The following is a 57671-nucleotide window of genomic DNA, read 5'->3' on the forward strand; positions in this document are numbered from 1 at the left end:
CAGTTGCCGAGTGAATGGGTGATGTTGCTGCAGGCGGGTGACATCCTTGCCGGCGGCGGCCTGCTGCGGCTGCAGTTGGAACTGGGAGAGTCTCCGGCCTGCGATGCCATTTGTGCCGATGAGATACAACGCGATGAAGAGGGGCGTTTGCTGGGTATCATGCGCCCTGGTAGCGACCTCGACCTGCTGCGTAGCCAGCCGGCCCTGATGTCGCGTCACTGGTTGCTTCGCCGCCAGGCTGTACTTGATCTGGGTTGCTTCGATAGCCGTTTCGGCCACGCGCTTGAATACGATCTGTTGCTGCGTCTTGTCGAAGAGCGCGGGCTCGGCGGCATGGCGCACATGGACGAATATCTGGTGATCGGCGGACAGGCGTCGGAGCCGATGCGTTCCGAGACGGTGGACATTCTCGACCGTCACCTGAAACGACTGGGCTATCAGGCACAGGTCAGCGATCAGGGCGCTGCCGGGTTGGCCATCGATTTCCGGCACAACTCGACCCCGCTTGTCAGCATCCTGATGGTTCATGAGGGCGACCGGTCTGCGCTTGAGCGCAGCCTGACCAGTCTGTTCCAGCGTACTCGCTACCCTCGCTACGAGATCGTGCTGATCTGTACCCAGGAGCAACATGGCCTGCTGTCAGACGCACTTCGATCGTTCGCCGGCCGTCTGCGTCTGGTCGCCGCCGAAGTTGGAGAGAACCTGTTCAACCAGGCTGCCCGACACGCGCGCGGTGAATACCTGCTGCTGCTTAGCGAGCGTTGCCAGGTGATCTCCCCGGCCTGGATCGAGGCAATGCTCAACCAGGCACAACGACCGGAGGTTGGGGTGGTTGGCGCGCGCCTGGTCGGCATGGATGGCAGCCTTGCGCATGCCGGTTACGATCTGCTCGCAGGGCCGCGTGTGCATGCACCCTGGGCCAGCTCGCCGGAAGAGCCCGGCAGCCGGGATCACTGGTCTGGCGTCGTGCGTGGTTGCCCGGCGGTGTCGGGGAATTGCCTGATGGTGCGTGCCGGTGTGTTCGAGCAATGCGACGGGTTGCAGGGGAATGTGGCGGCCGATGTCGACCTGTGCCTTGCCGTCACCGCTGCCGGCAGCCTGGTGGTATGGACTCCTCAGGCGCAGCTGATGATTGATGGTGCAGTTTCCCCGGCACCCGAGGAGGCGGCCCAGGCGTTGCTGGCGAAGTGGCCGGGCGCATTTGCCCGTGACGTGGCGATCGATGGTCGGCGGGCCAGTGCCCAAGCAAGCTGGCTGGCGCCGTTCAAGTAGCTGGCGCGGGAATTGCAAAAGCCGGGCAGGAGCCCGGCTTTTTTGTGCCTGGCGGCAAATAATTGACAGGCGTGGCGCCTGGTTTCACGTGGTGTGGACGAGGTTGTGAATGCAAAAGAAAGTGGCTGTGCTGCAGTCCAACTACATTCCCTGGAAAGGGTACTTCGACCTGATCGGCAGCGTCGATGCGTTCATCCTCTTCGATGATGTCCAGTACACGCGCCGCGACTGGCGTAACCGCAACAAGATCAAGACTGCCCACGGAGAGCACTGGCTGAGCATCCCGGTGAAGAACAAGGGGCGCTACGAGCAGTTGATCAACGAAGTTGAGGTCAGTGAGCCTGGCTGGGCGGCTGCGCACTGGAAGACCATCGAAATGAGCTACCGCCGCGCGGCCTGCTTCCAGCAGATGGAAGGGCCTGTCAGGGCGCTTTACGAGCAGGCCGCCGAGCTCACTCATCTTTCGCAAATCAATCACCTGTTCATTGCCGGCCTGTGCCCTCTGCTGGGTATCCGCACACCGCTGTACCGTTCCGAAAATCTGGGCCATGCAACTGGCAAGAACGAGCGCCTCATCCAGTTGTGCCAGGCGGTAGGTGGTACGCACTACCTGTCGGGACCGGCAGCCAGCTGTTACCTGGACGAGACCGCGTTCGCCACTGCCGGTCTTGGCCTGTCGTATATGGGTTATGACGGCTATCTCGAGTACCCGCAGCTGTACGGCGAGTTTCAGCATGCGGTGAGTGTCATCGACCTGTTGTTCAATACCGGCGCCGACGCGCCTGCCTTCCTGGAGCGGCGCCCATGAGCACGACCATTTTGCGAGAAGTCGAACAGTACTATTCCTCGCGCATTCGTGAGCATGGCGCCACTCCGGAAGGAGTTGACTGGAACGGAAGCGCTTCGCAGCACCTGCGCTTCGAACAGTTGCTCAAGCTGGTGTCGCAGGAAGAATGGCAGCGAGGCTTCAGTCTGGTCGACGTGGGTTGTGGCTACGGGGCATTGCTCGACTGGCTGCGCGAGCGCGGCGGCGTAGTGGACTATCACGGCTATGACCTGTCGCCCGAGATGATCGCGTCGGCTCGCGCCAAACACGGTGCGGATCAGTTCACCTGCTTCGAGGTCGCCGACCGGCCCACCCGGACTGCCGATTACGCGGTAGCCAGCGGTATTTTCAATGTGTCACAGCAAACCCCGCGGGAAGCTTGGGAACAATATATTGCCGAGGTGCTTCGCAACATGGATGCCTGCTCGACCAAAGGCTTTGCCTTCAACTGCCTCACCAGCTACTCCGACGCGCCATTCATGCGCGACTACCTGTATTACGGTGACCCGTGCTTCTACTTTGATCTGTGCAAAAGAACCTACTCCAGGCAGGTGGCACTCTTGCATGACTATGGCTTGTACGAATTCACCCTCCTCGTGCGCAAGGCCCCGTGACCTGCCGTTCGACTTCCCTGTTTCCTGGAGATATCCATGCTCAAGAAAGGCTCTACTTCCGTAACCCAGTCCAGCGACAGCCAGCTCGAGGCGCGGGAGCGACTCTGGCAGTCATTTGCCAATGCGCCGCTCGATGACGCCGAAAAAGAGCGCAACCTCGGCCTGTTCATCCGCTCGGCCTCCCTTGCGCGGATGCTGGCGATTTCCGACCTGTACCGCGAGATCGTCTCGCTGCCCGGCTCGGTGCTGGACTTTGGCACATGGCGTGGCCAGAACGCCGTGCTCTGCGAGAATCTGAGGGCCATTTTCGAACCGTTCAACAAACAGCGCCGCATCGCGGCATTTGATACCTTCGCCGGCTACAAATCGCACGCCAGCGACAGCAAGGTGACCAACGAGCACTTCCAGGACGGTTGCTACGATACCGGTAGCGGGTATGCCGATTACCTGCGCCACTTGCTGGCATTGCACGAGAGCATCAATGCCCTGCCACAGGTTTCCAGCGGACATCAGGTGGTCGAGGGTGATATCAAGGATACCTTGCCACGTTTCATCGAGGAGAATCGCAACCTGCTGGTGGCGTTGGCCTTTTTCGACATGAACCTGGAGGGGCCGACCCGCTTTGCCCTGGAACAGATCCTGCCGCGCTGCGTCCCCGGTTCGCAGTTGGTGTTCTTCCAGTTGCAGCGTGATTTTCTGCCAGGCGAGGGTTACGCCTACGTAGCTGAAGTGTTGGGCAAGGTGCGTCACGAGATCAAGCGATCGCAGACCTACCCGTCCCTGTGCATCGTCAAAGTGCTGTAAGAGGGCATGCCATGTTCCTGATCATTGGTAACGGCATGGTTGGCCTGGCGATCGCTGCCGGCCTTTCCCGTTCGGTTCCTGCCGAGCGCATTACAGTGGTAGGCCCGATGTCGCGGCCTTACAGCGCCTCCATGGCTGCTGCAGCCATGCTCAACTCGTTCGCGGAGCTGGAGCCGGGTGCGTTGGACAAACCGCGCGACCGCCTTAAGTTCGAATTGAGCCAGGCTTCCGCGCGGTTGTGGGGGGCGTTTGTCGAAGAGTTCGAGATTCCCGCAGAGCACTACCGGCTGGGTACCGTGCTGGTCAACAACAATGCCTCCAACAGGTTCGAGGACCAGGCGTTTGACGCCATCGCCGATTATCTCGAGGAGTTTGCCGAGCCGTACGAGCGGATCGAGCCGACATTGGAGCCGGCCTATTCGCCGGCTTCGGCCTACCGAAGCCGCAACGCCCTTTTCCTGCCCCGCGAAGGCGTGGTCAATCCCGATGGTGTCATCCAGGCCCTGCAACAGACGTTGGCAAGGCGCGGTGTGCGCTTCGTCGAGGGCGTGGTGGAGTCTCTCGACAAGATCGGAGGCCGAACCTGTGGTGCTCGCCTGACCGATGGCCGAGTGCTGGCTGCGGAACGTCTGGTGCTGGCCAACGGCAGCAAGGCGACCCGGCTGTGGGCCGAAGACGACTGCATTCGGGTCATCAACGGCGTCGGTGCTACTGTCGTTTTGAAGAACCCGGGGATCCAGGGACGTTACGTGCTTCGTACGCCAAATCGAGGTGGCGCCTGTGGTATCTACCATGCGCCGTACCAGGACGATCTGTTCGTGGTTGGAGCGACCAACCTGATCACCACGGTCGACGAACAGGTGCCACGCGCCGAGTCCGTGGCTGCCCTGATAAATGGAGCGATCAACCAGGTCAACCAGATGCACCGTGCCAGCGGTTTCGTGCGGTACAACTTCGGCTATCGACCGGTCAGCCTTGATGGCTATCCGGTAATCGGCCAACTCAATGACAACACCTTCATTGCGACCGGCACGCGGCGGGATGGTTATCACTTTGCGCCTTGGCTGGCCGATAACCTGTCGGCGCTGTTACAGGGACTGCAACTCTCGCCCCAGGCTCGCGCGTATTTCGAATACACCCGGCCACTTCGGCGCGCAATGCTTGATGATTCAGTCGAAGCGTGCTGCCGCAAATACGCGGCAGTCAAATGTTCGGCGCTTTCCCAGCATGGCTATGACGCAGGGCATACCGATGCCGACCAGGCGCTTGAGGGCCACTACTACCAGCGTGCGAGGGATTTCTTTGCCCGTAACGGCCTGGAGAAGGCAGTACAGGTCGAGTTTCTCGATACGCTCATCGGCGGCTACCTGCCGCTGAGCGATTTCATCTGACGCACGCGCTGGAGAATACGAACGTGAGCAATCAGGTCATACCTTTCAACAAGCCTTTCGTCGTTGGCAAGGAATTGTTCTATATCGCCCAGGCAGTGATGAATGGCGGCATCGCTGGCGATGGACAGTTCACTCAATCGTGCCAGCAATGGCTGGAAGACAACCTGGGTTGCCCGAAGGCGCTGCTGGCCCATTCCTGTACCGCTGCATTGGAGATGGCGGCGATCCTGGCCGATGTCGGTCCGGGGGATGAGGTCATCATGCCGTCTTTCACGTTTGTATCTACCGCCAATGCGTTCGTGCTGCGTGGTGCGGTTCCGGTATTCGTGGATATACGCCCGGACAGCCTCAACCTTGACGAGCGCCTGGTCGAAGCCGCGATCACCGAGAAAACCAAGGCGGTCGTGGCAGTTCATTATGCTGGGCAGCCTTGTGACATGGAGGCGCTGCTGCGCATCTGCAACAACCACGGCCTGATGCTTATCGAAGACGCTGCGCAGGCGATTCTCGCCAGGGAAAAGACCCGTGCGCTTGGTACCATCGGGCACCTCGGTTGCCTGAGTTTCCATGAAACCAAGAACGTCATCAGCGGTGAGGGAGGGGCGTTGCTGATCAACGACCCGAAACTGATCGAGCGCGCAGAAATCATCTGGCAGAAGGGTACCAACCGCAAGGCGTTCGCCCGGGGCGAAGTCAGCAAATACACTTGGGTCGATGTCGGCTCTTCGTTCCTTCCCAGTGAATTGACGGCTGCCTTCCTCTATGCACAGCTGGAGCAGGGGGAAAGCATCAACGCCCATCGGCGTGCTTTGTACGAAGCTTATTACAATCAGTTGCAGGCGCTGGAAGCCGATGGCTGCTTCCAGCTTCCCCGTACGCCGGGCGGACGGCCAGCCAATGCGCACATTTTCTACCTGTTGATGCGCAACAACCATGAGCGCAGCGAACTGATCCAGTTCTTGCGCGAGCGGGATATCCATGCGGTGTTCCACTATGTACCGCTGCACGATTCACCTGCCGGCCTGCGGTATTCCCGCAGCGTCGGAGAACTGCCGGTAACCTGCGATGTTGCCCAGCGTCTGGTGCGCTTGCCACTCTACTCGGACATGACTGCTCGCCAGGTTGCCCGTGTGTGTACAGCAATCGCCCAGTTCTTTGCCGAGCCACGTGCTGTCTGAGGCCGGCTGCCTGTATTTTCCTGATTCTGGAGTTTCCAAGCGATGCCCAATTCTGCCCGGGTTGACGCCCATTCGCTCGACCAGGCACTGACGCGCCTGAGGTTGATGTACGCCAAACCGGAGCATCCGTATTACATCCTGGCACCAGACTACCGGGAAACCTCCTCGGGCGTCGCGTCGCTGCACTATCTTTGCCACGTGCTCAACCTCAACGGGCGCGAGGCTTATATCTGTGGTGGTCAGGTGGTCAATCCGGACCTGAAAACGCCGTTGCTGGACCCGCTGACCCAGAAGCGGCATCAGGCCGAAGGCAAGGTACCGATCGCTGTCTATCCGGAAGTGGTGGTGGGCAACCCGCTTGGCTGCGATGTGGTAGCGCGCTTCCTGTTGAACTTCGAGGGTTTTCTTACCGGTCAGAGCATGCAGGCCGCAGGCAGAGACCTGTTGTTCTATTCCGGTGCCCTGATCGCCGCGCGGCATGGTTATCCCGATGGCGATTTGCTGTGCCTGCCGACGATCGATGTCGAACTGTTCAGTGCTCCGGCACCGGGCACGCTGCGTGAAGGCAAGTACCTTTACCAGAATCGCCACCCGCTGGAGCAGATCGACTATTCGCAGTTGCCTGGCGATATCCAACTGCTGAGCATGGCCAATGCCCTGACATTACCCGAGCTGGCAGTGCTGCTGCGCAAGGCCGAGGTGCTTTATACCCACGAATGGTCGATGACCTGTGTGATCGCGGTCCTTTGTGGCTGCCCGGTGATCTTCATTCCTGGGCACGGCATCGACGAGCAGTTTCTTGAAGCCAGCTTCATCGGCAGCCACGGCTTCGCCATGCTCGATCGGCCCGACGCGTTCGAGCGTGCCAGTGCAGGGCTGGAAGGTGCACTGCAGCGTTATGTGGAGCGAACGGCACCCTTCTGGCAGCAACTCGAGGTGTTCATCGCCAAGACCCAGTTTGCAGCCCGTCGCGAGACGGCCGGCAATAACGGCGGGATGCTGACATGGCTGCGCCAGCGTTACCCGCTGCCGCAGCAGTTGCAGTTGATGCAGGACCGGCTGGCGGCACCCGATGCGCCTTCGATTGCCGTGCTGGTGCTGGATCATGGCGATCCGGGAGCCTTGGCGCGTACCCTCGGGAGCCTGGACGACGTGCTGTATCAACGCATCCAGGTCTGTGTGCTGGGAGCGATGGAGCCGCGTCGTCCGAACGTGCAGTGGGTGCCTGCTGATGCTCGAGCGCCGCTGGCCGCTATCAATGGCCTGCTGGAAAGCAGCCCTTGTGATTGGTGCATGGTGGTTGACGCAGGAGTGGAATTCACTGCCAGTGGCCTGCTGGTGGCGGCCCTCGACCTGTCACAGGCCCAGGTGGCATTTGGTGCGGTGTTTGCCGACGAGGCTGTGCGTGGAGCCGATGACAGCGTTGAAGCTCGCCTGCGACCCGACCTCAACCTGGACATGTTGCTGGCACATCCGGCCGCATTGTCGCGGCATTGGTTGTACCACAGGTGCACGCTCGTGCAGCAGGGTGGGTTCGACCCGGCTGCAGGTGGCGCCTACGAACTGGCTTACCAGTTACGCTTGATTGTCGAGCATGGGTTGGGGGTGGTGGGTCATATCAGCGAGCCGCTGTTGATCGCCAATCGGCCAGACGTCACGGTATGCGACGATGAGCGAACGGTCATCCAGAAGCACCTGCTGGAGCGCGGTTATCCTGAGGCGCAGGTTGATTCGATCGAGCAGGCGGCGAATTGCTACCAGATCGACTATGGGCATTCGCGGCCGGCCTCGGTGAGTTTGATCATCTACATCGAAGGCGACTTGTCACGGTTGCAGCGCTGCCTTGAGCAGTTGTTGCAGAACACGGCAGCTGTCACGCATGAAGTGCTGCTGGTAGAGCCAGGCAATGACGATCCTGTGTTGCTTCAGTGGCTGGACATGCTGAGCCAGGTTGAACCAGGACGTGTCCAGGTACTGCGTTTCATGCCGGGGCAGTCTCGTGCGGCCATGTGCAACGCAGCGGCTCAGGAGGCGCAGGGCGAGTTTCTGCTATGGCTGGATGCTGCCGCCATGGTCAATGATGGTGATTGGCTACTTGCCTTGCTCAACCATGCGCAGCGCCCTGAGGTCGGTGCTGTGGGGTGCATGCTGGCGAGCCCCGATGGGGTGATTCAACAGGCAGGCCAGGTACTCGGAATGGGCGGCAGCGTCGGTCCTGCATTTGCCGGGCAGGTCCTGGGCGATAAGGGCGACCTGGCGGCGCTGGTGACCGAACGCAACGGTGTGGTCGTGGGTGATCGTTGTCTGATGGTGCGGCGTGAAACCTTCCTTGAATCGGGTGGTTTCTCCGTCGACCCGTTATTGGAACCCTGGGCTGAAGCCGACCTGTGCCTGCGTTTGCAGCAGGCCGGCTACCTGAATGTCTGGACTCCACGTGCCAGGCTGCTGCTGGAAGCAGCCCCCGCTGATGCAATCGGTGCTGAACAGGAAGATGCGCTTTACGCTCGCTGGTTGCCGCAACTGGTCAGTGATCCCTCCTACAACGCCAACCAGTCATTGCTTGTAGGTCACAGCCATGCGCGGCAGGATAACGGGCTGTGCTGGCGACCATTGCAAGGCATCGCTCCGACAGTGCTGGCTTTCGCTGCTGACCAGCAGGCGGCTGGACAGACCCGTGTAATACAGCCTCTCATGGCATTGCGGAATGCTGGCGTGATCGATGGTTCGGTGACCATCGGGGTTCTGACCCTGGTGGACATACAGCGCTATGCGCCTTCGAGTATTGTCTTGCAGCGTCCGCTGGCGGATGGGGGGTTGCAGACCTTGCGTCGTCTACGTGCCTTCTCTCAAGCGTTCAAGGTGTATGAGTTGGACGGTTATATCCCGGAAATGGGGTTCGCCGCCGGCCTGGGTGCGGATGAATTACTGCAGCGCATGCGCTACGGGTTGATGCAGGCAGACAGGGTGGTCGTCGCTGCCCCGGCGTTGGCGGAGCTGTTGCAAGGCCAGCACGATGACGTGCACCTGCTCGAAAGCGCACTACCTGTCGCCTGGGGCCAGTTGCAAGGCTTGCGGCGCATGGCGCAAAAGCCGCGTCTGGGCTGGATCGGTAACAAGGATGCCGTCTTGCTGGCCGAAGTAGTGCCGGCGATGGCGCATGAGGTCGATTGGGTCGTTCTGGGCGACTGCCCACCAGCGCTGCGGCCGTTCGTCCGGGAGCACCACCCGCATGTTTCTGATGAAAACCTGGGTAATAGCCTTGCAGCCCTGAATCTCGACCTGGCGCTGGTGCCGATGGCCGAGACCCTGGGCAATGCCTGCTCGGCCGACCTGCGGGTGCTTCAGCACGCTGCTTGCGCGCATCCGGTGATCTGTAGCCGGGTGGCCGGTTTTGCCGGCGCAGACACCTTGCCGTTGTCGAGGGTGGAAAACCAGGCGGCTGACTGGCTGCGGGCCATCCGTCTGCATCTGGAGGACCGCGACGCGTCGGCAGCGTTGGGGGATGCCCTGCAGAATGCTGTCCGGTCGCACTGGCTGCTTCAGGGGGAGCGCCTGGAGGCCTGGCGCCGGGCCTGGCTTTCCTGAGCCACGATGCATGCCGGGTACCCGCTTGAGGCGGGTGTCCGGTAGCGCACACAGGGCCGTGGTTGCGTACGAGGGGCATTGATCTTGTCGGGCGATTGGCCGATCGTATGAACGATCGTGACTTGGCAGTCGAAACGTGCATCTCTAAGCTATCGAGTCTGCGGGCAGTCTCGTCGTCTTTTCACCCGAGGTATCTGAACCCGGCGCGAAAGCCCGCGAATTTTCGCCATATCTATCGGGAAGCCACAATGATTGGCATCAAAAGCATCGCCAGTTACGTACCTGTCGAGGGCGTCGACAATTACGCGCAGGGCGCGAAATTCGGCAAGGACCAGGATTTCATCTTCGGCAAGATCGGTTCGACCTTCCTGCCGCGCAAGGAGGCCACCCAGGAAACCTCTGATCTTTGCGTGGAGGCAGCAAGAAGCCTGTTTTCTGCCAACCCTGGCCTTGATCCTGCGTCCATCGATGTCGTGATCGTTGTGACCCAGAACGGCGACGCCGAAGGCTTGCCGCATACCGCTGCGATCGTGCAGCACAAGCTGGGCCTGAGCACCCACGTTGCAGCTTTCGATATTTCTCTGGGCTGCTCGGGCTATGTCTATGGCCTGTATGCCATGAAGGGCTTCATGGAAGCGGCCGGGCTGAAAAACGGCCTGCTGATCACCGCAGATCCTTACTCGAAGATCGTCGATCCCGAAGATCGCAATACCACCATGCTGTTTGGTGATGCCGCCACTGCGACCTGGATGGGCGAGGGCGCTGCGTGGCAGCTCGGCAAGTCGCTGTTCGGCAGCGACGGAGCCGGGGCTGAGCACTTGCGTACTACCGACGGCAAGTTCTTCATGAATGGTCGTCAGGTCTACAACTTCGCCTTGGTCAAGGTGCCTGCGCACCTTCAGCAGTTGCTCGATGCCAGCGGCCTCAAGGCGGGCGATATCGACCTCTATTGCCTTCACCAAGGTAGCGCGGCAATCGTGGATGCGGTTTCGGCGCGCTTTGTGGAGGGTGAGTACAGGCAGCGGTTCGTCAAGGACATGGTCGAGACCGGCAATACCGTCTCTTCGAGCATTCCGTTGCTGCTGGAAAAGCATGTGCTGGGTTCGCAGCACCAGCGGGTTGCCCTGAGCGGTTTCGGCGTAGGCCTTTCCTGGGGTTCGGCAATCATCGAGCGCCGCGATTGACCCCCTTTGTCGACTTCAAGACGCCGCCGCTTTCAGGCGGCGTTTTCTTTTCTCCTGCACAGTGAGTGCGCCTGTAATCTGGCGTCAAACCCTTGATTTCATTGGGATGGCCGGATGCCAGCAAAAAAAGTGAGAAATCGCCCTAAAGCAAACTGCCCTGACGACGATAAACATTACGAAGGTTCTCTGTGCCACACCCGGCGAATTGCCAAGGCCGGAAGCCGTAGTACCCAATCCAACGAGGAATTCGTCATGGCTTTGACTGTTAACACCAACACCACCTCTCTGGGCGTTCAGAAAAACCTGAACCGTGCTTCCGAAGCGCTGAGCACCTCGATGACCCGTCTGTCCTCCGGCCTGAAAATCAACAGCGCCAAAGACGACGCCGCCGGCCTGCAGATCGCTACCCGCATGACTTCGCAGATCCGTGGTCAGACCATGGCTATCAAAAACGCCAACGACGGTATCTCCATCGCCCAGACCGCTGAAGGCGCGATGCAAGAGCAGACCAACATTCTGCAGCGTATGCGTGAACTGGCCGTTCAGTCCCGAAACGACTCGAACAGCACCAACGACCGTGTCGCTCTGGACAAAGAATTCCAGTCGATGGCTTCGGAACTGACCCGTATCGCCAACAGCACCCAGCTGAACGGCAAGAACCTGCTGGACGGTTCGGCTTCGGTCATGACCTTCCAGGTTGGTTCCAACACCGGTTCGGCCAACCAGATCACCATCGACCTGAGCGCCAAGTTCACCGCTTCGGACCTGGGCGTTACTTCCTCGATCAACATTCAGGGTTCCGACACCACCACCGCCGAAGCCAACTTCAGCGCTGCTGTTTCGGCCATCGACGCCGCTCTGCAAACCATCAACAGCAACCGTGCTGACCTGGGTGCCGCGCAGAACCGTCTGACCAGCACCATCAACAACCTGCAAAACATCAACGAAAACGCCGAAGCTGCCCGTGGCCGCGTACAGGACACCGACTTCGCTGCTGAAACTGCCCAGCTGACCAAGCAGCAGACCCTGCAGCAAGCTTCCACCTCGGTTCTGGCCCAGGCCAACCAGCTGCCATCGGCAGTACTGAAGCTGCTGGGCTAATCTGCCTGGTTGCTGGCGGGGAAGTGCTGGTAAGGCACTTCCCCGCCTTTTCATTGCGAGGTGGTGGGCATGGACATGAGCGTCAAGCTGAACCTGTCTTATCCGGCCGCACGTCCGGCCGAGCAGGTTGCCGAAAAACCGGTTGCCCGGTCGACGGAAAACGTAAAACCCGAAGACGACAAGAAAGACGCCAAGGCGGTGCAGGATGCCGACAAGGTCAAACATGCCGTTTCGGAGATCGAAAAGTTCCTGAAGGCATCGCAGCGCAATCTGGAATTTTCCACGGATGAAGAATCCGGCAAGATCGTGGTCAAAGTCATCGCTACCGACAGTGGTGAACTGATTCGCCAGTTGCCCTCGGAAGAGGCCCTGCGGATCGCTCACAGCCTGAGCGATGTCAAAAGTGTTCTGTTCGACGCCAAAGTATGATTGGCGGCGAACACCAATGAAGTGATGCATGTCAGTCCCGCAGGAGCGGGTTGACGCGTTGATGAGAGGGACTACAGCATGGCAAGCCCGATTACTTCCAGTACAGGCCTGGGTTCTGGTCTCAACATTACCGATATCGTGACCGCGCTGGTCAAGGCCGATACATCCGCCAAGCAGGCGCAGATCACTCGGCAAACCAGCAACAATACTGCGATGATTTCGGGTATCGGCTCGCTGCGCAGTGCCCTCACGGCATTCCAGGACGCCATGAAGGCGCTCAACAACAAGGATGCGCCGTCGTTCAACGCCTATGCAGCGACCTCGGCCAACGAGTCGGTGGTCAAGATCAAGTCCAGCAACACGGCCGTGCCGGGTAGCTACGACATCGTGGTGGACAAGCTGGCCACCAGCTCGAAAGTCGCCAGCCAGCAGTTCGCCGGCGGTGCCAGCAGTGCGATCACGGCTGGCAAGCTGACCATCAGCCAGGGTGGCAAGACCTATGATCTGGATGTGGCCAGCGGTGCCACGCTGCAGAGCGTGCGTGACCAGATCAACAAGGAAATGAGCGCCAACGGTATTTCCGCCAACATCGTCAATGAAGAAGGTGGCTCGCGCCTGGTGCTCAGCTCGACCACCACCGGTGCCGGCAGTGACATTTCCCTGAGCGGTATCCCCGAGCTGACCATCGATGGCACCACGCAGATGTCCGGCACTGGCGCCGGCTTCATCACTGCCAAGGCGCAGGACGCCGAGCTGACCATCGACGGTCTGAAGGTCAAGAGTGCCTCCAATACCCTCGATAGCGCGATCAGCGGCATGACCCTCGAGCTGACCGGGGTCAGCCCCAAGGCCAGCGGCGTCGCCACTGGTACGCCGACCGCGGTCACCGTTGCGGCGGACAACGATGGCCTGAAGAAGTCGGTCCAGAGCTTCGTCGATGCCTACAATACGCTGCAGAAGGCGATCACTTCGCTCACGTCGACCAGCCGTGATGACGATGACAAGCTGGTGCTCGGCCCGCTCACCAACGACCCGACCACCCGCTCTCTGCTGGGTGATGTGCGCAAGGTGCTGAGTGAGGTGGGGGCCGGCGACCAGCTGACCACGCTGAGCCAGTTGGGTATCAACACCCAGAAGGATGGCACGCTCGAATTCAACAGCAGCAAGTTCACCTCGGCGATGAACGACAAGAAGCTCGGCCCGGAAGTGCAGGAGCTGTTCACCGGCACCGACGGTATCTTCGAGCGCATGAACAAGGCCATCGATCCTTACAACAAGACCGATGGTAGCCTTGCAGCGCGCAAGTCGAACCTCGACAAGGCGGTCTCGGAACTGGCCAACCAGCAGGCCGCGCTCGATCGCCGCACCGAGTCCCTGACCGAATCGCTGACCAAGAAGTACGTGGCCCTGGACACCGCCCTAGGCAAGATGAAGGCCCAGGCCGACCAGATCACCTCGATCTTCGAAGCGATCAACGCCCAGGCCAAGAAATCCTGATCGGCTGAACATGCCAAAAGCCCGGCGGTGTCCCCAAGATGCCCCGGGCTTTTTGCTTTTTCCCTAAAGTTTTTTGACGTACAGGCGATACAGCAGGTACAAGCAACTTTTTACCGCAGCAACGAGGCAGATCCATGAACCCGATGTTGGCCCTTCGGCAGTACCAGAAAGTCAACGGCGCAGCGCAGACGTCCGAAGCCAGCCCGCACCGCCTGGTGCAGATGCTCATGCAGGGCGGCCTTGATCGCATGGCGCAGGCCAAGGGTGCCATTGCCCGCAACGACATCGCGCAAAGGGGCATCCTCATTGGCAAGGCCATCGACATCATCGGCGGCCTGCGTGAAGGCCTGGACCTGGAAAACCATGCCGACAGCCTGGCTGAGCTGGACAGCTTGTACATGTACATGAGCCGCCGCCTGATCGAGGCCAACGTCACGGGTGACCCGGCCATCATCGACGAGGTCGCGCGCCTGCTGATCACTGTGAAAGAAGGTTGGGACGCAATCGGCGATCAGTCGTCGGCTTCCTGATAAAGGAGGATGACATGAGCGAAGTAATCGCCCGGATCGAGCAGACTCGGGAAATGCTGCTGGCGGCACTGGCCGAGCGTAACTGGGAGGCTGTCGGCGAGCTGGACCTGGAATGCCGCTTGCGCATCGGTGACATGGTGAGCGAGGCGAAAGGCAACGAGGCCGATGTCAGTGCCAGCCTTGAACAGTTGTTGGCCGTATACCGTCAACTAATCGATGTTGCAAGTGGTGAACGTCAATCCTTGGTGGATGAAATGACGAAAATCCGTCAGGCGAAGAACGCGGCAAAGGTATACCATTTGTTCACCTGACCACAGACGTTGCCAAAAGCCATGCGCCATTAATTTGACTGGCTGGTGTTTTTTGACTTTACTAGTGGCTGTTTTCGAATTTCAGACGTCCGAACACTGACCATTCAGTCGGAATGATGTCGAGCACGCCCTCGGGCGCCGATATGACTAGGGAAGTTGCTATTGCATGTGGCGTGAAACCAAGATTCTGCTGATCGACGACGACAGCGCACGCCGCCGCGACCTGGCGGTGGTGCTTAACTTCCTCGGCGAAGAAAACCTCGCTTGCTCCAGCCAGGACTGGCAGCAAGTGGTCGAGCCGTTGTCTTCGAGTCGCGAAGTGCTGTGCGTGCTTATCGGCACTGTAAATGCCCCGGGCAGTGTGCTTGGGCTCGTTAAGACAGTGGCTGGGTGGGATGAGTTCCTTCCGGTTCTGCTTTTAGGTGAAATTTCTTCTGCGGAGTTCCCGGAAGACCTTCGCCGCCGGGTGCTTTCCAACCTGGAAATGCCGCCAAGCTACAGCCAGCTGCTGGATTCGCTGCACCGTGCCCAGGTCTATCGCGAGATGTACGACCAGGCGCGCGAGCGTGGTCGCCAGCGCGAACCCAACCTGTTCCGCAGCCTTGTCGGTACCAGCCGTGCCATTCAGCACGTGCGGCAGATGATGCAGCAGGTGGCCGATACCGATGCCAGCGTGCTGATCCTGGGTGAGTCCGGCACCGGCAAGGAAGTGGTCGCGCGCAACCTGCACTACCACTCCAAGCGCCGCGAAGCGCCGTTCGTGCCGGTCAACTGCGGTGCGATCCCGGCCGAGCTGCTGGAAAGCGAACTGTTCGGCCACGAGAAGGGCGCCTTCACCGGGGCGATCACCAGCCGTGCCGGGCGTTTCGAGCTGGCCAACGGCGGTACCCTGTTCCTCGACGAAATCGGCGACATGCCGTTGCCGATGCAGGTCAAGCTGTTGCGCGTACTGCAGGAGCGTACCTTCGAGCGCGTGGGTAGCAACAAGACCCAGAGCATCGACGTGCGCATCATCGCCGCGACCCACAAGAACCTCGAGACCATGATCGAGGAGGGCACGTTCCGCGAAGACCTGTACTACCGCCTGAACGTGTTCCCCATCGAGATGGCGCCGCTGCGTGAGCGGGTGGAAGACATCCCGCTGCTGATGAACGAGCTGATCTCGCGCATGGAGCACGAGAAGCGCGGCTCTATCCGCTTCAACTCCGCGTCGATCATGTCGCTGTGTCGTCATGGCTGGCCGGGCAACGTGCGCGAACTGGCCAACCTGGTCGAGCGCATGGCGATCATGCACCCGTACGGGGTGATTGGCGTGTCCGAGTTGCCGAAGAAATTCCGTTACGTCGATGACGAAGACGAGCAGATGGTCGACAGCCTGCGCAGCGACCTGGAAGAGCGCGTGGCGATCAACGGCCATACGCCGAACTTCAGCAACCACGCCATGTTGCCACCTGAAGGCCTGGACCTGAAGGACTACCTGGGTAGCCTGGAGCAAGGCCTGATCCAGCAGGCGCTGGACGATGCCAACGGTATCGTTGCACGCGCAGCTGAACGTTTGCGTATTCGCCGCACCACCCTGGTAGAGAAGATGCGCAAGTACGGCATGAGCCGTCAGGGCGGCGAGGAACAGGCGGAAGACTGACGCCTCGCAGTCCCTGTACCGGCCTCTTCGCGGGCACGCCCGCTCCCACAGGATCGATGCACAGCTTGAATTCGGTGATATCCCTGTGGGAGCGGGCAAGCCCGCGAAGAGGCCGGTACAGGGAGCCAAAATCTCCAGTACTGCGCAAGGCTTGAAGTCTGCACGGTCCCTGTGGGAGCGGGTTCACCCGCGAAGAGGCCGGCACAGCCAGCCCAAATCCCTATCTCCGGCACGGCTATTGCTACACCCTGGGCAACACACCGTTTTTATGACGGTCAGCCACGCGAGAGAGCACGATGCCCCAGGCCGCCCACGTATCCCTAGTCCCCGATCCGCAGGGGCAATCCCTGGTCGAGCAGGAAAGCCGCCAGGGTGTCGAACAAGCCTTCGCCCTGTTCAATCAGGTGTCCAGCCAGCTGAGCCAGTCCTACAGCCTGCTCGAAGCCCGGGTCAGTGAACTCAAGGGCGAGCTGGCGGTGGTCAGCGCCCAGCGCATCGATGAGCTGAGCGAAAAGGAACGCCTGGCCAACCGCCTGCAGAACCTGCTGGACCTGCTGCCCGGCGGGGTGATCGTGATCGATGGCCAGGGCCTGGTGCGCGAAGCCAACCCGGCCGCCTGTGAGCTGCTCGGCGAGCCGCTGGTCGGCCAGCTGTGGCGCCAAGTGATCGCCCGCAGCTTTGCCCCGCGCAAGGATGACGGTCACGAAGTCTCGCTACGTGATGGCCGCCGCCTGTCCATTGCCACTCGCTCATTGGATGCAGAGCCTGGCCAGCTGGTGTTGCTCAACGACCTGACCGAAACCCGTCGCCTGCAAGACCAGCTGGCCCGACACGAGCGCCTGTCGTCGCTGGGGCGCATGGTCGCTTCGCTGGCGCACCAGATTCGCACGCCACTGTCGGCGGCGATGCTCTACGCCAGTCACCTGGCTGATCCAGAACAAGAGCTGGGTGCGGAAACCCGCCAGCGCTTTGCCGGCACCTTGAAGGAGCGCTTGCACGAGCTGGAACACCAGGTACGTGACATGCTGGTGTTCGCCCGTGGCGAGCTGCCGTTGAGTGATCGGGTCACGCCAAAAGCCTTGTTCCAGGCCCTGCAGCAGGCTGCCCAGGCGCATGTGCAAGGGCACGCCGTGCGCTGGCAGTGCGACAGCCACCTGGGTGAGCTGCTATGCAACCGCGACACCCTGATTGGTGCATTGCTCAACCTGATCGAAAATGCGCTGCAAGCCAGCGATGGCCCGGCGCGACTGAAGGTGCACCTGTTCCGTCGCGAGCGCAGCCTGCACCTGTGTGTAAGCGACGCCGGCAGTGGCATCGATGCCGAGCTGCTCGGCCGCCTGGGCGAGCCGTTCCTCACCACCAAGGCCACTGGCACAGGCCTGGGCCTGGCCGTGGTCAAGGCCGTGGTGCGCGCGCACCAGGGTACGCTGCGCCTGCGCTCGAAGGTTGGCCGTGGTACCTGTGTGCGAGTGGAGCTGCCGTTGATCGACGGGCAGCTGGCGGAGGGCATGTAATGGCGATCAAGGTGCTGCTGGTCGAGGACGACCGCGTACTGCGCCAGGCGCTGAGCGATACCCTGGAAATCGGCGGCTTCGCCTACCAGGCGGTGGGCAGTGCCGAAGAAGCGCTGGAAGCGGTGCTGGAGGAGGCCTTCAGCCTGGTAGTCAGCGATGTGAACATGCCAGGCATGGATGGACACCAACTGCTGGCCCAGCTGCGCCGCCAGCATCCGCAATTACCCGTGTTGCTCATGACTGCGCATGCAGCGGTGGAGCGTGCCGTCGAGGCGATGCGCCAAGGGGCCGCCGACTATCTGGTCAAGCCATTCGAGCCCAAGGCATTGCTCAGCCTGGTCGAGCGGCATGCCGCCGGGCGCGTGGCTGAAGAGGAAGGCCCGGTGGCCTGCGAGCCGGCCAGTCGACAGTTGCTGGAATTGGCCGCACGGGTGGCGCGCAGTGACTCGACCGTGCTGATTTCCGGCGAATCCGGTACCGGCAAGGAAGTGCTTGCGCGCTTCGTTCACCAGCAGTCGCCGCGGGCGGCGCAGCCTTTCGTGGCGATCAATTGTGCTGCCATCCCCGACAACATGCTCGAGGCCACGCTGTTCGGCCACGAGAAGGGTGCCTTTACCGGTGCCATCGCTGCCCAGGCCGGCAAGTTCGAGCAGGCCGAAGGTGGCACCTTGCTGCTCGACGAAATCTCGGAAATGCCAATGGCCTTGCAGGCCAAGCTGCTGCGGGTGCTGCAGGAGCGCGAGGTGGAGCGCGTAGGCGGGCGCAAGCCGATCAGCCTGGATATCCGCGTGCTGGCCACCACCAACCGTGACTTGGCTGGTGAAGTGGCGGCCGGGCGTTTCCGTGAGGATCTTTATTACCGCCTGTCGGTGTTCCCCCTGGCCTGGCGCCCGCTGCGCGAACGCCCGGGTGACATTCTGCAACTGGCCGAGCGCCTGTTGGCGCGTCACGTGGCCAAGATGAAGCACGCCCCGGTGCAGCTGTCGCCCCAGGCCCGGGCCTGCCTGCAGGCGTATGCCTGGCCGGGCAATGTACGCGAACTGGACAACGCCCTGCAGCGGGCGCTGATCCTGCAGCAGGGAGGGGTGATCGAGGCGGCGGATTTTTGTCTGGCAGGCGCCATTCCATTGTCAGCTGGCATCGAGCCATCGCCAGAGGTGGTAGCCGAGGCTGGCGGGCTGGGCGATGACATGCGTCGTCATGAGTACCAGATGATCATCGACACGCTGCGCGCCGAGCGCGGCCGCCGCAAAGAGGCGGCCGAACGCCTGGGGATAAGCCCGCGTACCCTGCGCTACAAGCTGGCGCAGATGCGCGATGCCGGGTTTGACGTCGAGGCCAGCCTGTTCGGCTGACGGGCAATATATACCGCTGCTGGCGCGGTCCCCGTGTGGGAGCGGGCGTGCCCGCGAAGAATTCGACGCGGTGGCGGGCACCGGCTGCGCCGGTGTTCGCGGGCACGCCCGCTCCCACAGGGATCGCGTTGCTCGCCAAGGCTGGCACCTTTGTTGCTTTAGGTTGGCTATCCGCCGCATCACTGTCAAAAAAATGCGGCCGCAGGAGAGAGAAGGGTCATGAGCCAAGGTGTTGAATTCAATCGTCTGATGTTGGACATGCGGGCCATGCAGGCCGATGCCATGTCGCTGCCCAAGGTGGCTGCCGCCCCCGAGTTGGCACCGGGGCAGAGTACCTTTGCCGACATGCTCGGCCAGGCCATCGGCAAGGTGCATGAGACGCAGCAGGCTTCGACCCAGTTGGCCAACGCTTTCGAGATCGGCAAGAGTGGTGTCGACCTCACCGACGTGATGATCGCTTCGCAAAAGGCCAGTGTGTCGATGCAGGCACTGACCCAGGTACGCAACAAGCTGGTCCAGGCGTACCAGGACATCATGCAGATGCCGGTTTGAGGACGGACGTAAACCATGGCTGAAGCAGTCGTCGACAACCCCCCTGCCAAAAGCGGCCCGCCCGCGGCCAAGCCGCCGCTGTTCGGCATGGCGTTTCTGGAAAACATCGCGCAGATGCCCATGCTGCGTCAGATCGGCCTTCTGGTCGGCCTGGCCGCCAGCGTGGCGATCGGCTTTGCCGTGGTGCTGTGGTCGCAACAACCCGATTACCGTCCGCTGTACGGTAGCCTGGCGGGCATGGACACCAAGCAGGTCATGGATACCCTGGCCGCTGCCGACATCCCTTACAACGTCGAGCCCAATTCCGGCGCTCTGCTGGTCAAGGCCGACGACCTCTCCCGTGCGCGCCTGAAACTGGCGGCCGCCGGCGTGGCACCGAGCGATGGCAATGTCGGCTTCGAGCTGCTCGACAAGGAGCAGGGCCTGGGCACCAGCCAGTTCATGGAAGCCACCCGTTACCGTCGCAGCCTGGAAGGCGAACTGGCGCGTACCGTGTCCAGCCTGAACAACGTCAAGGGTGCGCGCGTGCACCTGGCCATCCCGAAAAGCTCGGTGTTCGTGCGTGACGAACGCAAGCCCAGTGCTTCGGTACTGGTCGAGCTGTACCCGGGCCGTGCCCTGGAAGCCGGGCAGGTGATGGCCATCGTCAACCTGGTCGCCACCAGCGTGCCGGAACTGGACAAGTCCCAGGTCACCGTGGTCGACCAGAAGGGCAACCTGCTGTCCGAGCAGATCCAGGACACCGCCCTGACCCAGGCAGGCAAACAGTTCGACTACAGCCGCCGGGTGGAAAGCATGCTCACCCAGCGGGTGCACAACATCCTGCAGCCGGTGCTGGGCAATGACCGCTACAAGGCGGAAGTGTCCGCCGACCTCGACTTCAGCGCGGTCGAATCCACCTCCGAGCAGTTCAACCCAGACCAGCCGGCGCTGCGCAGCGAGCAGTCGGTCGACGAGCAACGTGCCAGCAGCCAGGGCCCGCAAGGTGTGCCCGGCGCGCTGAGCAACCAGCCGCCAGGCCCGGCCTCGGCACCGCAGACCACCGGTGGTGCCGCTACCCCGGCCGCGGCCATACAGCCTGGCCAGCCGCTGGTGGATGCCAACGGCCAGCAGATCATGGACCCGGCCACCGGCCAGCCGATGCTCGCGCCGTACCCGTCGGACAAGCGCCAGCAAAGCACCAAGAACTTCGAGCTGGACCGTTCCATCAGCCACACCCGCCAGCAGCAGGGGCGCATGACCCGCCTGTCGGTGGCGGTGGTGGTGGACGACCAGGTCAAGATCGACCCGGCCACCGGCGACGCCACTCGTGCGCCATGGGGCGCCGAGGACCTGGCACGCTTCACTCGCCTGGTACAGGACGCGGTCGGCTTCGATGCCAGCCGTGGCGACAGCGTGACGGTGATCAACGTACCGTTCGCCGCTGACCGTGGCGAAGAGATCGCCGACATCGCCTTCTACCAGCAGCCGTGGTTCTGGGACATCGTCAAGCAAGTGCTGGGCGTGGTGTTTATCCTGGTGCTGGTGTTCGGTGTGCTGCGGCCGGTACTGAACAACATTACAGGGGGCGGCAAGCAGGCTGCCTCGGATAGCGACATGGAGCTGGGCGGCATGATGGGTCTGGATGGCGAACTGGCCAACGACCGCGTCAGCCTGGGTGGCCCGACAAGCATTCTGCTGCCTAGCCCGAACGAGGGTTACGAGGCACAGCTCAACGCAATCAAAGGCCTGGTGGCCGAAGATCCGGGCCGGGTTGCCCAGGTCGTGAAAGAGTGGATCAACGCCGATGAGTGATAACCGAGCCGTTACCGCCAAGCTGAGCCGCGTCGACAAGGCAGCGATCCTCCTGCTTTCGCTGGGCGAGACCGATGCCGCCCAGGTGCTGCGGCACATGGGGCCCAAGGAAGTGCAGCGGGTGGGTGTGGCAATGGCGCAGATGGGCAATGTGCACCGTGAACAGGTCGAGCAGGTGATGAGCGAGTTCGTCGAAATCGTCGGCGACCAGACCAGCCTGGGCGTGGGCTCCGATGCCTATATCCGCAAGATGCTCAACCAGGCCCTGGGCGAGGACAAGGCCAACGGCCTGGTCGACCGCATCCTGCTCGGTGGCAACACCAGCGGCCTGGACAGCCTGAAGTGGATGGAGCCGCGCGCCGTTGCCGACGTGATCCGCTACGAGCACCCGCAGATCCAGGCCATTGTGGTTGCCTACCTCGACCCCGACCAGGCCGGCGAAGTGCTGAGCAACTTCGACCACAAGGTGCGCCTGGACATCGTCCTTCGCGTGTCGTCGCTGAACACCGTGCAGCCGGCGGCGTTGAAGGAGCTGAACCAGATCCTCGAGAAGCAGTTCTCGGGCAACTCCAACGCGGCGCGTACCACCTTGGGCGGCATCAAGCGCGCCGCCGACATCATGAACTTCCTCGACAGCTCGGTGGAAGGTGCACTGATGGACGCGATCCGCGAGATCGACAGCGACCTGTCGGAGCAGATCGAAGACCTGATGTTCGTCTTCAACAACCTGGCCGACGTCGACGACCGTGGCATCCAGGCGCTGCTGCGCGAAGTCTCGTCCGACGTGCTGGTGGTGTCGCTCAAGGGCGCCGACGAGCGGGTCAAGGACAAGATCTTCAAGAACATGTCCAAACGTGCGTCGGAGCTGTTGCGCGACGACCTGGAGGCCAAGGGGCCGGTGCGGGTCAGCGACGTGGAGACGGCGCAGAAGGAAATCCTCACCATCGCCCGCCGCATGGCCGAGGCCGGCGAGATCGTGCTCGGCGGCAAGGGTGCCGAGGAAATGATCTGATCCACCAGGGCAGGCAAATGAATTTTGCGGCCTGGTGCGGTACTTGTGGGAGCTGGCTTGCCGGCGATGAGGCCGGCCCAGGCACCGCTGCTGTATGGCAAGGGCTTCGCCCTTGATCGCCGGCAAGCCAGCTCCCACAGGGCCCCGCATTTGTCGAACAGGCTTGTTGAGTACCTGAAAACATGTCCACCAAAGAACATCACCCCAGCGACCTGATCCGCGCCCGCGACCTCGAGGGCGTGGACGTATGGGCGCTGCCCAGCTTCGACCCGGAGCCTGAGCCCGAACCGGAGCCGGAACCCGAGGTAGTCGAGGAAGAAGTCGAGGAAGTGCCGCTGGAAGAAGTCCAGCCGCTGACCCTGGAAGAACTCGAGGCCATCCGCCAGGAGGCCTACAACGAAGGCTTCGCCACCGGTGAGCGCGAGGGCTTCCATAGCACCCAGCTCAAGGTCCGCCAGGAAGCCGAAGAAGCACTGAAGACCAAGCTGGAAAGCCTCGATCGGCTGATGACCAACCTGATGGAGCCGATCGCCGAGCAGGACACGCAGATCGAGAAGGCCCTGGTCCACCTGGTGGCGCACATGACCCGCCAGGTGATCGGTCGTGAACTGCGCGGCGATTCCAGCCAGATCACCCAGGTACTGCGCGAAGCGCTCAAGCTGCTGCCCATGGGCGCGGACAATATCCGCATCCACCTCAACCCGCAGGATTTCGAGCTGGTCAAGGCCCTGCGCGAACGCCATGAGGAAAGCTGGCGGCTGCTCGAGGACAGCGCACTGCTACCAGGCGGCTGCCGTATCGAGACCGCGCACAGCCGCATCGACGCAACCATGGAAACCCGCATCGAGAAAGCCGTGACACAACTGTTCGACCAGTTGCACGACCATTCGCTGCACCCGGCAGCGCCGGACATGACGATAGACCTGAATAGCCTGCCAGAGCACGCCGTGGGTAGCCCGGATGCATCTTGAGCGCACCAGTTTCGGCAAGCGCCTGGGCAGTTACGCCGAGGCCATCGAGCTGCCGGCCCAGCCCGTCGTCGAGGGCCGCCTGCTGCGCATGGTCGGCCTCACCCTGGAAGCCGAAGGCCTGCGCGCTGCAGTCGGCAGCCGCTGCCTGGTAATCAACGACGACAGCTACCACCCGGTGCAGGTGGAGGCCGAAGTCATGGGCTTTGCCGGGCCCAAGGTATTCCTCATGCCGGTCGGCAGCATCGTCGGCATCGCCCCCGGCGCCCGGGTGGTGCCGCTGGATGACAGCGGCCGCCTGCCCATGGGCATGAGCATGCTCGGTCGCGTGCTCGACGGCGCCGGCCGCGCGCTGGATGGCAAGGGCGGGATGAAGGCCGAGGACTGGGTGCCGATGGACGGCCCGGTGATCAACCCGTTGAATCGCGACCCCATCAGCAAGCCGCTGGATGTGGGTATTCGCAGCATCAATGGCCTGCTCACCGTCGGACGCGGCCAGCGCCTGGGCCTGTTCGCCGGTACCGGTGTGGGCAAGTCGGTGTTGCTGGGCATGATGACCCGCTTCACCGAAGCCGAGATCATCGTCGTCGGCCTGATCGGTGAGCGGGGCCGCGAGGTCAAGGAGTTCATCGAGCATATCCTTGGTGAAGAAGGCCTCAAGCGCTCGGTGGTGGTCGCTTCGCCCGCCGACGATGCGCCGCTGATGCGCTTGCGTGCTGCCATGTATTGCACGCGTATTGCCGAGTACTTCCGCGACAAGGGCAAGAACGTGCTGTTGCTGATGGACTCGCTGACCCGTTTCGCCCAGGCCCAGCGTGAAATTGCCCTGGCCATCGGCGAGCCGCCGGCCACCCGGGGTTACCCGCCGTCGGTGTTCGCCAAGCTGCCCAAGCTGGTGGAGCGGGCCGGTAACGGCGAGCCTGGTGGTGGTTCGATCACCGCGTTCTATACCGTGTTGTCCGAGGGTGACGACCAGCAGGACCCGATTGCCGACTCGGCGCGTGGTGTGCTCGATGGCCACTTCGTGCTGTCGAGGCGGCTGGCCGAGGAAGGCCACTACCCGGCCATCGACATCGAGGCCTCGATCAGCCGGGTCATGCCCCAGGTGGTCGATGCCGACCATTTGCGCCAGGCGCAAAAGTTCAAGCAGTTGTGGTCGCGGCTGTCGCAAAGCCGCGATCTGATCAGCGTGGGTGCCTATGTGGCCGGTGGCGACCCGGAAACCGACCTGGCCATTGCCCTGCAATCGAAGCTGCTGGAGTTTCTGCGCCAGGGCCTGCGCGAGAGCGTGGACATGGCGCAAAGCCGCGAACAGTTGGGGGCGATCTTTGCGCCCCCGGCGGGCGGTTGATAGGCCATGGCGCTGCCCGGACGTGCCGCGCGCCTGGCGCCGGTGGTGGACATGGCCGAACAGGCCGAGCGCCAGGCCGCCCAGCGCCTTGGGCAGTTCCAGCAGCAGGTGGCCACGGCACAGGCCAAGCTGGCCGAGCTCGAGCGGTTTCGCGAGGATTACCAGCTGCAATGGATCAATCGTGGCGGGCAGGGGGTAAACGGTAGCTGGCTGGTCAATTATCAGCGTTTCCTCGGGCAGCTGGAAACGGCCATGACTCAGCAGCGCCAGAGCCTGGTCTGGCACCAGAACAACCTCAACAACGCGCGCGGCACATGGCAGCAGGCCTATGCCCGTGTCGAAGGCTTGCGCAAGCTGGTGCAGCGCTACCAGGAGGAAGCTCGGCGGGCCGAAGACAAGCGTGAGCAGCGCTTGCTCGACGAGCTGTCACAACGCCTGCCGCGGCAGAATCACCTATAGCCTGTACTGGCCTCTTCGCGGGTAAACCCGCTCCCACAGGTACGGCGCAGGATTCGAATTCGCGGAGATCCTGTGGGAGCGGGTTTACCCGCGAAGAGGCCGGGACGGGCAGCCCCCATGCTTGCCACCCCCGCCATCGCCTGCTAAACCTGTAAGGAGTTGCATCCGCCATCATCGAAGGAATCGCTAGCATGGCAGTCGAGACTGATTTTTCGCAGGACGGGAAAAAGCTGACGATAAAGATCAAAGGGCGCTTCGATTTCGGCAAGCACCAGGAATTTCGTGATGCCTACGAACGCCAGCCCAGCCGGCCCGACTCGGTGGTCGTCGACCTGAAGGACACTACCTACCTCGACAGTTCCGCGCTCGGCATGCTGCTGTTGCTGCGTGACCATGCGGGCGGCGATGAGTCGGATGTGCGTGTGGTGCATGCCAGCTCCGACGTGCGCAAGATCCTCGCCATCTCCAATTTCGAAAAACTCTTCGATATCAGTTGAGCGCCGATATGCCGGCCGAACAGGCGTTGACCGTGCTGGTTGCCGAAGACGGTGCCGCCGACCGCCTGCTGCTGGCGCAGATCGTGCGCCGTCAGGGCCATCAGGTATTCACCGCGGAAAACGGCGAGCAGGCGGTGGCGCTGTTCATCGAGCGGCGCCCGCAACTGGTGCTGCTGGATGCGTTGATGCCGGTGATGGATGGCTTCGAGGCGGCACGGCAGATCAAGGCGCTGGCGGGCGAAGCGCTGGTGCCGATCATTTTCCTGACTTCATTGAACGAGGAGGAAGGCCTGGTGCGCTGCCTGGAGGCCGGGGGCGACGACTTCATGGCCAAGCCCTACAGTGCGGTGATCCTCGGCGCCAAGATCCGCGCCATGGACCGCCTGCGACGGCTGCAGGCCACCGTGCTGGAGCAGCGCGACCAGATTGCCCGGCACCACCACCACCTGCTCAATGAGCAGCGGGTGGCCAAGGCAGTATTCGACAAGGTGGCCCACTCCGGCTGCCTGGCCGCGCCCAACATTCGCTATCTGCAATCGCCCTATGCGCTGTTCAATGGCGACCTGATGCTGGCCGCGTTCACCCCGTCCGGCGACATGCGGGTGCTGCTCGGCGATTTCACCGGCCACGGCCTGCCGGCGGCGGTGGGCGCCATGCCGCTGGCCGAAGTGTTCTACGGCATGACTGCCAAGGGCTACGGCATGGCGCAGATCCTGCGCGAGATGAACGCCAAGCTCAAACGTATCCTGCCGGTGGACATGTTCTGTTGTGCGCTGCTGCTCAACCTCAGCATGCAGCGCGGTTCGGTGGAAGTGTGGAACGGCGGCATGCCCGATGGTTATCGCCTGGCAGTGGACGGTCAAGTGCTGTCGGCGCTGACTTCGCGACACCTGCCGCTGGGTATCCTGGATGCCGAGCGTTTCGATGACAGTACCGAAGTGTTGCCGCTGGCGCCGGGCGAGCGCCTGCTGTTGCTGTCGGACGGCGTGCTGGACACCGCCGACGACCGGGAACGCCTGTTCGGTGTGCAGCGCCTGCTCAGGGTGCTGGCCGACAACCGTGACCCGGTGCGGTTGTTCGACGAAGTGATGCAGGCCCTGGAGCGCTTTGGCGGGCGCCCGCGCGATGACATCAGCCTGTGCGACATTCGTATGTTCAGCGCCGAGGAGCGGGTGCCGGCGCCGATGATCTACTCTGATAGCGGCCGCTCCAGCCCGCTGGACTGGTCGCTGGGGTTCGAGGTTCGTGGCCAGAGCCTCAAGCGCTTCAATCCGGTGCCGTACCTGGTGCAGTTGTTGCAGGAGATTCACGGCCTGCGCGCGCGTACCGGCAACCTGCACAGCGTGCTCAGCGAGCTGTATTCCAATGCCTTGGAGCACGGCGTATTGGGGCTGGACTCGCAGCTCAAGTGTGATGTGCAGGGCTTTGCCGACTATTATCAGGAACGCGCCCGGCGCCTTGGAGTGCTGACCGACGGTTACGTACGCATCGATTTCCAGGTTGAACCGCATGCCGGCGGTGGGCGTCTGATGATCGAGGTGCGTGACAGTGGTGCTGGGTTCGATGTGCAACGGGTGTTGTCGCGGCCCTCGCTGGAGCAGGGGCTGAGCGGGCGTGGCCTGAACCTGGTGCGGCGGCTGGCCACCAGCGCGCACTGGAGTGAGGGCGGGCGTTGCGCGCATGTGGAGTTCGTCTGGTGAGCCACGGGTTGGCTCGGGCATAATCTGGCTTGATCAAGGAGTGAACAAGTGACTGACTTGCATATTGACCACAAGGTACTCAGTGACCTGCGTGCGGTCATGGAAGATGGCTACCTGCAGTTGGTGCAGACTTTTCTCGACGATTCCGAACGGCGCCTGGGCCAGCTGCACGCGGCCAAAAGTGCCGAAGAGCTCGGTTCCGCAGCCCACAGTTTCAAGGGCAGCAGCAGCAACATGGGCGCGTTTGCGTTGGCCAGCTTGTGCCAGCAACTGGAGGAGCGTGCAAGGCAGCGTCCTTTGTATGGCATCGAGGACCTGATCAACCGCATCGACCACGAATTCATCGAGGTGCAGCGCTTCTACCAAAGTGAGCAGCAACGCATTTTGGCGGGTTGATACAAGACTTGGCGCGAGTCTTGCCTGTCTCTGGCTGGATGTTTTTTTTGTTTCTGGCGCGGAGACCGCTCGATGCCTGTCGCACCCAACCCATTGTTGCAAGGCAACGCCATTGCCAACACCTCGCGCTCGGCCCCCGTACCGGCCGACAAGCCGCTGCAGGCGCCGGGCGACAAGGGCGACGGCTTCGGCCAGGTAATGGCCAGGCAGGGTCGAGACAAGGCTGCCGGGCAGGACGACAAGGTCGCCCAGACCAAGCCCAAGGACAAGCCCGAGGCGGCACAGGGCGGCAAGAAAGACCCTGCCGACAAACCCGCGGTTGCCGATGACGGCAAACAATTGCCAGCCGACGACCAGGCCCAGGCCGACACCGGCTTGCGCGATGCCAGCCTGGTGGCCGGCCAGGTAACCGACGCCCAGCCTGGCGCACAACTGATCCAGGCCCAGGCCGAAGCGGTGGCGCCGGTGTTGCAGGCCGCCACGGCGCAGGCTCAGGTCACCGCCGAGCTGCCCGAGGAGCCGGTCGCCGAGGAAGCCTTCGACCCTGACTCCGATCCTTTGGCCAACCTGCCTACCCTGCGCCTGGCGCTGGAACAAAGCGCCCAGGCCAAGGGAGCGACGTCGGCGCATGCCTTGGACCCTTCGCAAGCTCAGGGCGAAGAGGGGCAGATGGCCGTCAATACCTTGGCGAATCTGGTCGAGAATGCCGAGGGTGAAACGGGCGAGCCTGGCGACAAGGCCTTTGCTGGCTTGCTCGAAGATGGCCTGAAAGACACCAAGAGCGCTGGCAGCGATACACGCGTAGACGATTTCGCCAACCGCCTGGCCAACCTGACCCAGGCTGCCACGGCCAAGACCGCCAATGCCGTGCCGGCCAATGCCAGCCCATTGCACCAACCGTTGCCGATGAACCAGAACGCATGGGCCGAGGGCCTGGTCAACCGGGTCATGTACCTGTCCAGCCAGAACCTCAAATCGGCGGACATCCAGCTGGAGCCGGCGGAACTGGGCCGCCTGGACATTCGCGTCAATGTTGCGACGGACCAGTCGACCCAGGTCACCTTCATCAGCGGCCACGCCGGCGTGCGTGACGCCCTTGACAGCCAGGTGCACCGCCTGCGCGAGTTGTTCGCCCAGCAGGGGCTGGCACAGCCGGACGTCAACGTGGCCGACCAGTCGCGCGGGCAGCAGCAACAGCAGCAGGGGCAGGCACAGGGCAGCAACCTGTCCGGGGTGGCGGCGCGCCGGGCCGAGCAGGGTGGGGCAGAGGCAGTCGATAGCGCAAGGCCTGTGGAGCAGCAGGTGGTTGTTGGCGACAGTGCGGTCGATTACTACGCCTGATAACCGTTAGCCTGAGCCGGCCTCTTCGCGGGCGCGCCCGCTCCCACAGGAATTTCATCGGTTTCGAATCCTGTGCGTTGCCTGTGGGAGCGGGCGTGCCCGCGAAGAAGGCAGCACCGCAAAACCTGCTGGAACCCATCCTCTGCGAAATCTGGCATAACACTTGCTCAAGCCAAGCCATCCTCCCTTGAACCCCCGATGGACGACGGATTATTGGCATGGCGAAGAGCGAAGCAGTCAAAGACCCCGCCACTAAAGGCAAACTCAAGCTGATCCTGCTGGCAGTCGTCGGCCTGTTGCTGGCGATCGGCCTTTCGGTGGGCGCTACCTGGTTCATCATGCACAAGAGCGAGCCGGCCCCGGCCGCCGATCCTGCAGCCAGCAACGTCAAGCCAGCGGCCATCTACGAAGCGCTGGCCCCGGCCTTCGTGGTCAACTTCAACCAGAACGGCCGCCAGCGCTACATGCAGGTGAGCATCACCCTGCAAGCGCGCAGCCAGGCTGACCTGGATGCGCTCAAGGTGCACATGCCGGTGATCCGCAACAACCTGGTGATGATGTTCTCCGGGCAAGGCTTCGACACCCTGGCCGGCAGCCCGGTGGGGCAGGAAATGTTGCGCCAGAAGGCCACCGCAGTGGTTCAGGAAGTGGCGCAGAAGGAAGTCGGCAAGCCGGTCGTCGACCAGTTGCTGTTCACCAATTTCGTATTGCAGTAGGAGTCCGCAATGGCCGTACAGGACCTGCTGTCCCAGGATGAAATCGATGCCCTGTTGCATGGCGTCGACGACGGGCTGGTGCAGACCGAGAGTGCATCCGAGCCTGGCAGCATCAAAAGCTACGACCTGACCAGTCAGGACCGTATCGTGCGGGGTCGCATGCCGACCCTGGAAATGATCAACGAGCGTTTCGCCCGTTACACCCGTATCAGCATGTTCAACCTGCTGCGCCGCTCCGCCGACGTGGCGGTGGGTGGCGTACAGGTGATGAAGTTCGGCGAATACGTGCACTCGCTGTACGTGCCGACCAGCCTCAACCTGGTCAAGATCAAGCCGCTGCGCGGTACCTCGCTGTTCATCCTCGACGCCAAGCTGGTGTTCAAGCTGGTGGACAACTTCTTCGGCGGCGACGGCCGCCACGCCAAGATCGAAGGCCGCGAGTTCACTCCCACCGAGTTGCGCGTGGTGCGCATGGTGCTGGACCAGTGTTTCGTCGACCTCAAGGAAGCCTGGCAGGCAATCATGCCGGTCACCTTCGAGTACATGAACTCCGAGGTAAACCCGGCCATGGCCAACATTGTCGGCCCTAGCGAGGCGGTGGTGGTGTCCACCTTCCACATCGAGCTGGACGGCGGTGGCGGCGACCTGCATGTGACCATGCCGTACTCGATGATCGAGCCGGTGCGGGAAATGCTGGATGCTGGTTTCCAGTCCGACCTGGACGACCAGGACGAGCGCTGGGTCAAGGCCCTGCGCGAGGACGTGCTGGACGTTGCCGTGCCGCTGACCGCCACGGTTGCCCGGCGCCAGCTGAAGCTGCGCGACATCCTGCACATGCAGCCCGGCGATGTGATCCCGGTGGAACTGCCCGAGCACCTGGTGCTGCGCGCCAACGGCGTGCCGTCGTTCAAGGCGCGCCTGGGTTCGCACAAGGGCAACCTGGCGCTGCAGATCATCGACCCGATCGAACGCCGCTGACGGCGTGCCGGTCGCTCATAACGAATTGAATGCCTGTCGAGGAAACCATGGCTAACGAAAACGAGATCACCTCTGCAGAGGACCAGGCGCTGGCCGATGAATGGGCTGCGGCACTGGAAGAAACCGGTGCTGCCGGCCAGGCAGATATCGATGCACTCCTGGGTGGCGACACCGGTAGCAGCACTGGCGGCGCGGGCCGCCTGCCGATGGAGGAGTTCGCCAGCTCGCCGAAGCCGAGCGAAAACGTCAGCCTCGAAGGCCCTAACCTGGACGTGATCCTGGATATCCCGGTGAACATTTCCATGGAAGTGGGCAGCACCGAGATCAACATCCGCAACCTGCTGCAGCTCAACCAGGGCTCGGTGATCGAACTCGACCGCCTGGCCGGCGAGCCGCTCGACGTGCTGGTCAACGGCACGCTGATCGCCCATGGCGAAGTGGTGGTGGTCAACGAGAAGTTCGGCATCCGCCTGACCGACGTGATCAGCCCCAGCGAACGTATCAAGAAGCTGCGCTGAGTGAAGGGCACGATGCGCGCCATCGCGGCGGTCGCCGCGCTGCTCGCCAGCCAGGCCTGCCTGGCTGCGGCCACACCGGCGGCAACCTCGGCAACCGCGCCTGGCAGCCTCGGTGGGCAGCTGGCGCAGATGGTCTTCGGCCTGCTGTTGGTGGTCGGCCTGATCTTCTTCCTGGCCTGGTTGCTGCGGCGCATGCAAAGCACGGCGGTGAAGGGCGGGCAGGTGATCGAGATCGTCGGCAGCCGGGCCATTGGCCCGCGTGACCGCCTGCTGCTGGTGCAGGTGGGCAAGGAGCAGATCCTGATCGGCCATACCCCCGGCAGCATCGAGACCCTGCATGTGCTGGCCGAACCCGTGGAAGTGCCGGAAAACGCCCGCCAGGCGACGCCGGAGTTTGCCCAGCGGCTGATGGAGCTGATGGGCAAGGACCCTAAGGACAAGAAGTGATGAGTGGCGCGCTGCGTGTGTTGTTGACTCTGGCGCTGCTGCTGGCTGCGCCGCTGGCCCTGGGGGCCGACCCGCTGTCGATCCCGGCCATTACCCTGTCCAATACCGCGGACGGGCAGCAGGAGTATTCGGTCAGCCTGCAGATCCTGCTGATCATGACGGCGCTCAGCTTCATCCCGGCGTTCGTCATCCTGATGACCAGCTTCACCCGCATCATCATCGTGTTCTCGATCCTGCGGCAGGCCCTGGGCCTGCAGCAGACGCCGTCGAACCAGCTGCTGACCGGCATGGCGTTGTTCCTGACCATGTTCATCATGGCGCCGGTGTTCGACCGGGTGAACCAGGACGCGCTGCAGCCGTACCTGAAAGAGCAGATGACCGCCCAGCAGGCCATCGACAAGGCCCAGGGGCCGCTCAAGGACTTCATGCTGGCACAAACCCGGCAAAGCGACCTCGACTTGTTCATGCGCCTGTCCAAGCGTACCGACATCGCCGGCCCGGACCAGGTGCCGCTGACGATCCTGGTGCCGGCGTTCGTCACCTCCGAGCTGAAGACCGCGTTCCAGATCGGTTTCATGATCTTCATCCCGTTCCTGATCATCGACATGGTGGTGGCCAGTGTGCTGATGGCAATGGGCATGATGATGCTGTCGCCGCTGATCATTTCGCTGCCGTTCAAGATCATGCTGTTCGTGCTGGTCGATGGCTGGGCCCTGATCATGGGTACCCTGGCCAGCAGTTTCGGCGGCGTCTGACGCCGTCAAGGAGAGCCGCCGATGACACCTGAAGTCGCAGTCGACCTGTTCCGTGATGCCCTGTGGCTGACCACCCTGATGGTCGCTATACTGGTAGTGCCCAGCCTGCTGGTGGGCCTGGTGGTGGCGATGTTCCAGGCCGCCACGCAGATCAACGAACAGACCCTGAGCTTTCTGCCGCGCCTGCTGGTGATGCTGATCACGCTGATCGTCGCCGGGCCGTGGCTGGTGCAGAAGTTCATGGAGTACTTCACCAGCCTCTACACCAGCATCCCGCAGCTGATCGGTTGACGTGCCGATGCTGGAGCTGACCGACACGCAGATCGGCACCTGGGTCGCCACCTTCATCCTGCCGTTGTTCCGGGTGACGGCGGTGCTGATGACCATGCCCATCTTTGGTACCCGCATGCTGCCTGCGCGGGTGCGCCTGTACGTGGCGGTGGCCATCACCGTGGTGATCGTCCCGGCCCTGCCGCCCCTGCCCGAGTTCGACCCGTTGAGCCTGCGCGGCCTGCTGCTGTGTGCCGAACAGGTCATCGTCGGGGCCTTGTTCGGGTTGTCGTTGCAGTTGTTGTTCCAGGCTTTCGTGATCGCTGGCCAGATCGTCGCGGTGCAGATGGGCATGGCCTTCGCGTCGATGGTCGACCCGGCCAACGGCGTCAACGTTGCGGTGATCAGCCAGTTCATGACCATGCTGGTGAGCGTGCTGTTCCTGCTGATGAACGGTCATCTGGTGGCGTTCGAGGTGCTGACCGAAAGCTTCACCACCTTGCCGGTGGGCAATGCGCTGGTAGTCAATCAGTTCTGGGAGATGGCGGGGCGCCTGGGCTGGGTGTTCGGCGCCGGCCTGCTGCTGATCCTGCCGGCTATCGCCGCGCTGCTGGTGGTGAACATCGCCTTTGGCGTGATGACGCGTGCCGCGCCGCAGTTGAACATTTTCTCCATCGGTTTTCCGCTTACCCTGGTCATGGGCATGTTCATTTTCTGGGTCGGTCTGGCCGACATACTTTCCCATTACCAGGCATTGGCCAGCGAAGCGCTGCAATGGCTGCGTGAACTGGCGAGGGCGCGCTGAGCATGGCGGAAAGCGAAAGCGGTCAGGACAAGACAGAAGAACCCACCGACAAGCGCAAACGCGATGCCCGCGAAAAAGGCGAGGTCGCGCGTTCCAAGGAGCTGAACACGGTAGCGGTGACCTTGGCCGGTGCCGGTGGCCTGCTGGCGTTCGGTGGCCACCTGGCCGAGACGCTGTTGGCGATCATGCGCATGAACTTCAGCCTGACTCGCGACTTCGTCGTCGATGAGCGGGCCATGGGTGCACTCCTGCTGGCCTCGGGCAAGATGGCCATCTGGGCGGTGCAGCCGATATTGATCCTGTTGTTCGTGATTTCCTTCGTCGCGCCGATTGCCCTGGGCGGTTTCCTGTTTTCCGGCAGCCTGCTGCAGCCTAAATTCAGCCGCATGAATCCCTTGTCGGGGATCAAGCGGATGTTCTCGATGAACGCGCTGACGGAGCTCGTGAAAGCACTCGCCAAGTTTTTCGTGATTCTGGTCGTGGCGGTGGTGGTACTGGTCAATGACCGCCAGGCGCTGCTTGCCATTGCCAATGAGCCATTGGAGCAGGCGATCATCCATAGCTTGCAGGTGGTGGGCTGGAGTGCGTTGTGGATGTCGGCCGGGCTGCTGTTGATTGCGGCGGCGGATGTGCCGTTCCAGCTGTGGCAGGCGCACAACAAACTGAAGATGACCAAGCAGGAAATCAAGGACGAGTACAAGGACAGTGAAGGCAAGCCCGAGGTCAAGCAGCGAATCCGCCAGCTGCAGCGTGAGGCCTCGCAGCGGCGCATGATGGCGGCTGTGCCCGAAGCCGATGTAATCATTACCAACCCGACGCATTATGCGGTGGCCTTGCAATACGACCCGGAGAAGGGCGGGGCGGCGCCGTTGCTGCTGGCCAAGGGCACGGATTTCATTGCCTTGAAGATTCGCGAGATCGGTGTGGAGCACAAGGTCCAGATCCTCGAATCGCCGGCGTTGGCGCGGGCGATCTACTACTCCACCGAACTCGAGCAGGAAATCCCTGCCGGGCTTTACCTGGCGGTAGCACAGGTGCTGGCTTATGTGTTCCAGATCCGCCAGTACCGGGCTGGGAAGGGCAAGCGGCCAGAGCCGCTGAAGGACGACCTGCCGATCCCGCCGGACCTGCGCCGCGACAGTTGACCTTGTGTCAGGGCTTCTGGCCCTTTCGCGGGTAAACCCGCTCCCACAGGTTCTCGGCGGGCCTTGAAAGCTGTGCGGTCCCTGTGGGAGCGGGTTCAGCTGCGAAGAGGCCGGAACAGGCAACATAAATCCCCCGTCGAGCAAAGTTGGAAGGCTTCTTGCAAAGGCAGCGCCAGGCGCTCCCTGTGCGTCAAAGTTTTGCATCAAGAGGACTCGCGGTGGATCGCACTCAGTTAATCAGCAACGCCCGTAACAACCTGGCCGGGCTCGGTCGGGGCAACCTGGGTGTGCCGCTGTTGCTGCTGGTGATGTTGGCAATGATGATGTTGCCGATACCGCCGTTCCTGCTCGACGTGTTCTTCACTTTCAACATCGCCCTGTCGATCGTGGTCCTGCTGGTCTGCGTCTACGCCTTGCGCCCGCTCGACTTTGCCGCGTTCCCTACCATCCTGCTGGTGGCCACGCTGTTGCGCCTGGCCCTTAACGTGGCTTCCACCCGGGTGGTGATGCTGCATGGCCAGGAGGGCCACGGCGCTGCCGGCAAGGTGATCCAGGCCTTCGGCGAGGTGGTGATCGGCGGTAACTACGTGGTCGGTGCCGTGGTGTTCGCCATCCTCATGATCATCAACTTCGTGGTGGTGACCAAGGGTGCCGGGCGTATCTCGGAAGTGAGCGCGCGTTTCACCCTCGACGCCATGCCCGGCAAGCAGATGGCCATCGACGCAGACCTCAACGCCGGCCTGATCGACCAGGCCCAGGCCAAGCACCGTCGTGCCGAAGTAGCGCAGGAAGCTGAGTTCTACGGTTCGATGGACGGTGCCAGCAAGTTCGTCCGCGGTGACGCCATCGCCGGCCTGCTGATCCTGTTCATCAACCTGATCGGCGGCATGCTGATCGGCATGCTGCAGCACGGCATGAGCTTTGGCGATGCCGGCAAGGTGTACGCCTTGCTGACCATCGGTGACGGTTTGGTGGCGCAATTGCCATCACTGTTGCTGTCCACCGCTGCCGCGATCATGGTCACCCGGGCCTCGGGCTCCGAGGACATGGGCAAGCTGATCAACCGGCAGATGTTCGATTCGCCCAAGGCCCTGGCGGTGTCCGCCGCACTGATGATCGTCATGGGCCTGGTGCCGGGCATGCCGCACGTGGCCTTCCTCAGCCTCGGCCTGCTGGCCGGTGGCGGCGCCTACCTGGTGTGGAAGAAGCAGCAGAAGGCCAAGGCGCAGGCGCTGCAAGAGGCGCAGCGCCAGCAGGACCTGCTGCCCTCGCCACAGCGCGCGCTGGAAACCAAGGAACTGGGCTGGGACGACGTCACGCCGATCGACATGATTGGCCTGGAGGTCGGCTACCGGCTGATCCCCCTGGTCGATCGCAACCAGGGTGGCCAATTGCTTGCGCGGATCAAGGGCGTGCGCAAGAAGCTGTCGCAAGACCTGGGCTTCCTCATGCCCACGGTGCACATCCGCGACAACCTCGACCTGCAGCCCAGCGCTTATCGCCTGACCCTGATGGGGGTGATCCTGGCCGAGGCCGAGATCTACCCCGACCGCGAACTGGCAATCAACCCCGGGCAGGTGTTCGGTACCCTCAACGGCATTGCCGCGCGCGATCCGGCGTTCGGCCTTGAAGCCGTGTGGATCGATGTCGGCCAGCGCTCCCAGGCGCAGTCGCTGGGCTACACCGTGGTCGACGCCAGCACCGTGGTGGCCACCCACCTGAACCAGATCCTGCAGAAGCACTGCCACGAGCTGATCGGTCATGAAGAGGTCCAGCAACTGCTGCAGGTGTTGGCCAAGGCATCGCCTAAACTTGCAGAGGAGCTGGTGCCGGGTGTCATTTCCTTGTCGGGCCTGCTCAAGGTGCTGCAAGCGTTGTTGTCGGAACAGGTGCCTGTGCGCGATATTCGCAGTATCGCCGAGGCGATCGCGAACAACGCCGGCAAGAGTCAAGATACCGCCGCGCTGGTGGCGGCGGTGCGCGTCGGATTGTGTCGCGCCATCGTGCAAAGCATTGTCGGCGTTGAGTCGGAGCTGCCAGTGATTACCCTGGAGCCAAGGTTGGAACAGATTTTGCTCAATAGTCTGCAAAGGGCCGGGCAAGGTCAGGAAGACGGTGTTCTTCTGGAGCCGAGCATGGCCGAGAAGCTGCAGCGTTCGCTGATCGAGGCGGCCCAGCGCCAGGAAATGCAGGGCCAGCCGGCCATCCTCCTGGTCGCCGGCCCGATTCGCGCCATGCTGTCGCGTTTCGGTCGCCTGGCTGTACCGAATTTGCATGTTCTGGCGTATCAGGAAATACCGGACAACAAGCAAGTCACCATCGTTGCCACCGTGGGCCCTAATGGCTGAGGTAGGGGATAATGCAAGTTAAGCGATTTTTCGCCGCCGATATGCGTCAGGCCATGAAGCTGGTCCGTGATGAGCTGGGCGCCGATGCCGCGATCATCGGCAACCGTCGCATCGCCGGCGGTGTCGAGCTGACGGCCGCGCTGGACTACAAGCTGTCCGCCCTGGCCCCGCGTGTGCCCAACGCCGAACTGGAAGAAGAGCTGCGCAAGACCCATACGCGCATCGCCACCGCCCAGGCCGAGCTGGGTCACCGCCAGGACAGCAGCGACAACAACCGCCAGTTGTTCGCCGGGCAGTCGCTGACCGCCGCCGAGCCGTTGATCGAACCGCACGTCGATGCGCCCGAGGCCGCAGCTGCAGCCCCGGCGCCGGCACCGGTCGACCCGCGCCTGTTCGATGCCATGCGCTCCGAGCTGTCGGGCCTGCGCGAGCTGCTGGAAGTGCAGCTCGGCTCGCTGGCCTGGAACCAGCTGCAGGGCAGCAAGCCGCAGCAGGCCACTGTCTGGCGCAGGCTGCAGCGCATCGGCCTGTCCGGGCCGATCGCCCGTGAGCTGCTGGACCTGACTGCCGAGATCGACGAGCCACGCCAGGCCTGGCGCATGCTGCTGGCGCACCTTGCGCGGATGATCGAAATCCCCGAAGTCGAGCCGATCGAAGAGGGCGGTGTGATCGCCATGGTCGGCCCGGCCGGCATGGGCAAGACCACCACCCTGGCCAAGCTGGCGGCCCGCTACGTGCTCAAGTACGGCGCGCAGAACCTGGCGCTGGTGAGCATGGACAGTTTCCGCATCGGTGCCCAGGAGCAGCTCAAGACTCTGGGTCGCATCCTCAACGTACCGGTGACCTACGTCGACCCGGGCCAGTCGCTGGCTGCGGCGCTGGAGCCGCTGCTGCGCAAGCGCGTGGTGCTGATCGATACCGCCGGCCTGCAGGCCAGCGACCCGGCCCTGCGCATGCAGCTGGACACCCTGGCCGGGCGTGGCATCGCCGCGAAGAACTACCTGGTGCTGGCCACTACCAGCCAGAAGCAGGTGCTGACTGCCGCCTACCACAGCTACAAGCGCTGCGGCCTGGCCGGTTGCATCCTGACCAAACTCGATGAAACGGCGAGCCTTGGCGACGTGCTGAGCCTTGCCATCAGTCATGAACTGCCGGTGGCCTACCTGACCGATGGGCCGCGCATTCCTGACGACGTGCACCTGCCTCGAGGGCACCAGTTGGTCTCCCGCGCGGTCAATGTGCAGCAACAGGACGAGCCCAGCGAAGAGGCCATGGCCGACATGTTCGCTGATCTCTATCACAACCCACGGCGAGCGGGTTGATGATGAAATGTGTGCAAGGTAGCTATGCCAAGGGGTACGCAGAATTGCCCTACGTGTGGCCTGAGTCCCAGCGAGACAAGGTAAAGAACAGACATGGGTAGCATGCATCCCGTACAGGTGATCGCCGTGACCGGTGGCAAAGGTGGCGTCGGCAAGACTAACGTTTCAGTGAACCTGTCCCTGGCGCTGGCCGAGCTTGGCCGCAGGGTCATGCTGCTCGACGCCGACCTGGGCCTGGCCAATGTCGATGTGTTGCTGGGCCTTACCCCCAAGCGGACCCTGGCCGATGTCATCGAAGGGCGCTGCGAGCTGCGCGATGTGATGTTGCAGGGCCCCGGTGGCGTGCGCATCGTGCCGGCTGCCTCGGGCACGCAGAGCATGGTGCACCTGGCCCCGGCCCAGCATGCCGGGCTGATCCAGGCGTTCAGCGAAGTCGGCGACAACCTCGACGTGCTGGTGATCGACACTGCTGCCGGTATCGGTGATTCGGTGGTCAGCTTCGTCCGCGCCGCCCAGGAAGTGCTGCTGGTGGTATGCGACGAACCCACCTCGATCACCGATGCCTACGCCCTGATCAAGCTGCTCAACCGCGACTACGGCATGAACCGTTTCCGGGTGCTGGCCAACATGGCGCAGAGTCCGCAGGAGGGCCGCAACCTGTTCGCCAAACTGACCAAGGTCACCGACCGCTTCCTCGACGTTGCCCTGCAGTACGTGGGCGCCGTGCCGTATGACGAGTGCGTGCGCAAGGCCGTGCAGAAGCAGCGCGCCGTATACGAAGCCTTCCCACGCTCCAAATGCGCGCTGGCCTTCAAGGCGATTGCCCAGAAGGTCGACAGCTGGCCGCTGCCGGCCAACCCGCGCGGCCATCTGGAGTTCTTTGTCGAGCGCCTGGTGCAGCCCACCAGCGCGGGACCTGTGCTATGAACGCCAGCGGTTTCAAGATGTACAGCCGGGCGTCGAAAGACGCCCAGTACGAGCTGATCGAGCGCTACGCCCCGCTGGTCAAGCGCATCGCCTACCACCTGCTGGCGCGGCTGCCAGCCAATGTGCAGGTCGAGGACCTGATCCAGGCCGGCATGATCGGCCTGCTGGAAGTGGCCAACAAGTACGACGCCAGCAAGGGCGCCAGCTTCGAAACCTACGCCGGCATTCGCATTCGCGGGGCCATGCTCGATGAAGTGCGCAAGGGCGATTGGGCACCGCGTTCGGTGCACCGCAACACCCGCATGGTCAGCGACGCGATGCGTGCGGTTGAAGCCCGAACCGGTCGTGACGCTAAAGATCATGAAGTTGCTGCCGAACTCCAATTGAGTCTCGATGATTACTACGGGATCTTGAACGATACCCTGGGCAGCCGCCTGTTCAGCTTCGACGACCTGCTGCAGGACGGCGAGCACGAAGGGCTGCATGAGGATGGCGCCAGTGGCCAGGTGGAACCTGCGCGTGGCCTGGAGGACGAGCGCTTCCAGGCTGCCCTGACCGAGGCCATCGCCAATCTGCCGGAGCGTGAGCGCCTGGTGCTGGCGCTGTACTACGACGAAGAGCTGAACCTCAAGGAAATTGGTGAGGTGCTGGGGGTCAGCGAGTCGCGGGTCAGCCAGTTGCACAGCCAGTGTGCCGCGCGCCTGCGCAGCCGCCTGGGGGAATGGCGGGCGCGTTGAGCCCGCTGTCGTTGCAGTCGTTTTCTACGTTGTACCGAATTGTGAATGCGCGCTCGGGGCCGAGCGCGTTTGAGACTGCTTGGAGGTCTACTTGAACAAAGACATGAAAATCCTCATCGTTGACGACTTTTCGACGATGCGGCGGATCATCAAGAACCTGTTGCGTGACCTGGGCTTCACCAACACCGAAGAAGCCGATGACGGCACCACGGCGCTGCCGATGCTGGAGAACGGCCACTATGACTTCCTGGTGACCGACTGGAACATGCCCGGCATGTCCGGTATCGACCTGCTGCGCAAGGTGCGTGCCCACGATCGCCTGAAAACCATGCCGGTGCTGATGGTGACCGCCGAAGCCAAGCGCGACCAGATCATCGAAGCGGCCCAGGCCGGCGTCAATGGCTACGTTGTGAAGCCGTTCACCGCCCAGGTGCTCAAAGAAAAGATCGAGAAGATCTTCGAACGCGTCAACGGCTGAGTCACGTCAGGGGGCGCGCCATGGATTCATCACAAACGTCTTTGGGCGAGTTCGAATCGACCCTGAAGAAGCATGCCCAGGAGCTGGTCGAAAGCCTGGAGCGTGGCCGTTTCGGCGAGGCGGTGCAGCTGATTCACGAGCTGAACCAGACCCGTGATCGCGGCCTGTACCAGGAAGTCGGCAAGCTGACCCGCGAGCTGCACAGTGCCATCGTCAGTTTCCAGATCGACCCGACCATGCCGCAGGCCGAGGAGGTGTCGCAGATAACCGACGCCACCGAGCGCCTGTCGTACGTGGTCAGGCTCACCGAGGGCGCGGCCAACCGCACCATGGACCTGGTCGAGGAAAGCACCCCGGTGCTCAACGACCTGGCCAGCGAGGCCGAGGCCCTGAGCACCGACTGGCAGCGTTTCATGCGCCGCGAAGTGGCTGCGCCGGAGTTCCGAGACCTGGTCAAGCGCGTCGACAGTTTCCTGACGCTCAGCGCCGAAGGTAACCGCAAGGTCGCCGGCCACCTCAACGACATTCTGCTGGCCCAGGACTATCAGGACCTGACCGGCCAGGTGATCAAGCGCGTCACCACCCTGGTCACCGAGGTGGAAAGCAATCTGCTCAAACTGGTGTTGATGGCCAGCCAGGTCGACCGCTTTGCGGGCATCCAGCATGACCACGATCAACTGCGCGCAGAAAAAGATCGAGAAAAACATCCGACTCGGGGTGAAGGTCCGCAGATTCATGCCGATAAGCGTGAAGATGTCGTGTCCGGTCAGGACGATGTCGATGATCTGCTGTCCAGCCTGGGTTTTTAAGGAGCACGTTTGATGAGCTTCGGCGCCGATGAAGAAATCCTCCAGGATTTCCTGGTAGAAGCCGGCGAAATTCTTGAGCAACTGTCCGAGCAACTGGTCGAGCTGGAAAGCCGGCCCGACGATGCCGACCTGCTCAATGCGATCTTTCGCGGTTTCCACACTGTAAAAGGGGGCGCCGGCTTCCTTCAGCTGAACGAGCTGGTGGAGTGCTGCCATATCGCCGAGAACGTTTTCGACGTCCTGCGCAAAGGTGAGCGCCGGGTCGACGCGGAACTGATGGATGTGGTGCTCGAGGCACTGGACACGGTCAACAGCATGTTTGGCCAGGTGCGCGAGCGCGCCGAAGTGACCCCGGCTACCCCCGAGCTGCTGGCCGCGCTGTCGCGCCTGGCCGAGCCGGGCGGCGCAGAAGCCGTCGAGGCGCCTGCCGCTGCGGCACCGGAGCCGGTTGCCGAAGCGCCGGTGGAAGAGCAGGACATCACCGACAGCGAGTTCGAACAACTGCTCGATTCGCTCGATGCGGTCAAGGCACAAGCTGCGGCCGACGAGCAGATGCAGGGCGAGACCGTCAGCGGCGCAGGTGACGAAATCAGCGACGCCGAGTTCGAGTCGCTGCTCGACCAGTTGCACGGCAAAGGCCAGTTCAGCGCCGAGGTTGCCGCGCAGCCGGTTGCCAGCGCGCCGGAAGCGGCCAGCGACGAAATTACCGACGCCGAGTTCGAATCGCTGCTGGACCAGTTGCATGGCAAGGGTACCTTCCAGGCCGATGCCTTGCCTGGTGCCAAGGCGCCGGCGCCTGCTGCAACTGACACCAGTGCAGCCAGCGATGAAATCAGCGAGCACGAGTTCGAGGCGCTGCTGGACCAGTTGCACGGCAAGGGCAAGTTCGGTGGCGACGTTGCCGCCGTCGAAGCCCCGGCTGCAGCCAAGGCGCAAGCGCCGGTCGTGGCCAAGGCCGACAGCCAGCCCGTGGCCAAGCCAGCAGCAGCTGCGCCGGCACCGGCGCCTGCCAGCAAACCTGCCGCAGCACCTCGCGCCCCGGCCCCGGCCGCCGACAAGCATGGTGCCAGTGAAGCGGAAACCACCGTGCGGGTCGATACCGCGCGCCTGGACGAGATCATGAACATGGTCGGCGAACTGGTGCTGGTGCGTAACCGCCTGGTGCGCCTGGGGCTGAACAGCGGTGACGAGGCCATGTCCAAGGCGGTGTCCAACCTCGACGTGGTCACCGCCGACCTGCAGACCGCGGTGATGAAAACCCGCATGCAGCCGATCAAGAAAGTCTTCGGCCGCTTCCCGCGCCTGGTGCGCGACCTGGCCCGCCAGCTCAAGAAGGAGATCAACCTGGAGCTGGTCGGCGAAGAGACCGACCTCGACAAGAACCTGGTCGAGGCCCTGGCCGACCCGTTGGTGCACCTGGTGCGCAACGCCGTCGACCATGGCGTGGAAATGCCCGAAGAGCGTGAAGCCGCCGGCAAGGCGCGCACCGGCCGGGTGGTGCTGTCGGCCGAGCAGGAAGGCGATCACATCCTGCTGTCGATCTCTGACGACGGCAAGGGCATGGACCCCAACATCCTGCGTGCCAAGGCCGTGGAAAAGGGCCTGATGGACAAGGACGCCGCCGATCGCCTGAGCGAGTCGGACTGCTACAACCTGATCTTCGCCCCGGGCTTCTCGACCAAGACCGAGATTTCCGATGTGTCCGGCCGCGGTGTGGGCATGGACGTGGTGAAGACCAAGATCTCCCAGCTCAACGGCTCGATCAACATCTTCTCGGCCAAGGGCCAGGGCTCGAAGATCGTCATCAAGGTGCCGCTGACCCTGGCGATCATGCCCACCCTGATGGTGATGCTGGGCAACCAGGCGTTCGCCTTCCCGCTGGTCAACGTCAACGAGATCTTCCACCTCGACCTGTCGCGTACCAACGTGGTCGACGGCCAGGAAGTGGTGATCGTGCGCGACAAGGCGCTGCCGCTGTTCTACCTCAAGCGCTGGCTGGTCCAGGGCCAGGTGCACGAAGAGCAGCATGAGGGCCACGTGGTGATCCTGTCGGTCGGTACCCAGCGTATCGGCTTTGTCGTCGATCAACTGGTTGGCCAGGAAGAAGTGGTAATCAAGCCGCTGGGCAAGATGCTGCAGGGCACCCCGGGCATGTCCGGGGCCACCATCACCGGCGACGGTCGCATTGCGTTGATTCTCGACGTCCCGAGCATGCTCAAGCGTTACGCCGCGCGGCGTATTTGATTTCGGTGGCGCACCCTGGCGGGTTGCGCCACCTAATGGAGTGTTTATGGCAGTCAAGGTCCTGGTGGTGGATGATTCCGGTTTCTTCCGCCGCCGCGTCTCGGAAATCCTCTCGGCGGATCCGACGATCCAGGTAGTGGGTACCGCGACCAACGGCAAGGAAGCAATCGACCAGGCGCTGGCGCTCAAGCCCGATGTCATCACCATGGACTACGAAATGCCCATGATGGATGGCATCACCGCAGTGCGGCACATCATGCAGCGCTGCCCTACGCCGGTGTTGATGTTCTCGTCGCTGACCCATGAAGGCGCCCGTGTCACCCTCGATGCGCTGGATGCCGGTGCGGTGGATTACCTGCCGAAAAACTTCGAGGACATCTCGCGCAACCCCGACAAGGTCAAGCAACTGCTGTGCGAGAAGGTGCATACCATTTCCCGCAGCAACCGCCGTTTTGGCAGCTACGCCAGCCCCGCGCCGGTTGCCGCACCAGCGCCGGCAGGCAGCAGCCACGCACCCGCCAGCGGTTTCGCCAGCCCGGCAGCGGCGCGTACGCCTGCGCCTGCGCGTGCGGCGGCCCCGGCGGCAGCGCCAGCACACTCGCCGGCACCCAAGCGCAAGCCATACAAGCTGGTGGCCATCGGCACCTCCACCGGCGGCCCGGTCGCCCTTCAGCGCGTGCTGACCCAGCTGCCGGCCAACTTCCCGGCGCCGATCGTGCTCATCCAGCACATGCCGGCGGCGTTCACCAAGGCCTTTGCCGAACGCCTGGACAAACTGTGCCGCATCAGCGTCAAGGAAGCCGAGGACGGCGACATGCTGCGCCCGGGCCTGGCCCTGCTGGCCCCAGGTGGCAAGCAGATGATGATCGACGGCCGTGGCACGGTGAAGATCCTGCCCGGTGACGAGCGCCTGAACTACAAGCCGTGCGTGGACATCACCTTCGGCTCGGCGGCCAAGTCGTATGGCGACAAGGTACTGTCGGTGGTGCTTACCGGCATGGGCGCCGATGGCCGTGAAGGTGCGCGCCTGCTCAAGCAGGGCGGCAGTACGGTGTGGGCCCAGGATGAAGCCAGCTGCGTGATCTATGGCATGCCCATGGCCATCGTCAAGGCCAACCTGGCTGACGCGGTGTACAGCCTGGACGAAATCGGCAAGCACCTGGTGGAGGCGTGCGTCTGATGGACGTGCTCAGCCTGATCGGCCTGATCCTTGCCTTTGTCGCCATCATCGGTGGCAACTTTCTCGAAGGCGGCCATGTCGGCGCCCTGATCAATGGCCCGGCGGCGCTGATCGTACTGGGCGGCACGCTGGCGGCTGCCTTGCTGCAGTCGCCGCTGTCGTCGTTCAAGCGTGCCTTGCAGATTCTGCGTTGGATCCTGTTTCCGCCACGGGTCGACCTGGCGGGCGGGATCGACCGCGTCGTCAACTGGAGCCTGACCGCGCGCAAGGAAGGCCTGCTGGGCCTGGAAGGGGTGGCCGACGGCGAGCCTGACCCTTATGCGCGCAAGGGCCTGCAGTTGCTGGTGGATGGCGCGGAGCCGGAGGCTATCCGCAGCATTCTCGAAGTCGACTTCCTGACCCAGGAAAGCCGTGATATCCAGGCTGCCAAGGTGTTCGAGAGCATGGGCGGCTACGCGCCGACCATCGGCATCATCGGTGCGGTGATGGGCCTGATCCACGTGATGGGCAACCTGGCCGACCCGTCGCAACTGGGCAACGGCATTGCCGTGGCCTTCGTCGCGACCATCTACGGGGTGGCCAGCGCCAACCTGGTGCTGCTGCCGATCGCCAACAAGCTCAAGGCCATCGTCATGCGCCAGTCGCGCTACCGCGAGATGCTGCTAGAGGGCCTGCTGTCGATTGCCGAGGGTGAGAACCCGCGCTCGATCGAGCTGAAGCTGCAAGGCTTCATGGAGTAACCCATGCGTCGCCGTCGTCATACCGAGGAACACGAAAACCACGAACGCTGGCTGGTGTCGTACGCCGACTTCATTACCCTGCTGTTCGCCTTTTTCGTGGTGATGTACTCGATTTCCTCGATCAACGAGGGCAAGTACAAGGTCATTTCCCAGGCCTTGCTCGGGGTGTTCAACGACCCCGAGCGCAGCATGAAGCCGATCCCCATCGGTGAAGAGCGGCCGCTGAGCGTGCGCCCGGCCGAGCCGTTGGTGAAGGACAGCGAGCAGACCGATGCGGGACTTGGGGCGAGCAGTGTCGACCCGCTGAAAACCATCAGCGATGACGTGCGCGATGCCTTTGGCGACCTGATCAAGAGCGACCAGATGACTGTGCGCGGCAATGAGCTGTGGATCGAGATCGAGCTCAATTCCTCGTTGTTGTTCGGCAGTGGCGATGCCATGCCCAGCGACAAGGCGTTTGCCATCATCGAGAAGGTGGCCGGCATTCTCAAGCCGTTCGCCAACCCGGTGCATGTCGAGGGCTTTACCGACAACCTGCCGATCCGCACCGCGCAGTACCCGACCAACTGGGAGCTGTCATCGGCGCGGGCGGCGAGCATCGTGCGCCTGCTGGCCATGGAAGGGGTCAACCCGGCACGCATGGCCTCGGTCGGCTATGGCGAGTACCAGCCGGTGGCCAGCAACGACACTGCCGAAGGCCGTGCGCGCAACCGCCGCGTGGTGCTGGTGATTTCGCGCAACCTCGAAGTGCGCCGCAGCCTGACTGGAACGGGCAGTGCAAATGCCACGCCGGATGCCGCATTGCGTCGGGCTGGCACACAAAGTGCACCAGCAACGCCTGCGACGGTGGCGGGGCAGTGATCCGTCAATTCCCCGACGTTGCTATGAACACGATGTTGAAGATGGCGCTGTCCCCTGTGGGAGCGGGCATGCCCGCGAAGCAGACGACGCGGTGAATGGCACCGGCTGCGCCGGTGTTCGCGGGCTCGCCCGCTCCCACAGGAATCGTGCAGGCTTTTAAAGAGTTGTTTTCTACAGTGTCCCTGCCAAATCAATAGATAGAGTTTGCTTGATGAGAGTCTGGGCAGTAGCCAATCAAAAAGGTGGCGTCGGCAAGACCACCACTACCATCGCCCTGGCCGGCCTGCTGGCCGAGGCCGGCAAGCGTGTGGTCGTTGTCGACCTCGACCCGCACGGCTCGATGACCAGTTATTTCGGGCACAACCCCGATGCCCTGGAGCACAGCTGCTACGACCTGTTCCTGCACAAGGGCGCGGTACCCGAGGGCCTGCCCGGGCAACTGCTGCTGCCCACCAGTGACGAGCGCATCTCGCTGTTGCCGTCGAGCACCGCGCTGGCGGTGCTGGAGCGCCAGTCACCGGGGCAGAACGGCCTGGGCCTGGTGATCGCCAAGAGTCTGGCGCAGCTGTGGCAGGATTTCGACTTTGCCCTGATCGACAGCCCACCCTTGCTCGGCGTGCTGATGGTCAATGCCCTGGCAGCCAGCCAGCAGCTGGTTATCCCGGTGCAAACCGAATTTCTCGCGGTCAAGGGCCTGGAGCGCATGGTCGGTACCTTGGCCATGGTCAACCGTTCGCGCAAACAGGCGCTGCCGTACCAGATAGTGCCGACCTTGTTCGACCGCCGTACCCAGGCCTCGCTGGCCACGCTCAAGCTGCTGCGAGACACCTACGACCAACATGTATGGCAGGGCTACATCCCGGTGGATACGCGCCTGCGCGATGCCAGCCGCAAGGGCGTCACACCCTCGCAATTCGACAGCAAGAGCCGCGGCCTGATTGCCTATCGGGCGCTGCTCAAGCACCTGCTGACCTACAAGACTGCAGCGCAGGTGGCCTGATGACCCAGACCCGGCAAACCAGTAACCGGCCACAGATGGCCCTGCAGTCGTACCTCGACGGCCTGCTGCAGGAGGCTACCGAAGACGAAGACCTGTTCGAGGCGCCAGCGGCGGCGGACGAGTTCGCCGAAGCCGTGCGCGAAGAGCAGGCGCGTGATGCCTTGCAGAAAGCCAGGCCTGCGCCAGCCGAAGCAACCGTCAGCCCCGCACCACGGCCATTCGCCGAGCCCAGGCTGGCGGTGCTGCCCCGTGTGATGCCGGTGGAAGCGCCGGTGGTGACGGTGGTCGAGCGCGAAGTGGTGGCCGAGGCAAGCATCCCGGTGCTGGTCGAAGAGCAAACCGTGGAACCGGCAGTGCCGCTGGTGGATGTGCACCTGCCGGCGCCGCAGGTGCCTGTGCCCCCGGCCACGGTCGATGGCCGCCCGGCCTGGGCCGCCGAGCCGTTCGAATGCCTGCTGTTCGATGTGGCCGGGCTGACCCTGGCGGTGCCGCTGGTGTGCCTTGGCTCGATCTACACCCTGGCCGGCCAGGAACTGACACCGCTGTTCGGCCAGCCCGACTGGTTCCTCGGCATCCTGACCTGCCAGGCCGGCAACCTGAAGGTGCTGGATACCGCGCGTTGGGTGATGCCCGACCGCTACCGGGATGATTTTCGCCAAGGCCTGCAATACGTGATTTCCGTGCAGGGCTACGAATGGGGGTTGGCCGTGCACCAGGTCAGCCGCTCGCTGCGTCTGGACCCGTCCGAGATCAAGTGGCGCAGCCAGCGTGGCCAGCGCCCGTGGCTGGCCGGCACGGTGATTGAACACATGTGTGCACTGCTCGACGTCGCGGCACTGGCCGAGCTGATCGCCAGTGGCGCGGTCAAGCAGATGCACGCCAAACAGAAATGACACCGAACACACCGCCGATGGCGGATTTTGAGGGTAGGGGAATGAAAAAGTCGTCTGCACAAGGTTCCGAAGATCCGATCCTGCAGTGGGTTACCTTCCGTCTGGACAATGAGTCCTACGGCATCAACGTGATGCAGGTGCAGGAAGTGTTGCGCTACACCGAGATCGCCCCGGTGCCGGGTGCGCCAAGCTATGTGCTGGGCATCATCAACCTGCGCGGCAACGTGGTGACCGTGATCGACACCCGCCAGCGCTTTGGCCTGATGCCGACCGAAGTCACCGACAACACCCGTATCGTCATCATCGAGGCCGACAAGCAAGTGGTCGGGATCCTGGTCGACAGCGTGGCAGAGGTGGTGTACCTGCGTCAGTCCGAGATCGAGACCGCGCCGAACGTGGGTAACGAAGAGTCGGCCAAGTTCATCCAGGGTGTTTGCAACAAGAACGGCGAGCTGTTGATCCTGGTCGAGCTGGACAAGATGATGACCGAGGAAGAATGGTCCGAGCTGGAGAATATCTGAGTTGATCCTAGAGGTTGCTGTCATCTTCCTGGCGCTGGTCTGGGCGCTGAGCCTGTGGTTTTTCCTCAACTACAGCAAGCGCCAGCGCGAGCTGGCTGCGCAGCAGGCGGCGGGTGATGCGCTGCGTGACCAGCGCATCAAGGACCTGGCCAAGCGCCTGGACGACTACCAGAACGGTACCGTGCGCATGGGCGAGGCGCTGCATGACCTGCGCGTGGCGGTTGCTCCGCTGCCAGACAAGATCCAGCAGCTGGAGCAACGCGACCCGCACAACGTCACCTTCACCCAAGCGGCCAAGCTGGTGGGCATGGGGGCCAGCGTGGCCGAGCTGACCGAAAGCTGCGGCCTCACCCAGGCCGAGGCCGAGCTGATGAGCAAGCTGCATCGCAGCAACTGATTGCCATGAGCATTGGGCGGCCATCTGCTGCAGCGGCCGTGCAGGCTCGCTCGGCAGTCAGTAGCCCTGTGCGTTCCCCGCCATTGCGACCTCTTCCAGTGGCAGCAAGCGCAGCTCTGCACGCCGTTGTGCTGCTTCATCCAGCAGCGCGTCGTAGTTCAGGGTGTGCATGTTTGCCAGGTCTGCCACCTGCCTGAAGGTGTACAGCTCAGGTAGACGTTGGTCGATCACGTGGTTGAGCACCGCAGGCCCGGTCAGCGTGTTGAGCCTTTCAGTATAGGCCTGGAATGCCGCCGCATACTGTCGCGGCGGCTTGGGGACCTGGTAGAACGCCTGGCCCTCTGGGGTGAGGTAGCGGGTCAGTATCTCGTCGGATATGGCATTCAGCACCGGATTGCCAGCACGGCTACCAATCATGCTGGTGTTGTAGCTGGTATACATGCCCAATTGCGCATTGCACACCGGGCTCCTCAGCAGCAGCCCGTCGAGTGGCGTGGTGAGCGGTACGCTGTCGATCTTTGCCCGCAGCTGCCCGGTTGCGTCCGGCTCGACCAGCAGATGGTCGTCAATATCCAGGTAGATGCCCCCTTCGCTGTGCAGGACGCGGTAGCGCAAGATGTCCGAGGCCGAGGAGAAGTTGCTCGCCACACCGCCATTCCCTTCCAGCGCAGCCTGGTACTGGCCGAAGTATTCACTTGCCTCGAACTGGCGATAGAAGGTCTGGTGCTCCAGCACCGCCACCTTCAGCCCCTCGGCGATGCGGGGCTGCAGCAGGGTCATGTTGCGTTCGAATGCCTGAGGGTTTGCATTGGAGAGGTAGAGCTTGAGCGTGAAATCGCTGTTGCGCAGTGCCTGTACGTTGTTGTCGAGCGCAGCCAGGTAATCACCGGCGATCGTCCTGTCACCCAGCCAGATGTGAAAAACCTGCCTGGGGACGGGTATGCCTGGTGCGGTCCCCAGGGCGTCGAGGTCGACGGGCAGCTGCAGATCGATACCCAGTGCCCGCAGCGTACGCGAGCGCGATGCCGGGCTGATTTCCCGCGACGGGTCCGTATCGGGCAGCAGCCGGCTGATCGAGGGCTGCAGCGGGTCGGTGCTGGCCACATAGTGCTGGGCGCCGCGTGTGCCGTTGGGGTACTTGAGCACGAAACTGTCCTGTCGGGCGTCGTAGTAGAGTGGGTGGGGGCCGTTGCCCGCATCGCCGATCAGTTCGTCACCCGTGCCGAATGCCCTGCGCCGCGTTACGCAGCGGGCAACGTGTGAGTCGGCGCCGGGCCAGGTGGCAGCCACTTGGTCACCTGCTTCTGCGAGGTCCTGGAAATAGGGTGTCATCGCCGGGCCGGGCCAGCGTGGCGGCGATACCGGGCTCAGCGGGTAACCTATGCGGCCATTGAGCCTCACCGGTTTGATGAAGCCAATAGGGCGTCGGCCGAACAGCGCCTCGCTCGCCTTGACCCCGCGCGCCAGCCCCGGGGCTGCGTTCAGCAGGCCGAACACGGCCTGCTCGGCGCCTTCGAGCTGTTGGTCCGGATGCTTGTCGTGCAGTGCCTGGTCCAGGCCTACTGTAAATTGCGCAACCCCGGCCACGACAGCCAGGGGGACCAGTTCGGGAACCACCAGCAGAAACGGTGTGGCCAGGTTCATGGTCAGGTAGAAATAGCTGCGCCATGCGGCCTTGGTCACTTCACTGTCGCGCGTGATCAGGAAGTCGGCGTCGGATTGGCTGCGTTGACGTTGGGCCACCGTCAATGCGTCGAACAGGTTGTGTTCGACGCGTGGGCTGTAAGTCTCCGCCTTGTAGTTGATCAGGGTATGCGGGTTCCATACCCTGACCAGGCGATACACACTGGTTGCAGGCCGAATGATCTGGCGGGGCGGAAAATCGGCCAGGCCCCGAAGCACCCGGCGCAACCCCGACCGGCCAATCCTGTCCGGAACATCGCAAGTCCTGAAGTGCGCAAGCAGGGCAGCCCGCTTGGCTGCATCGCGGCATTGCCTTGCCAGCCACGCACGCATGGCGCCCGGGTTGGCGAACTCATGCAGCGGTGCCGAATTGCCCGGGATGTACAGCAGGGTGAGGTGACTGCGGATATCGCTCAGGCAGAGGATGTCGCTTGATGGGTAACCATTGATGTTAAGCAGCCTGGCATCTACCCCGTTGGCACTTAGGCTTGCGCCGTGGTGACGGCGTTCCACTCCAGCCGCCCGCCACGCCAGGCTGCGCCCGTGTTCGCTGAGGTTGCCACGCAAGGCTTGCCGGTTGCAGGCAGCGAGGAATGCGATGCACGCGCTGGCGCTGTACTGACTGGCGGTACCGGCCCAGAAGGCATCGAGCTGGCGTTTGAATACGTTCTGGAAGTCGAGCTGCCAGATGAAAGCCTGGAAGGTCGTGGCGTCTACCTGGACATAAGTGCCGGCGTCGTAGCGCATGGGTGCGGTCTGGCGGAAAAGGCCATGGAATTCGGTGTGCACATCAATGTCATGGGCCAGGCCGCTTCCGGGCAACTCATCGACGATAGTCACCTGGCCGTGACTGAATTCCTGGGCCCAGCGCGCTCGACCGTGCAGCAGGGACAGGTCCGGCAGTGAACCGAGCAGGTCGATGGCAGCCGTTCCGCCTTTTAGCAGCAGCTGCGCGATTTGCTCGGCAGCCTTGGAATAGCCGCTTTGCTGCCAATTGCTCAATAGTGCTTCGGTCAGGCTCATTTGTTGGACGACCTTGGCCAGCCAACCCCGCTTGGGTACGAATTTGCAATGCAAGGTCACCGCAAGTGTGTTGTCGGGTTCCAGGTCCAGTTGCTGCTGGCGTGCCCAGTCGCGGATGGCGGCACTGGCATTGCGGTCCGGGCGTGGCACGGAACCCAACATTGCCTTGACGTAATCTTGGCCGGCTGCGCCGACCACGGGTTGGCGCTGGGTCATGTTCGGCTCCAGGAATGGTTGCCACCGACCTTGGAGAACCGGTTCAGGGGCAGCAGCTTGCGAACCGCCTCGCACATGCGCGGCAAATCGACGAACTGGTAGGCGTTGATGCGCGGTATCCCATAGAGATTGATGAGCTGTCGCAGAAGACGCAGGCTAGGCAGTTGCCTATCGACCACGTCGCTGAGCAAGCCAGGGCCGGTGAGATAGCTGAGGCGCTTGGCGTACAAATAGAAGTTCGCCGGGTCGTCGGCAAGGCTGGGTTTGCTGTCGTAGAAGTCGCGATTGAGCTGGTAGCGTGCGTACATCTCTTCGGAAATGGCCTCCAGGGTGGGGTTGCCGGGGTGGCTGCCGATAAGGCTGGAGTTGTAGAGGCAGTTCATGCTCATCTTTTCGTTGGACATGGGCGGTGCCAGAAGCAGCCCATTGGCGTCGGTGCTCAGCTCGACCTGGTCGATGGGCTCACTGGCGTCGCCTTCCGGGCGCCCGTCGATGATCAATGGGTATTCGCCTGGTGCCAGCAACGTGTCATCGACGTCCATGTACAAGCCACCTTCGTGGTGCAGCATCGGGTAGCGCAGCACATCGCATGCCGATGCATAGTTGCGGGCGACACCGCCGTTGCCATCCAGGGCAGCGTCGTACTGCGCGTAGTACCTGCTTTGGCGGAAAGCCCTGAAGAAGGCCTGCTCTTCCAGCGGCAGCACCTGCAAGCCCGGGGCATGACTGGTCAGCAGGTCCAGGTTTTCGGCATAGGCCTGCCGGGCTGTGCTGGAAAGGAACAACCGGATGCTGTATTCGCTGCCTTGCAACCGCGCTGCGTTCTGGCCCAGGTTGGCCAGCAGTTCCGGGCCGATGACCTGGTCACCGACCCACAGGCAGGAGATGTGCTTGGGTATTGGCCAACTGCCCGGCGCTCTGGCCGGCACCTGTAGCGGCAATGGCAGGTCCACGCCCAGCGCCCGCAGGGTCCGGACGCGCATTGCATTGGTTGCCACACGCCCTTGCGGTGCAGGTCGCAGGTCCCTGCTGCCGGGTACCGCCACGAAACCGACGGGGTCGACCTGGTTCACATCCTCGGCCTGGATGAACACGTCCCTTGCCATGTCGTAGATGACCAGGGTGTTGTAGGTATCGATGCTGGCTGCGAGCTTGTCTGGTTCACCATCGTACTGCGGTGTGCGAATGACTGCGTCGGCAACTGCCTGATCGCTGTCCGCCAGGGGCTCGATCGGGTCGGTGACATGGAAATAGCGGGCGCCCTCGGGTTCGGGAAAGCGCGGTGGATACAGCGGGCTCAGTGGGTAGCCGATCTGATCACGCAACCGTGTCGGTGGGGCGAAGCCCTCGGTCTTGAATTCGAATAGCGCCGAGGCCCTCGAGGCCCCGTCTGCCGCCAGTGGCAGCGCGTTGAACAGGCCCCATGTGATGTTGTCGATGCCACCCTGGCGCTGCTGCAATGACTTGCCATTGATCGCCTGGTCGAGCCCCAGGCCAAACTGGGCGATGCCGCCGACGGCCAGCAGAGGCGCCAGGCCCGGCACCACCATGCAAAGTGGCGCAAGCAGGTTGAGCGTGGTGGTGAGGTAGCCACGCCATCTGGCCTTGGTAACCTCGCTGTCAGCAGTGATCAGAAATGCGGCATCGTCGTAGCTGCGCTGGCGCTGGCGCTCGGCCAACGCTTGGAACAGGTCACCCTTGATCCTGGGGTTGTATTTGGCGGGCCGGTAGTTGACATAGGTTTGCGGTGGCCAGGTGCCGTCGTCGTTGAAATAGCCGTGTTCGGGCGGCAGCAGGTGACGCTCAGGGAAGGCGCCGAGCCCCTCCATGGCGGTGTCAAGGCCGCTGAAATCAAGGCCATGCGGGTAATCGGCCAAGCGAAAATGCTGTTTCAGGGCCTGGCGCCTGGCCGGGTCTTTGCATTGTTCGCCGACCCAGGCCTTCAATTCTCGTTCGCTGCTGAACGTCAGCAATGGTGAGCTATTGCCAGGTACGTACAACACCGTCAGATCGGTGGCGGGGTCGTTCAGGTACAGCAGGTCGGTCGCGGCATAGCCGTAGATGCTCAACGTGCTGCGCCGCAGCGTGTCGCGCCGTGGCATCAGTCCGGCCGCTTGCCAGATCAGTTGCCGCGCCGGCTCGCTGAGGCTGCCTTCGCTGACCTGTTTATTGCAAGCTGCGATGAAGTTGAGCTTCAGCGCCAGCCTGTGACTGCGCAGATGGTCTCGCCAGTAGGCATCCAGCGCCGCCTTGAAAGGATGCTGGAAATCCAGTTGGGTGATGAAGTGCTGGAAGGCTTCGGCGCTTACCGGCAAATGGGTGGAAGCGTCGTAGCGTTGCGGGGCAGTGCGCCGGAACAGGCCGTTGAATACTTCGAAGGGTGCCCCGTAGTGATTGAAGGCGGGTGCCGGGAGGGTGTCCACCAACCGTAGCGGGCCTGCGGGCAATGTACCTGCCCACGGTGCTTGCAGCAGCTTGCCGAACACGTCATTGGCCGCCTCGCCCTGCCAGTTGCCCAGCAGTGCCTGGGTCAGGCTGATACGTTGGCTGATTGCGGCCAGCTGGCCACCTGCACCGTCAGGGCAGTAGTGGAGGGTAACGACGTCAAGCTGGTTTGGGTCCAGGTCATGGCCTTGCTGCGCGAGCCATTGGCGGATGGCGCGGTTGGCTTCTTGATCGGGGCGAGGCACATGGCCGAGGTGGTCTATAACGTAATGCGTGCCCATCACGTTGATGCGAGTCGAATGCATGGGGGTACCTTGCGCTGAGAGGAAGCCGGCAAGGTTGAAGCAGGGGTACGTAAAAGCGGTGGTAGATATGTCGGTACGCGGCCTGGCCGATCTCGTCACCCCCCGGCCCTCCGGCGCTGATGGCATTTTGGTCGTGCATGTCACTATCCTTCCGCTTCCTGTCCGGTTCCCTTCTTACCCGACGTCGCCCTTAAACGTTTAAATCCCTGCTTGTACGCACAAGGGATTTACGCAATGAACACCCTCTCTTCAAAGCAGGTGGCCCCCGGCGAGCCACAGTTGCAGTGGTTGCGCCAGGCCGACAGCGATACCGCGCCGGCCATCATGCAACTCATCAACAGCACGGTTGGCGATGGCGGTGTTCTGGGTTACGAGCACGAGATGTCTGCCGGGCAGAGCGTCGAATTCACTGCCGCGTTGCAAGAGCGCATCCATGGCGGCAATACCCACGTCTTGCTCGGCCAGGCAATGGCCGGGCCTGCCTGCCTGGTCATTGTTTCGCGCAGCAGTATGCCGAACTGCCGGCATATTGCCGACCTGAGCAAGGGCGTGGTGCATCCGGCCTATCGCGGGACCGGCCTGGTGGCAAGGGCTTTCAGGGAAGTCGTGCGCCTGTGCCAGGCCCAAGGTATCGAGCTGTTGACCCTGGATGTACGCGAGGGCACCCGGGCGCACCGGTTATGGCAAACCTTCGGGTTCCAGACCTACGGCGTGCTGGACGACTACGCACGGGTCGACGGCGTGAAGCATCGCGGCCATTACATGGCCCAGTCCGTGGAAGGCCTTGCGCTGCGACTCAACCTGAACTGACTTGCCCTTCGTCAACACTGCCTGCGGCCATCGCCGTCAACGGCACCTGCCTTTCTGACCCAAGGAACACCCCCAATGGCCTTATCTACTGCAGACTTTCGCGATCAGTTGGAGCAGAAGCTGCACCACCATCTGACCTTGTCCCACCCGATTTTCAAGGAACTGTTTGCGCCTGAGGGCAACAGGCCGCTGCTGCGCAAGGTCGCGCTGCAAGGCTACCAGCTCACCAAGTATTTCCTGACCTATGTCGAGCACCTGTTCTTCCATTGCCCGCTGCCCGCTCACAAGCGGGCGCTGATCACCAATTGTTTCGAAGAAGAAACCGGTCGGCTGTCCCGCACCGACAATCATGTCGTGCTCATGCAGAACTTCCTGAGGGCGCTCGGTATCAGCGATGCCGAGCGTGATGCCGAGCAACCGCTGCCAGCTACATGGGAGTTGATCGATTTCCGCCTGCAAGCGGTACGTGACCCGGCGCGTTATCACATTGGTGCGGCAGCAGTGATGATCGCCAGCGAGGGGCAGAACCTCGAGACCGTCGCAGGTGATGCACGGCATGTGCTGCTGGGGCGTGCCTATGGCCTGGCCGAACAAGACTTGCTGTTCTTTTCGGTACACCAGAAGGAAGACGTGGGCCATGTCAATGAAGGCCTGGACCTTGTCTCGCAGTTGTGCACCACGGCGCAGATGCAGGAAGAGGCGTTGCAGGCGGTAGACCACACCTGCCAGCTGTTCTACGCGATGTACGAAAACATGTACCAGGCGTATTGCCGAGCTCCGCAAGCCGAGGCGGTGTAATGCCCACACGATAAGGATTGCCCATGAAACAGAAATTCAGCTCTACCTTGATCGTCTCGGTGCTGGTAGTCGGCTTCGTGGTGATGTTCCTGTCCAGCGCCTTGAAGGGGTTGTACCAGGTCTACTTCGTCGACCTGGCCTCCCACTTTGGCGAGGGGCGCGCAGCCTTGGCCACGGCAGGATCGCTGTTCGTCCTGACCATCGGCCTGGTATCGCCTGTGGTGGGTTGGTTGAGCGACAGGGTCGGCCCCTTGAGCACGGTGGCCCTGGGCAGTGTCAGCGGCGGGGTGGTGCTGCTGGGCGTGACCTTTGCGGGCTCGCACCTGCTGGTGTTCACCCTGTTGTATGGCCTGCTCGGCGCCTTTGCCCTTGCTGCGATGACCTATGTACCCATGGGTATTCTGGTCGATCGCCTGGTCGCCGAACGGTTCAAGGCCTTCGCTTTCGCATTCGTCACCAACGGCACCTCCATCGGCTTCATCGTGCTGTCGCCGTTGTGGATCATGCTGCAGCAGAGCGTGCCCTGGCAGTCGGTGTTCTCCTGGGTTGGCCTGATCTTCCTGGTGCCTCTGAGCCTGGCGCTGTATTGGGTATCCCGCACCGTGCCGTTGAAGCCGGACCCGCAGGCGGCAAAGGTCAGGCATCCGGTGACGTTTCTGCTGCGTGATCCGCGCTTCTTCGTGCTGGCCCTCAGTTTTGCCAGTTGTGGTGCCACCATGGCGTTCATCGATGTTCACCTGGTGTCGTTCTGGCAGGGTGAGGCGCTGCCCAGTTCGGTACAGGCCAGCGGCCTGAGCCTGTTAGGTGTGCTGGAGCTGGTCAGTGGCCTGCTGGCGGGCTGGTTGGCCACCCGCTACAACAAGGGGCTGCTGCTGATGATGTTCTACCTGCTGCGAACCGCTGCGGTCATCGTGCTGCTGACCACGCCTGGGCCTCTCGGAACCTACGTGTTCGCTGTGCTGTTTGGCGCCAGTTACCTCGGAACGGTGGTGCTCAC

General features: G+C 62.7%; 53 protein-coding genes (2 of these 53 cut by a window edge). 51 read left to right on the forward strand and 2 right to left on the reverse strand.

Annotation, left to right across the window (positions count from 1 at the left end; translation table 11 throughout):
• The 48 genes from CAF92_RS18945 to CAF92_RS19185 form a co-directional block, all read left to right on the forward strand.
• Positions 1 to 1272, forward strand: partial view of a glycosyltransferase gene (locus CAF92_RS18945; protein WP_256573770.1) — the end only. Its footprint begins 1476 nt before the window's first position; 1272 of the gene's 2748 nt are visible here — the last part of the coding sequence; its start codon lies off the left edge, out of view; the stop codon is at positions 1270 to 1272.
• Between the two features lie 109 nt (positions 1273 to 1381).
• The gene (locus CAF92_RS18950) at positions 1382 to 2080 is read left to right on the forward strand and encodes a WbqC family protein (protein ID WP_085601612.1); all 699 of its coding nucleotides are present in this window, start codon (positions 1382 to 1384) and stop codon (positions 2078 to 2080) included.
• The gene (locus tag CAF92_RS18955; RefSeq protein WP_046614599.1) at positions 2077 to 2712 is read left to right on the forward strand and encodes a class I SAM-dependent methyltransferase; all 636 of its coding nucleotides are present in this window, start codon (positions 2077 to 2079) and stop codon (positions 2710 to 2712) included. The genes CAF92_RS18950 and CAF92_RS18955 overlap by 4 nt, the downstream gene beginning before the upstream one ends.
• Positions 2713 to 2748: 36 nt before the next feature.
• The gene (locus CAF92_RS18960) at positions 2749 to 3516 is read left to right on the forward strand and encodes a hypothetical protein (RefSeq protein WP_046614598.1); all 768 of its coding nucleotides are present in this window, start codon (positions 2749 to 2751) and stop codon (positions 3514 to 3516) included.
• Between the two features lie 11 nt (positions 3517 to 3527).
• A complete protein-coding gene (locus CAF92_RS18965; protein ID WP_085601613.1) occupies positions 3528 to 4907 on the forward strand; it encodes an FAD-binding oxidoreductase in 1380 nt (459 codons plus the stop codon).
• A gap of 23 nt (positions 4908 to 4930) precedes the next feature.
• The gene (gene rffA / locus CAF92_RS18970) at positions 4931 to 6085 is read left to right on the forward strand and encodes a dTDP-4-amino-4,6-dideoxygalactose transaminase (RefSeq protein ID WP_178081806.1); all 1155 of its coding nucleotides are present in this window, start codon (positions 4931 to 4933) and stop codon (positions 6083 to 6085) included.
• Between the two features lie 42 nt (positions 6086 to 6127).
• Positions 6128 to 9670, forward strand: coding sequence for a glycosyltransferase (locus CAF92_RS18975; RefSeq protein ID WP_085601614.1), 3543 nt, complete (start codon positions 6128 to 6130; stop codon positions 9668 to 9670).
• Between the two features lie 248 nt (positions 9671 to 9918).
• Positions 9919 to 10854 (forward strand): ketoacyl-ACP synthase III, encoded by a 936-nt coding sequence (locus CAF92_RS18980; protein ID WP_085601615.1) that lies wholly within the window; start codon positions 9919 to 9921, stop codon positions 10852 to 10854.
• Positions 10855 to 11106: 252 nt separating this feature from the next.
• Positions 11107 to 11955, forward strand: a complete 849-nt coding sequence (locus CAF92_RS18985; RefSeq protein WP_046614593.1) for a flagellin domain-containing protein — start codon at positions 11107 to 11109, stop codon at positions 11953 to 11955.
• 69 nt (positions 11956 to 12024) lie between these two features.
• Positions 12025 to 12384 (forward strand): flagellar protein FlaG, encoded by a 360-nt coding sequence (locus CAF92_RS18990; protein WP_015271224.1) that lies wholly within the window; start codon positions 12025 to 12027, stop codon positions 12382 to 12384.
• Positions 12385 to 12462: 78 nt separating this feature from the next.
• Positions 12463 to 13881 carry a flagellar filament capping protein FliD gene (gene fliD, locus CAF92_RS18995; protein WP_085601616.1) on the forward strand — a complete coding sequence of 473 codons (1419 nt, stop codon included), beginning with the start codon at positions 12463 to 12465 and terminating at the stop codon, positions 13879 to 13881.
• A gap of 134 nt (positions 13882 to 14015) precedes the next feature.
• On the forward strand, positions 14016 to 14411 hold the full coding sequence (gene fliS, locus CAF92_RS19000) for a flagellar export chaperone FliS (RefSeq protein ID WP_085601617.1): 396 nt from the start codon (positions 14016 to 14018) through the stop codon (positions 14409 to 14411).
• A 14-nt stretch (positions 14412 to 14425) separates the two neighbouring features.
• Complete coding sequence (locus tag CAF92_RS19005; RefSeq protein WP_003257286.1) at positions 14426 to 14722, forward strand: hypothetical protein; 297 nt, start codon at positions 14426 to 14428, stop codon at positions 14720 to 14722.
• A gap of 166 nt (positions 14723 to 14888) precedes the next feature.
• On the forward strand, positions 14889 to 16364 hold the full coding sequence (fleQ, locus tag CAF92_RS19010; RefSeq protein WP_046614590.1) for a transcriptional regulator FleQ: 1476 nt from the start codon (positions 14889 to 14891) through the stop codon (positions 16362 to 16364).
• Between the two features lie 296 nt (positions 16365 to 16660).
• Positions 16661 to 17878 (forward strand): PAS domain-containing sensor histidine kinase, encoded by a 1218-nt coding sequence (locus tag CAF92_RS19015; protein WP_085601618.1) that lies wholly within the window; start codon positions 16661 to 16663, stop codon positions 17876 to 17878.
• Positions 17878 to 19233 carry a sigma-54 dependent transcriptional regulator gene (locus CAF92_RS19020; RefSeq protein WP_085601619.1) on the forward strand — a complete coding sequence of 452 codons (1356 nt, stop codon included), beginning with the start codon at positions 17878 to 17880 and terminating at the stop codon, positions 19231 to 19233. Before CAF92_RS19015 ends, CAF92_RS19020 begins: the two co-directional genes overlap by 1 nt.
• Before the next feature lie 219 nt (positions 19234 to 19452).
• Positions 19453 to 19785: a flagellar hook-basal body complex protein FliE gene (fliE, locus tag CAF92_RS19030; RefSeq protein WP_013973606.1), complete on the forward strand. Its 333-nt coding sequence runs from the start codon at positions 19453 to 19455 to the stop codon at positions 19783 to 19785.
• Between the two features lie 15 nt (positions 19786 to 19800).
• Positions 19801 to 21579 (forward strand): flagellar basal-body MS-ring/collar protein FliF, encoded by a 1779-nt coding sequence (fliF, locus tag CAF92_RS19035; protein WP_046614587.1) that lies wholly within the window; start codon positions 19801 to 19803, stop codon positions 21577 to 21579.
• Positions 21572 to 22591: a flagellar motor switch protein FliG gene (fliG, locus tag CAF92_RS19040; protein ID WP_003257289.1), complete on the forward strand. Its 1020-nt coding sequence runs from the start codon at positions 21572 to 21574 to the stop codon at positions 22589 to 22591. Before fliF ends, fliG begins: the two co-directional genes overlap by 8 nt.
• A gap of 182 nt (positions 22592 to 22773) precedes the next feature.
• Positions 22774 to 23562, forward strand: coding sequence for a flagellar assembly protein FliH (gene fliH, locus CAF92_RS19045; protein ID WP_046614586.1), 789 nt, complete (start codon positions 22774 to 22776; stop codon positions 23560 to 23562).
• Complete coding sequence (gene fliI / locus CAF92_RS19050) at positions 23552 to 24910, forward strand: flagellar protein export ATPase FliI (RefSeq protein ID WP_046614585.1); 1359 nt, start codon at positions 23552 to 23554, stop codon at positions 24908 to 24910. The genes fliH and fliI overlap by 11 nt, the downstream gene beginning before the upstream one ends.
• Positions 24911 to 24916: 6 nt before the next feature.
• Positions 24917 to 25369 carry a flagellar export protein FliJ gene (fliJ, locus tag CAF92_RS19055; RefSeq protein WP_085601621.1) on the forward strand — a complete coding sequence of 151 codons (453 nt, stop codon included), beginning with the start codon at positions 24917 to 24919 and terminating at the stop codon, positions 25367 to 25369.
• A gap of 191 nt (positions 25370 to 25560) precedes the next feature.
• A complete protein-coding gene (locus CAF92_RS19060; protein ID WP_013973600.1) occupies positions 25561 to 25866 on the forward strand; it encodes an STAS domain-containing protein in 306 nt (101 codons plus the stop codon).
• A gap of 8 nt (positions 25867 to 25874) precedes the next feature.
• Positions 25875 to 27566 (forward strand): fused response regulator/phosphatase, encoded by a 1692-nt coding sequence (locus CAF92_RS19065; protein ID WP_046614583.1) that lies wholly within the window; start codon positions 25875 to 25877, stop codon positions 27564 to 27566.
• Positions 27567 to 27614: 48 nt separating this feature from the next.
• Positions 27615 to 27962, forward strand: coding sequence for an Hpt domain-containing protein (locus CAF92_RS19070; RefSeq protein WP_046614582.1), 348 nt, complete (start codon positions 27615 to 27617; stop codon positions 27960 to 27962).
• Positions 27963 to 28034: 72 nt separating this feature from the next.
• Entirely contained in the window at positions 28035 to 29303 is a 1269-nt protein-coding gene (locus CAF92_RS19075) for a flagellar hook-length control protein FliK (RefSeq protein ID WP_085601622.1), read from the forward strand.
• Positions 29304 to 29521: 218 nt separating this feature from the next.
• Entirely contained in the window at positions 29522 to 30019 is a 498-nt protein-coding gene (gene fliL / locus CAF92_RS19080) for a flagellar basal body-associated protein FliL (protein ID WP_025340078.1), read from the forward strand.
• Positions 30020 to 30028: 9 nt separating this feature from the next.
• Complete coding sequence (gene fliM, locus CAF92_RS19085) at positions 30029 to 30997, forward strand: flagellar motor switch protein FliM (protein WP_013973595.1); 969 nt, start codon at positions 30029 to 30031, stop codon at positions 30995 to 30997.
• A 47-nt stretch (positions 30998 to 31044) separates the two neighbouring features.
• Positions 31045 to 31515, forward strand: a complete 471-nt coding sequence (fliN, locus tag CAF92_RS19090) for a flagellar motor switch protein FliN (protein WP_046614701.1) — start codon at positions 31045 to 31047, stop codon at positions 31513 to 31515.
• Between the two features lie 12 nt (positions 31516 to 31527).
• Entirely contained in the window at positions 31528 to 31962 is a 435-nt protein-coding gene (fliO, locus tag CAF92_RS19095) for a flagellar biosynthetic protein FliO (protein WP_085601640.1), read from the forward strand.
• Positions 31962 to 32717, forward strand: coding sequence for a flagellar type III secretion system pore protein FliP (gene fliP, locus CAF92_RS19100; RefSeq protein ID WP_003257293.1), 756 nt, complete (start codon positions 31962 to 31964; stop codon positions 32715 to 32717). Before fliO ends, fliP begins: the two co-directional genes overlap by 1 nt.
• Before the next feature lie 21 nt (positions 32718 to 32738).
• Positions 32739 to 33008, forward strand: coding sequence for a flagellar biosynthesis protein FliQ (gene fliQ / locus CAF92_RS19105; protein WP_046614580.1), 270 nt, complete (start codon positions 32739 to 32741; stop codon positions 33006 to 33008).
• Between the two features lie 7 nt (positions 33009 to 33015).
• A complete protein-coding gene (gene fliR / locus CAF92_RS19110; protein ID WP_046614579.1) occupies positions 33016 to 33792 on the forward strand; it encodes a flagellar biosynthetic protein FliR in 777 nt (258 codons plus the stop codon).
• A gap of 2 nt (positions 33793 to 33794) precedes the next feature.
• A complete protein-coding gene (gene flhB / locus CAF92_RS19115; protein WP_046614578.1) occupies positions 33795 to 34937 on the forward strand; it encodes a flagellar biosynthesis protein FlhB in 1143 nt (380 codons plus the stop codon).
• A 218-nt stretch (positions 34938 to 35155) separates the two neighbouring features.
• Complete coding sequence (flhA, locus tag CAF92_RS19120; RefSeq protein ID WP_025340073.1) at positions 35156 to 37285, forward strand: flagellar biosynthesis protein FlhA; 2130 nt, start codon at positions 35156 to 35158, stop codon at positions 37283 to 37285.
• 11 nt (positions 37286 to 37296) lie between these two features.
• Positions 37297 to 38607 (forward strand): flagellar biosynthesis protein FlhF, encoded by a 1311-nt coding sequence (gene flhF, locus CAF92_RS19125; RefSeq protein ID WP_046614577.1) that lies wholly within the window; start codon positions 37297 to 37299, stop codon positions 38605 to 38607.
• Positions 38608 to 38700: 93 nt separating this feature from the next.
• A complete protein-coding gene (gene fleN / locus CAF92_RS19130; RefSeq protein ID WP_039612698.1) occupies positions 38701 to 39534 on the forward strand; it encodes a flagellar synthesis regulator FleN in 834 nt (277 codons plus the stop codon).
• Positions 39531 to 40271 carry an RNA polymerase sigma factor FliA gene (gene fliA / locus CAF92_RS19135; RefSeq protein ID WP_046614576.1) on the forward strand — a complete coding sequence of 247 codons (741 nt, stop codon included), beginning with the start codon at positions 39531 to 39533 and terminating at the stop codon, positions 40269 to 40271. Before fleN ends, fliA begins: the two co-directional genes overlap by 4 nt.
• Positions 40272 to 40374: 103 nt before the next feature.
• Positions 40375 to 40749 (forward strand): chemotaxis response regulator CheY, encoded by a 375-nt coding sequence (locus tag CAF92_RS19140; protein WP_161551427.1) that lies wholly within the window; start codon positions 40375 to 40377, stop codon positions 40747 to 40749.
• 20 nt (positions 40750 to 40769) lie between these two features.
• Positions 40770 to 41558, forward strand: coding sequence for a protein phosphatase CheZ (locus CAF92_RS19145; protein ID WP_046614575.1), 789 nt, complete (start codon positions 40770 to 40772; stop codon positions 41556 to 41558).
• Between the two features lie 12 nt (positions 41559 to 41570).
• Positions 41571 to 43802: a chemotaxis protein CheA gene (locus CAF92_RS19150; protein WP_046614574.1), complete on the forward strand. Its 2232-nt coding sequence runs from the start codon at positions 41571 to 41573 to the stop codon at positions 43800 to 43802.
• Positions 43803 to 43848: 46 nt separating this feature from the next.
• Complete coding sequence (locus CAF92_RS19155; RefSeq protein ID WP_085601623.1) at positions 43849 to 44982, forward strand: chemotaxis response regulator protein-glutamate methylesterase; 1134 nt, start codon at positions 43849 to 43851, stop codon at positions 44980 to 44982.
• Positions 44982 to 45722, forward strand: a complete 741-nt coding sequence (locus CAF92_RS19160; protein ID WP_085601624.1) for a flagellar motor protein — start codon at positions 44982 to 44984, stop codon at positions 45720 to 45722. The genes CAF92_RS19155 and CAF92_RS19160 overlap by 1 nt, the downstream gene beginning before the upstream one ends.
• Before the next feature lie 3 nt (positions 45723 to 45725).
• Entirely contained in the window at positions 45726 to 46583 is an 858-nt protein-coding gene (gene motD, locus CAF92_RS19165) for a flagellar motor protein MotD (protein ID WP_085601625.1), read from the forward strand.
• 211 nt (positions 46584 to 46794) lie between these two features.
• A complete protein-coding gene (locus CAF92_RS19170) occupies positions 46795 to 47583 on the forward strand; it encodes a ParA family protein (RefSeq protein ID WP_025340066.1) in 789 nt (262 codons plus the stop codon).
• Positions 47583 to 48476: a CheW domain-containing protein gene (locus CAF92_RS19175; RefSeq protein WP_085601626.1), complete on the forward strand. Its 894-nt coding sequence runs from the start codon at positions 47583 to 47585 to the stop codon at positions 48474 to 48476. Before CAF92_RS19170 ends, CAF92_RS19175 begins: the two co-directional genes overlap by 1 nt.
• Positions 48477 to 48517: 41 nt before the next feature.
• Positions 48518 to 48997, forward strand: coding sequence for a chemotaxis protein CheW (locus CAF92_RS19180; RefSeq protein ID WP_003254393.1), 480 nt, complete (start codon positions 48518 to 48520; stop codon positions 48995 to 48997).
• A 1-nt stretch (position 48998) separates the two neighbouring features.
• A complete protein-coding gene (locus CAF92_RS19185; protein WP_023663283.1) occupies positions 48999 to 49394 on the forward strand; it encodes a DUF2802 domain-containing protein in 396 nt (131 codons plus the stop codon).
• Positions 49395 to 49451: 57 nt separating this feature from the next.
• On the opposite strand, the gene CAF92_RS19190 is transcribed toward CAF92_RS19185, so the two are convergent.
• Together CAF92_RS19190 and CAF92_RS19195 are read right to left on the reverse strand one after the other, a co-directional pair.
• The gene (locus tag CAF92_RS19190) at positions 49452 to 52316 is read right to left on the reverse strand and encodes a dermonecrotic toxin domain-containing protein (RefSeq protein WP_085601627.1); all 2865 of its coding nucleotides are present in this window, start codon (positions 52314 to 52316) and stop codon (positions 49452 to 49454) included.
• Positions 52313 to 55066, reverse strand: a complete 2754-nt coding sequence (locus tag CAF92_RS19195; RefSeq protein ID WP_085601628.1) for a dermonecrotic toxin domain-containing protein — start codon at positions 55064 to 55066, stop codon at positions 52313 to 52315. The genes CAF92_RS19190 and CAF92_RS19195 overlap by 4 nt, the downstream gene beginning before the upstream one ends.
• Before the next feature lie 234 nt (positions 55067 to 55300).
• Between CAF92_RS19195 and CAF92_RS19200 the strand changes: the two genes are divergently transcribed.
• From CAF92_RS19200 to CAF92_RS19210, 3 genes are all read left to right on the forward strand, one after another.
• A complete protein-coding gene (locus tag CAF92_RS19200) occupies positions 55301 to 55876 on the forward strand; it encodes an N-acetyltransferase (protein ID WP_085601629.1) in 576 nt (191 codons plus the stop codon).
• Positions 55877 to 55951: 75 nt separating this feature from the next.
• Positions 55952 to 56674, forward strand: coding sequence for a TenA family transcriptional regulator (locus tag CAF92_RS19205; protein ID WP_085601630.1), 723 nt, complete (start codon positions 55952 to 55954; stop codon positions 56672 to 56674).
• A 23-nt stretch (positions 56675 to 56697) separates the two neighbouring features.
• Positions 56698 to 57671 carry the 5' portion of an MFS transporter gene (locus CAF92_RS19210; RefSeq protein ID WP_046614566.1) on the forward strand. It continues 256 nt past the right edge of the window, so only the first 974 of its 1230 coding nucleotides appear in the window; the start codon lies at positions 56698 to 56700; its stop codon lies beyond the right edge, outside the window.

The organism is Pseudomonas sp. B10(2017), from assembly GCF_002113295.1.
In the GTDB taxonomy this organism is placed as follows: Bacteria; Pseudomonadota; Gammaproteobacteria; order Pseudomonadales; family Pseudomonadaceae; genus Aquipseudomonas; species Aquipseudomonas pudica.

Excerpts from the sequence above, each read along its gene's own strand:
- CAF92_RS19140 (WP_161551427.1), top strand. The coding sequence starts at position 40,375 with ATGAAAATCCTCATCGTTGACGACTTTTCGACGATGCGGCGGATCATC.
- CAF92_RS19060 (WP_013973600.1), top strand. The coding sequence starts at position 25,561 with ATGGCAGTCGAGACTGATTTTTCGCAGGACGGGAAAAAGCTGACGATA.
- CAF92_RS19160 (WP_085601624.1), top strand. The coding sequence starts at position 44,982 with ATGGACGTGCTCAGCCTGATCGGCCTGATCCTTGCCTTTGTCGCCATC.
- fliL (WP_025340078.1), top strand. The coding sequence starts at position 29,522 with ATGGCGAAGAGCGAAGCAGTCAAAGACCCCGCCACTAAAGGCAAACTC.
- CAF92_RS19175 (WP_085601626.1), top strand. The coding sequence starts at position 47,583 with ATGACCCAGACCCGGCAAACCAGTAACCGGCCACAGATGGCCCTGCAG.
- CAF92_RS18980 (WP_085601615.1), top strand. The coding sequence starts at position 9,919 with ATGATTGGCATCAAAAGCATCGCCAGTTACGTACCTGTCGAGGGCGTC.
- CAF92_RS18975 (WP_085601614.1), top strand. The coding sequence starts at position 6,128 with ATGCCCAATTCTGCCCGGGTTGACGCCCATTCGCTCGACCAGGCACTG.
- CAF92_RS19205 (WP_085601630.1), top strand. The coding sequence starts at position 55,952 with ATGGCCTTATCTACTGCAGACTTTCGCGATCAGTTGGAGCAGAAGCTG.
- fliG (WP_003257289.1), top strand. The coding sequence starts at position 21,572 with ATGAGTGATAACCGAGCCGTTACCGCCAAGCTGAGCCGCGTCGACAAG.
- fliA (WP_046614576.1), top strand. The coding sequence starts at position 39,531 with ATGAACGCCAGCGGTTTCAAGATGTACAGCCGGGCGTCGAAAGACGCC.
- CAF92_RS18955 (WP_046614599.1), top strand. The coding sequence starts at position 2,077 with ATGAGCACGACCATTTTGCGAGAAGTCGAACAGTACTATTCCTCGCGC.
- CAF92_RS19015 (WP_085601618.1), top strand. The coding sequence starts at position 16,661 with ATGCCCCAGGCCGCCCACGTATCCCTAGTCCCCGATCCGCAGGGGCAA.
- fliP (WP_003257293.1), top strand. The coding sequence starts at position 31,962 with ATGAGTGGCGCGCTGCGTGTGTTGTTGACTCTGGCGCTGCTGCTGGCT.
- CAF92_RS19155 (WP_085601623.1), top strand. The coding sequence starts at position 43,849 with ATGGCAGTCAAGGTCCTGGTGGTGGATGATTCCGGTTTCTTCCGCCGC.
- CAF92_RS19150 (WP_046614574.1), top strand. The coding sequence starts at position 41,571 with ATGAGCTTCGGCGCCGATGAAGAAATCCTCCAGGATTTCCTGGTAGAA.
- fliI (WP_046614585.1), top strand. The coding sequence starts at position 23,552 with ATGCATCTTGAGCGCACCAGTTTCGGCAAGCGCCTGGGCAGTTACGCC.
- fliS (WP_085601617.1), top strand. The coding sequence starts at position 14,016 with ATGAACCCGATGTTGGCCCTTCGGCAGTACCAGAAAGTCAACGGCGCA.
- CAF92_RS19145 (WP_046614575.1), top strand. The coding sequence starts at position 40,770 with ATGGATTCATCACAAACGTCTTTGGGCGAGTTCGAATCGACCCTGAAG.
- CAF92_RS18950 (WP_085601612.1), top strand. The coding sequence starts at position 1,382 with ATGCAAAAGAAAGTGGCTGTGCTGCAGTCCAACTACATTCCCTGGAAA.
- fliH (WP_046614586.1), top strand. The coding sequence starts at position 22,774 with ATGTCCACCAAAGAACATCACCCCAGCGACCTGATCCGCGCCCGCGAC.
- fliJ (WP_085601621.1), top strand. The coding sequence starts at position 24,917 with ATGGCGCTGCCCGGACGTGCCGCGCGCCTGGCGCCGGTGGTGGACATG.
- CAF92_RS19170 (WP_025340066.1), top strand. The coding sequence starts at position 46,795 with ATGAGAGTCTGGGCAGTAGCCAATCAAAAAGGTGGCGTCGGCAAGACC.
- CAF92_RS19200 (WP_085601629.1), top strand. The coding sequence starts at position 55,301 with ATGAACACCCTCTCTTCAAAGCAGGTGGCCCCCGGCGAGCCACAGTTG.
- CAF92_RS18990 (WP_015271224.1), top strand. The coding sequence starts at position 12,025 with ATGGACATGAGCGTCAAGCTGAACCTGTCTTATCCGGCCGCACGTCCG.
- CAF92_RS19075 (WP_085601622.1), top strand. The coding sequence starts at position 28,035 with ATGCCTGTCGCACCCAACCCATTGTTGCAAGGCAACGCCATTGCCAAC.
- CAF92_RS19020 (WP_085601619.1), top strand. The coding sequence starts at position 17,878 with ATGGCGATCAAGGTGCTGCTGGTCGAGGACGACCGCGTACTGCGCCAG.
- fliO (WP_085601640.1), top strand. The coding sequence starts at position 31,528 with ATGCGCGCCATCGCGGCGGTCGCCGCGCTGCTCGCCAGCCAGGCCTGC.
- CAF92_RS18965 (WP_085601613.1), top strand. The coding sequence starts at position 3,528 with ATGTTCCTGATCATTGGTAACGGCATGGTTGGCCTGGCGATCGCTGCC.
- fliN (WP_046614701.1), top strand. The coding sequence starts at position 31,045 with ATGGCTAACGAAAACGAGATCACCTCTGCAGAGGACCAGGCGCTGGCC.
- fliF (WP_046614587.1), top strand. The coding sequence starts at position 19,801 with ATGGCTGAAGCAGTCGTCGACAACCCCCCTGCCAAAAGCGGCCCGCCC.
- CAF92_RS19065 (WP_046614583.1), top strand. The coding sequence starts at position 25,875 with ATGCCGGCCGAACAGGCGTTGACCGTGCTGGTTGCCGAAGACGGTGCC.
- CAF92_RS19190 (WP_085601627.1), bottom strand. The coding sequence starts at position 52,316 with ATGACCCAGCGCCAACCCGTGGTCGGCGCAGCCGGCCAAGATTACGTC.
- flhB (WP_046614578.1), top strand. The coding sequence starts at position 33,795 with ATGGCGGAAAGCGAAAGCGGTCAGGACAAGACAGAAGAACCCACCGAC.
- fliQ (WP_046614580.1), top strand. The coding sequence starts at position 32,739 with ATGACACCTGAAGTCGCAGTCGACCTGTTCCGTGATGCCCTGTGGCTG.
- fliD (WP_085601616.1), top strand. The coding sequence starts at position 12,463 with ATGGCAAGCCCGATTACTTCCAGTACAGGCCTGGGTTCTGGTCTCAAC.
- CAF92_RS19005 (WP_003257286.1), top strand. The coding sequence starts at position 14,426 with ATGAGCGAAGTAATCGCCCGGATCGAGCAGACTCGGGAAATGCTGCTG.
- fleQ (WP_046614590.1), top strand. The coding sequence starts at position 14,889 with ATGTGGCGTGAAACCAAGATTCTGCTGATCGACGACGACAGCGCACGC.
- CAF92_RS19180 (WP_003254393.1), top strand. The coding sequence starts at position 48,518 with ATGAAAAAGTCGTCTGCACAAGGTTCCGAAGATCCGATCCTGCAGTGG.
- CAF92_RS18985 (WP_046614593.1), top strand. The coding sequence starts at position 11,107 with ATGGCTTTGACTGTTAACACCAACACCACCTCTCTGGGCGTTCAGAAA.
- fleN (WP_039612698.1), top strand. The coding sequence starts at position 38,701 with ATGGGTAGCATGCATCCCGTACAGGTGATCGCCGTGACCGGTGGCAAA.
- fliE (WP_013973606.1), top strand. The coding sequence starts at position 19,453 with ATGAGCCAAGGTGTTGAATTCAATCGTCTGATGTTGGACATGCGGGCC.
- fliM (WP_013973595.1), top strand. The coding sequence starts at position 30,029 with ATGGCCGTACAGGACCTGCTGTCCCAGGATGAAATCGATGCCCTGTTG.
- CAF92_RS19195 (WP_085601628.1), bottom strand. The coding sequence starts at position 55,066 with ATGCATTCGACTCGCATCAACGTGATGGGCACGCATTACGTTATAGAC.
- motD (WP_085601625.1), top strand. The coding sequence starts at position 45,726 with ATGCGTCGCCGTCGTCATACCGAGGAACACGAAAACCACGAACGCTGG.
- flhF (WP_046614577.1), top strand. The coding sequence starts at position 37,297 with ATGCAAGTTAAGCGATTTTTCGCCGCCGATATGCGTCAGGCCATGAAG.
- CAF92_RS18960 (WP_046614598.1), top strand. The coding sequence starts at position 2,749 with ATGCTCAAGAAAGGCTCTACTTCCGTAACCCAGTCCAGCGACAGCCAG.
- fliR (WP_046614579.1), top strand. The coding sequence starts at position 33,016 with ATGCTGGAGCTGACCGACACGCAGATCGGCACCTGGGTCGCCACCTTC.